This window comes from Bacteroides sp. AR20, from assembly GCF_964250605.1.
GTDB classification, from domain to species: domain Bacteria; phylum Bacteroidota; class Bacteroidia; order Bacteroidales; family Bacteroidaceae; genus Bacteroides; species Bacteroides uniformis.
On record NZ_CAXUGK010000039.1, the window covers coordinates 1 to 44,694 of the forward strand.

Consider the following 44,694-nt stretch of genomic DNA (forward strand, 5'->3'; position numbering starts at 1 on the left):
ATTAATTAACAAAACTCGGTTTAGGGCACTGAAAAGTGCCCTTTCGAAGGGGGATGCCCTAAATTGAGTGCTTACATTACATCGTAACTTTCTTGATTTGAAGGTTATTCTTTATGGGAGCGAGGCACGTGGTGATGTACGTTCGGATAGCGACATTGATTTGTTGTTATTAGTTGACATGGGGAAGGAATTTTGTTATGACTCCGGAACAGCATTTTGATATTACTTTTCTTTTGAGTTAATTTTTTCTATTTAATTTTCATGAAACTTTTATTTACAGGGGCCTCCGGGTTCTTGGGTAACAACGTGCATCCTCTTTTGGAAGCTATATATGAGGTTACTACTGTAGGTCTGTTGCCACAGGATGACTATACCGTGAACATGGCACAGGAGATACCGGAGCTGCGTGAACGGTATGATATCGTTCTTCATGCAGCTGGAAAAGCACATGTGACACCCAAGACGAAAGCAGAGAAACAAGCTTTTTTTGATGTAAATCTGCAAGGTACAAAGAATCTTTGTGCAGCATTGGAAAGAAGAGGGGTTCCCCGAGCTTTTATCTTTATTTCTACAGTAGCCGTATATGGTTGCGAGTATGGAGAAGAGATAACAGAAGAGTATCCTTTGGGTGGGAAAACTCCGTATGCCATGAGCAAACGTCTGGCCGAAGAGTTTTTGCATAAATGGTGCTACAAACACAACGTTATTTTGGGTATTATTCGTCCTTCCTTAATTGCTGGGTGTAATCCTCCGGGAAATTTAGGAGCGATGATTCAAGGCATACGCAATGGAAGATATTTAGGTATTGCCGGAAGTCGTGCGCGGAAGAGTGTGTTGATGGTACAGGATATAGCAAGTCTGGTTCCTTTGTTGGCAGAAAAAGGAGGTGTCTATAATGTATGTGATAGTTACCATCCTTCTTTCAGAGAGTTGGAAGCGGTTATTTGCAAACAGCTGAATAAAAAAATACCATTCTCAATACCTTATTGGGCAGCTAAATGTATGGCTTTGGTAGGAGATTGCTTAGGAAAGAAAGCGCCTATCAATTCTTTGAAACTGAAGAAAATCACAGAATCGCTTACTTTCAGTAACGAAAAGGCGATGCGTGAATTGGGATGGAAGCCGACCCGTGTATTGGAAAACTTCAAGATAGAATGAATGTATATTTAGATGTCATATTGATAGGGCTGGGTATTGTATCTTTGGGATTTACATGTATTTAGCTTTGGTTTTACTGGATAATCAAAAACGGATGATGTATTATTGGATGGTCTTGGTTCTGCTGTTTTTAGCAGAACTTTTTTATTTTAGAATAGCTGATAAGTGCAATATCATCGACAAGCCCAATGAGCGGAGTTCCCATACGAAAGTGACTTTACGCGGTGGTGGGATTATTTTCTATTTCGGGGCGTTTGCCTATTTCCTGACGAGTGGCTTTGAATATCCCTGGTTCCTGCTTGCCTTGACACTGGTGACGTTCATCAGCTTCGTGGACGATATAAAATCCACCGGACAGATGACAAGACTGTTTTTTCATTTCTCTGCTATGGCTATGATGTTTTATCAGTGGGGGCTGTTCTCCTTGTCCTGGTGGTGGATAGTCATAGCCTTGATAGTCTGTACGGGCATCATCAATGCCTACAATTTTATGGATGGGATTAATGGGATAACGGGAGGTTATTCTCTGGTTATTCTTGCTGCGTTGGCCTATATCAATAAGGAGGTGGTTACTTTTGTAGAAGCGGATTTCATCTATACCGTTATCTGTTCCGTTCTAGTCTTCTGCTTCTTCAATTTCCGCAAGCGTGCCAAATGCTTTGCCGGTGATGTGGGTTCGGTGAGCATTGCCTTCATCCTTCTTTTTTTGATAGGAAGACTTATCATTGGAACGGGTGATTTCAGCTGGATAGTTCTTTTGTCCGTTTATGGGGTAGACAGTGTATTGACTATCATTCACCGCCTGATGCTTCATGAGAATATCGGGCTACCGCATCGCAAGCATCTGTATCAGATTATGGCGAATGAGCTGAAGATTCCCCATATAATGGTTTCTTCTATTTACATGGCAGTGCAGGCAATCATCATCGTAGGATATATAATGTGTTTAGGTTACAGTTATTGGTATTTGGCAGGTATAATTCTTTTGCTTTGTTTTCTTTATATCTGTTTTATGAAGAAGTATTTCGGATTGCACCAGTCTACGTGAGTAATGCTGAAATGATGATTAGTAAAATAATGAAAGGCGATGGAGACTAAAATCTCCATCGCCTTTCGTCTTATTTTTGAAATATAAATCGTACCTTTGTCATACACCAATCAGGTTATAATAATAACATGGAACAGATACGTAAGCTGCCGATAGGCATACAGACTTTTGATAAACTACGTGAAGGCGGTTTTCTTTATGTAGATAAAACTGCTATGATTTATCAAATAGCATCTACTTCTACTCCTTATTTCCTAAGCCGTCCCCGTCGGTTTGGCAAGAGTCTGCTCATTTCCACTTTCGAAGCTTACTTTCAAGGACGCAAAGACTTGTTTCAGGGCTTGGCCATCGAACAGTTGGAAACGAAGTGGGAACAGTATCCTGTTCTACATCTTGACTTGAATGCCCGGAAATATGAAACTGCTGCTGACCTGACGGCTATGCTTAATCAATATCTGGAGAAATGGGAGCTGCTCTATGGTCAGGAGAAGGAAGACCGTAGTCCGGAGGAGCGTTTTGCTTACGTGATAGAGCGGGCATGCACGCTGACGGGAAAGCAGGTGGTTGTGCTGATTGATGAGTATGACAAGCCATTGCTTCAGGCGGTCTTGGACGAGAACTTGCTGGATGAGTATCGGAAAATATTGAAAGCGTTCTACGGTGTCTTGAAGAGCGCTGACCGTTATCTTCGTTTTGTTTTCCTGACCGGAGTGACCAAGTTTGCGCAAGTAAGTGTATTCAGTGACTTGAACCAGCTGAATGATATCAGCATGAAGTCTCCTTACGCTGCTTTGTGTGGTATTACCAAAGAGGAGTTGGTGAAAACCTTTCTGCCGGAACTTGAGAGACTGGCTAAACGAAGAGGGATATCTTTACAAGAAGTGATTGATTTGATGGAACGTCAATATGATGGTTATCATTTTCATCCGGAAGGTGTAGGAATGTTCAATCCGTTCAGTGTATTGAATGCTTTTGATGCAGAAGAGATGGGATATTATTGGTTTCAGACCGGCACACCTACTTACTTGGTTGACTTGCTGAAGCAGAGTGATTACGATATACGTCTATTGATAGATGGAGTGGAAGTGCTGGCTTCCGCTTTCTCTGAATATCGTGCGGAAACAAATAATCCTCTTCCGATGATTTATCAAAGTGGTTATTTGACCATAAAAGGGTATGATGATGATGTGAAGCTATACACTTTAGGCTTTCCAAATGATGAGGTTCGTTACGGCTTTCTGAATTTTCTGGTTCCTTTTTATACTAAAGTTACTGATGATGAGACTGGTTTCCACATCGCTAAATTCATGCGTGAATTGAAGAGTGGGGATGTGGAGGCGTTTATGGAGCGTCTTAAGATATTCTTCTCCGGTATTCCGTACGAGTTGAGTGATGATACGGAACGTCATTATCAGGTTATTTTTCATGTAGTGTTTACTTTGCTGGGACAGTTCATCCGGTCCGAGGTTCGCAGCAGCCGCGGCCGTGCGGACGCAGTAGTTCATACCCCTACCGCTATTTATGTTTTTGAGTTCAAACTGGACGGTACGGCCGACGCAGCTCTGAAGCAAATAGATGAGAAAGGTTATCTGATTCCTTATACCTTGGATGGCAGGAAATTAGTGAAAGTAGGTGTGAACTTCAGTAAAGAAACACGGAATATTGATGAATATATTGTCGTGGAGGAATAGGAACGAACAATCCTATATACGGAAAAGGCGATGGAGAATCAAATCTTCATCGCCTTTTCCATATTATAGTATTTCATTTTATTTCTTCATCCTCAGCACCCGTATTCCCGTCCACTTATTATTGTCTTTCAGCATTTGGGACAAGGGGACTTTGGAGACGACCACTTTCTTGTCGGTAGAGGAAGCGTGTACCAGCAGGAGTTTGCTATCCGCATAGAAAGCGATTCCCATGTGGGCTACGTCCAGCCCCGGAGTGTTGGTGGTGATGGCTATGATATCGCCGTCTTTAATCCACGGGAGACCATCGGCGGGAAGTTTGGCTTTGGGAAGATAGTGAATTTCCTTGCCGGACAAGGATTGTTCAATCTTCTTCATTTTGGCTATGTTCTCCGGAGAATTTGCCAGCTGCTTGTAGAGTTGGGGGTGGGAAGACATGTAGGAGATGGACAACCGTTCGGTGTCGGGACTCATGGCGCCCGTTACATCTTGAAGGAAGCCGTTGCGTACGCCATTGTTTATCCAGTCGGCAATATAATGCAGGCGGGAAGTGTACCCGTCGATTTTACCGTCACGGTAACGGATTTTTTGCAGGTTATCGGCGAAAGCGCTTTCCGAGATGTCTCCGTCGGCCAATTTGGGGGTGAGTGTCTCTGCCAGTACATATTCCACCAGCGTGGTACAGTCTACTTCATCGCAGTTGATGACGAGTTCTTCGGGACCATCAGCCTCCAGCGTATGGGCTACGTATGGCACATCCAGATACTTTATTCCATTGCTCAACATATCTTTCCCTCCCTGGGCAGAAACGGAAGTTACCATGGCTGCGGCGCAGAGGGCGCTGAACATAAATTTAGTCATTGTTTTCATTTTTCTTTCTTTTGATTATTATTGTTCTTGAACGTAAAAAGGATGCAGCAAATTTACTACATCCTTTTTATAAAAGCTTAATCCGGAGGGATTAAATTCAATATTGCCGGATTAAATATTTATAATCCTCCTTTTTATCGAACGGAACAAGGGAGAAACCGTATTCAATGGTGTTCTCTTTGCCCGGACGAATCAGATAGGGCTCATGGGCGGTTGCGCCCCAACTGTCGTCTCCACCGACACCCATCATGCGGTAATCAATGAACAAATCGACCATCTTTTCCGGCAGAGGGTCGGTGAGGTGGCGGTGATGGGTCTTTTCGGTACGCGGAGCGCCGTTGTCAATCGTATCGCCGCTGTCCATACTTTCCAGGGGATAGTTGGAGGCGTTCAGCTCAAAGGTGCGGTCGGCGATGAGCAGCAAACCACGTTGCGTCTTATCGGTAAGGGCGCACCAATAGATGTCCGTGCGATGGTTGTTCTCCTGTGGGCGGACATACGGCTCGTACATATCCTTGACCGGGATGGCGTACTCTCCGATGAACTGGGAGGTACGGCGGTCTCGGTAATTCTCTTTCGGACCGCGACCGTAGTAGGTCAAGTCTGTAAAGCTTTCCGGCAACTGCATCCGCAGGCCCACACGCGGTATCATCGGAGCTTGGTCTCCTTCGGCCACGAACCGGTTGTCTACCTTGATGACTCCGCTGGCATATATCTTATAGGTGATGTCCCAACGGGCATCTGTCTGTGGAAAACGGTAGGTCACCTTTATTGTCGTGGCATTGCTGCCCGGAGTCACTTGGAAACTTTCGGCTTTTGGTTCTTGATAGCTTGCCTCTTTCCAGGCTTTGAGGCGGACGGGGAGGTTGGCTCCATAATCATTGTCCGTCGGTGCACGCCAGAAGAATGGGCGGGGACCTTGACCGTTCAGTATGTACTCGTGCTTCTTGTATAAATAGGAGGTGAGCAGACCGCTTTGCTTGTCGAAGGTGGCTTTGAAGTCGGGACCGGAGAACGCCACCAAATTTCCCTCTTCCTTAGAAGTGGCGGGCTGCTGTGCCGTAGCCTCTTTCTTGTAGAAAGTATGGACGTAGGTCTGTTCGCGTGCGATGACCGTGCCGGCCGGGAGGAAAGGCTCTGCCGTCTTGATGGCTGCATAGAACTCGATACGCACATCTCCCGTTGTCTGTTTCTCTTTGGGTATGCCGTTCAGGAAGCCGGTGGTTACCGTCTTGCCCGGTGCGGCATGGATATTTTCAATCTTGCCACGGTAGACTTCCTTTCCGTGGTCGCGGATGATGTAGTAGAAGTCGTACTTGTCGAGATTGGTGAAGGAGAAATCATTGCGGATTTTCACGGTGGAAGTCTGCTTGTCGAAATCAAGGAACTTGATGTTCTGGTATACTTTTCCCATCTCTTCTGTCTGCGGCTTGACACTGCGGTCGGGGTATACCACGCCGTTGATGCAGAAATTGCCGTCGGAGGGCGTGCCGTTCTCGCCATAATCGCCGCCATAGGTCCAGTATTTACGGTCGTCGTCTGTCTTGGCGGCAAAGCCCTGGTCTACCCAGTCCCAGATACAGCCGCCCTGGAGGATAGGATATTTCTCGATGATGTCCCAGTAGTCCTGGAAGTTGCCGAGGCTGTTGCCCATGGCATGGGCATACTCGCAAAGAATGAGGGGACGCGTCATCTCCTTGTTCCGGGCATACTTTTCCAGATAGGAAGGGGAAGCGTACATCGGGCAGTAGATGTCCGTATTCCATTCCAACAGTGCGCGTTCATACTGGATGGGACGACTGTCGAGCGTCTTCAAGGTGTTGTAGGTAACGTAGAAATTCAATCCGTTTCCGGCTTCGTTGCCCAGCGACCAGATGATGACTGACGGATGGTTCTTGTCCCGTTCGTACATATTCATGGTACGGTCGAGGTGGGCATTCATGAAGAGCGGATTGTTTCCCAGCGTGCCGCCTACACGCAGGTCGTAACCCATGCCGTGGCTTTCTATATTGGCTTCGTCGATGACGTAGATACCATATTCGTCACAGAGTTCGTAGAAACGTTCCTGCTGGGGATAGTGACAGGTGCGGACGGTATTGACATTGTATCTCTTCCAAAGCTCGAAATCTTTCTTCATCAGTTCTTCGGAGACATAGTGACCGGTATTCTCGTTGTGTTCGTGATAGTTCACGCCTTTCACGAGGATAGGTTGTCCGTTTACCAACAGTTGCTTGTCCTTGATTTCCACTGTACGGAAACCTACTTTGCAGCTTGTCGCTTCAATCACATCTCCGTTCGGGCGCTTCAAGCTGACGACGAGGGTATAGAGGTTGGGCGTTTCGGCTGTCCATTGCAGGGGTTCCTGGATGGTCTTCTTGGTGAATTCCACTTCCGTTTGGTCACCGCTGACCTGAGTAGAGGACTGGGCTATCTGCTGGTCGTTCTTGTCCAGCAGGCGGTAACCAACGACAAATGGGGAATTTTGTCCGCTTTCATTGGTAAACTGCACCTTTACCTTGAGGATACCGTTCCGGTAGTTCTCATCCAAAGGAGACTCCACCTTGAAGTCCGTGAGATGGATTTGAGGCTGGGCATATAAGTAAATGTCCCGTTCGATACCACTGATGCGCCAGAAGTCCTGGCATTCCAGATAGTTGGCATCGGAAAAGCGGTGTATCTGAATGGCAATGACATTCTTCCCTTTCTTGGCAATGGCGCTGACGTTGAAACGCGCCGGAGTCTTTGCATCTTTACTCATGCCTACAAACTTGCCGTTGAGGTAGTAGAAGGCTGCCCCGCGTACGCCGTCGGCACTCAGGAAAATTTCCTTATCGTCCCAGTCTCCCGGAAGAGTGAACTCGCGGCGGTAGGTGCCGGTGGGATTCCATTCTTGGGGAACGTATGGAGGATTGGGCTTGTCCCAATAAGGAGGATAGCCCGAAGAACAGAATTCATAAGGCTGGTTCACATAGATGGGCGTACCGAATCCCTGCAACTCCCAGTTTCCGGGTACATTGATGTCCGGCCAGCGGCTGGCGTCCACACGGTCCATCATGAAGTCCGTGGGGCGGTCGGCGAAGGTTTCCACATAATGGAATTTCCATTTCCCGTTAAGGGACAAGCGGAATGTTCCGTTCTTGCGGTCATTGATGACGGCATCAGCCTCCGTGACGTAGGAGGTGAACGTGCTGCGGGCAGGCTCCCGGTTGATGCTTGTCAGCTTGGGGTTGGTAATCTCTTCGTAGCGATTGTTCTCCTGAGCAGTCAGGCCAAAGGGAAACGCTGCGAGGCAAGTGAGTAAAAAATACTTTTTATTCATAATTGCTTTTATTTCTTTGTGGTAGGTTCAGAGACCGGGAATACGAGCCCTTCACGCAACCACTTCTCCAGTTCTTCCGTCCATTGACGCTTGTAGGTGAAGTTGTCCCGGAATCCCCAGCCATGTCCGCCGGTGGGGTAGGCATGCAGGCTGGCAGGTACTTTATGGTCGCGCAGGGCAAGGAAGTAACCGATGCCGTTGATGGGCGGCACTGCGTCATCGTCCGAAGAAAGCATGATGAAAGCTTGCGGAGTGCGTGGGGACACTTGCCTTTCGAGGGAGTATTTTTGTTCCAGTTCCTGAGATGGATTTTCTCCGATAAGGTTCTTACGGGAACCTCCATGGGTAACGCCTTTCTGCATGGAAATCACCGGATAGAACAAGATCTGGAAGTCGGGACGGGTCTTGTCACTGCTGTATAGTGTGGCAAGCGAAGCTGCCAGATGGCCGCCGGCAGAAGCGCCCATGATGCCTACACGCTGAGGATTGACACCCCATTCGGCGGCATGTTCGCGTACCATGCGGATGGCTTGTTCGGCATCGGAAAGGGGCACTTCATGGTGCCCGTTGGGCATACGGTATTTCAGTACTGCATAGGTGATGCCTTGTGTGTTGAACCAGGGAGCCATGTCGTGTCCCTCGTGCTTCATGGCCAGCCCCCCGTAGCCGCCTCCCGGACACATGATGATGGCCATGCCGTTGGGGTGGGAGGCAGGGTACACCGTAAGGGTAGGGGTGGTGACATCGGACACCCATTCGTTGTTATGGTTCTGTCCGGAATTGGTCAGTTCGTTGTTATTGGGGGCACCGTTGGGCCATAGGGGCAGCTCAACGGGCTTTTGTGCAGATAACATGGTCGCTGCAAATAGAAAAGATAAAAGTAGAATCTTTTTCATGTTCTTGGTATTTAAAAGTTATTTGGTTTTCATGGAAGCTTTGATGAGGTAGAATATCAGAATGGCATAAGCACCCAGCGCCAGCACTTCGGACCAGGTGTTCTGCAACCATGCATCGTTTACGAGGTTGATTCCTCCGAAACGCATGGCAGCACTTGCCACGCCCATCAATGCACCGCCGGCAATGAAACCGGAGGCAAGCAGGGTACCTTTCTCCCCGCGTTCGGCATTGAGAGCGGCATCCTTGCTGCGGCTGGTCACGTACCAGTTGATGGCACCGCCCACTACCAACGGAACATTCAGTTCCAATGGGATGAACATACCCAATGCAAATGCCAGTGCGGGAATCTTGCAGAAATTGAGGATGACGGCCAGCACTGCACCGATACCGTAGAGCGGCCAGGGCGCACCCACACCGTTCATCAACGGTTCGATAACGGCCGCCATGGCATTGGCTTGCGGAGCGGCCAGCTGTCCGCTGGTGAAACCGTATGTCTTGTTTAGGATAATCATTACACCACCTACGGTAGCGGCAGAAACGATGGTTCCGAGGAACTTCCAGGTCTCCTGCTTGGCAGGCGTGCTACCCAGCCAGTAACCGATTTTCAAGTCTGTGATGAAGCCTCCCGCCATGGACAGTGCCGTACATACAACACCGCCCATCACCAGTGCCGCAACCATCCCTTCGGGACCTTTCAGCCCTACGGCTACCATGACTACGGATGCCAGGATTAATGTCATCAGCGTCATTCCGGATACGGGGTTTGTGCCCACAATCGCAATGGCATTGGCTGCCACGGTGGTGAACAGGAAAGCGATACCTGCAACAAGCAGGATAGCTACAATGGTATGTGTCAAGTTGCCCTGCATCACATCGAAGTAGAAGAAGAGAACAACCAGCAGCAGCGTGATGATGGAACCGATGGCGATAATCTTCATAGAGATGTCCCGCTGTGTGCGTTTCACACTGGCTTCCACGTTGGACTTACCTCCCATTTCCTTGGCAGCCAGTCCTACGGCACTCTTGATGATGCCCCAAGACTTGATAATGCCGATGATACCTGCCATGGCAATGCCACCGATACCGATGCTCTTGGCATAGTATTTGAAGATTTCTTCCGGAGCCATAGCGCCTATGGTTGCCGTGATTTCGGGGTTCCATTGGTTCAGTACGGAATCTCCCCAAATCATGGACATACCGGGGATGATAATCCACCATACGGCCAGTGAGCCGGCACAGATGATGGACGCGTATTTCAGTCCCACAATATAACCCAGACCGAGCACGGCAGCACCCGTATTAACCTTGAATACCAGCTTGGCTTTCTCGGCCAGCATTTCGCCGAAGCCGCATACGCGGGTAGTGAAATTCTCGTTCCACCAGCCGAAGGTTGCCACGATGAAGTCGTATAGACCTCCGATAATACCAGCCATGAGTAATGGTTTTGCCTGGCTGCCGCCCTTTTCACCGGAGACGAGCACTTGTGTGGTGGCTGTCGCCTCGGGGAAGGGATACTTGCCGTGCATGTCGCTCACGAAATATTTGCGGAAGGGGATAAGGAAGAGAATACCCAGCACACCTCCCAGCAGGGAACTGATAAAGACTTGTGCAAAGGTGACGGTGATTTCTTTCGGATAGGTCTCTTGGAGAATATAGAGTGCCGGAAGGGTGAAGATGGCACCTGCCACGATGACGCCCGAGCTGGCACCGATAGACTGGATAATGACGTTTTCGCCCAATGCGTTTTTGCGTTTGGCGGCACCCGATACGCCGACGGCAATGATGGCGATGGGGATGGCGGCTTCGAATACTTGTCCCACCTTCAGCCCCAGATAGGCGGCTGCGGCCGAAAAGAGGATGGCCATCAGAATACCCCATGTCACCGACCAGGCATTTACTTCTGAATACTTCTTATCCGGGCTCATCAGAGGGTTGTACACTTCTCCCGGTTTCAATTCACGGAACGCATTTTCCGGTAGTCCGGTAATAGGTTCTTCTTCTTGTTTCATAGGTTTTGTAGTTTTATGTTTTTCTTTAATAGACTTCAAAGAAAGTGCAAACCGAATGCTGGATAAAATGAGCAAGCTCATTATTATTCTGCTGAGGTGCAGCCTATCTTCGCATTTTAGGCAAAGAAAGCAAAAAAAAAGGAGATTTAAAAAAATCTCCTTAATTCTGTATGGTAAAATGCTTATTTGGCATCTTTAGCGGTCATGTCCCCTTCGATAAATAATCGCATGATTTCCGTTTTGGCATTGGTGCGCAGGGTAATGGATTTCTTGAAGTGTCCGGGGTATCTTCCGGTTCCATTATAAGTTACTTTCACTGTTCCAGTCTTTCCCGGTGCTATCGGTTCTTGTGAATATTCGGGAACGGTACATCCGCAGGAAGCTACAGCCTGATGGATGACAAGCGGAGCATCGCCTACGTTCGTAAACTTAAAGGTGTAGCTGACCACAGGACTGTTTTCGGAGAATGTGCCGAAGTTGTGGGTGGTCTGTTCGAATTTGATGTCTGCCTTTCCTTGTGCATAGGCATAACCGATGCTCATAACCAGCAGCATCATATAAAAAACGACTTTCTTCATGTTCTTATCTTTTTTATATTTCAACGGCGCAAAGGTAACCCATTTTCATTAAAATAATGCCTATGGCGTGCGAAATTGTATTAAATCGGGCTCAAAAGGTCTCTGTACGAATGATAAGCAGGGAAAAATAGGGGAAGCGGATGGTCGCTATCCGCTTGCTGTCATTGATATACTTCTCTTCCGGAGTGCCTACATTCTCAAAATAGTGATACCGGTATTCGGGATACAGGCGGATGCAGCGGTGAATCTCATCGGTGCATCTGGACAGCTTCATGATGACAACCGCACTGTTTTCGCTTGTCAGTTTCTCTATCTCTTCTGTCGTAGTAATGCCGGGTATCACCGTCAGCCGCTCTTCCTGGCTGGCCACATGGAGCCCGCCCAGTGCGCCGGCGGCAATGAAGGCGGGGATACCGGGGATGTGCTTCACGGGGATGCCGTCTGCCTGCAGTTTGTCATATACATAATGTATGGAAGAGTAGAATCCGGCATCTCCTTCGGCAACGATACAGACCTTCTTTCCTTGTTGCCGGAGGGTGGAGCTCTCCATATAGACCTCGTCGTAGGCGCTCAGGGCTTTTTCGCGCTGTTTGCTCATGGGGAGTGGAAAGCGGTGCACCGTGTTTTCCGGAATGTCGAGTTGCAATAGGATGTCGGCTGCGCGTGAAACTCTGTTTCCATCTTTGGCCAGTGTCTCGGGACAGAATATACAGTCGGCTGTCTGCAGGGCTTTCAAGCCTTTTACGGTAATCAGTTCCGGCTCGCCGGGACCGAGAGATACAAATATGACGGGGAACATTTGCATGAAGCATTAAAGGTTAAAAATTAAAGAACAGCAAAACGGCTACAAAAGTGGGGAAATAATCAGTAGCAAACAAGATATTCGCTATCTTTGTTATTTACTAAAACAATCTGTTTTTTATGGATTATCAACTGAACACCCGCTTGAATGGCAACATAGCCATGACTTCCAGCTACCATGAGCGTGCGTCGCTGCAACGTGACAAGACTCTGTATAAATTCATTTGGGTACAGAGCGGTACGCTGACTCTGGAAATAGACCATATCCCCATGCGCCTGGAAAAGGATGAAATCGTGACCTTGACCCCGTTGCATCACCTGGAGGTAAAAGAGGTGGACGGTGAATACCTGACGTTTGTATTCAACAGCAATTTTTATTGCATCTATGGACATGACAACGAGGTCTCTTGCAATGGATTCCTTTTTTATGGCTCTTCCAAGGTGATGAAACTGGCACTTTCTGCCGGGCAGTCTTCCAACCTGCATGACATAGTCCGCATTTTCCGGCAGGAATCGGTCATCCATGACAACCTGCAGGAGGAGATGCTGCGGATTGTCTTGAAACGTTTCATCATTACCTGCACACGCATTGCGCGCCAGCGTTTTGGGGTGGGGCAGGAGAAAGAAAAGACGTTTGACATCATCCGGCAGTATTACGTATTAGTGGACCGGCATTTCAAGGAGAAGAAGCAAGTGCAGGATTATGCCGATATTCTTTGCCGTTCTCCCAAGACACTTTCTAATCTGTTCTCGACCTGCGGGTTGCCTTCCCCTTTACGGGTGATTCATGACCGCATTGAGGCAGAAGCCATGAGATTGCTGCTGTATACCCACAAAAGCGCTAAGGAAATCAGCTCCATTCTGGGCTTCGAAGACTTGTCCGCGTTCAGCCGTTTTTTCAAGAAAATGACCGGCGAGAGTGTCTCGGACTACCGGAAAAGAGTGAAACGGGAAGAATTGCCAACTGTTGCGGAATAATTGCCATTTCGTACGTGGTGGAAAACAAGGAACTTTGCAAAAACAAAAATCAAGTCATATTACTGAAACCATTTAAAAAGTAGAACAAAGATGAAAACGAAATTGCAAAACTTGTTTATGGCTGCGTTGACGCTGGCCGCTTCCACTCAAAAGTTGGGTGTTAATTTGATTCGTGTAGCCATCCTGGTTATTTTCGTATGGATTGGTGGGTTGAAATTCTGGAATTATGAGGCTGAAGGGATTGTCCCTTTTGTGGCGAACAGCCCGTTCATGAGCTTCTTTTATACAAAGAGTGCCCCGGAGTACAAGGAGTATAAGCTGAAAGAGGGCGAGTTCAATGAGGCGAAACATCAGTGGCACGTGGAGAACAATACGTATGGTTTCTCCCACGGTCTGGGCATTCTGATTATGGCCATCGGCATCCTGACATTTCTGGGGATATTCTCTCCGAAAATCGGACTGGCGGGAGCTGCACTGGCCATTGTCATGACAATAGGTACCCTCTCTTTCCTGGTGACAACCCCTGAGGTGTGGGTGCCCGACTTGGGAAGCGAGGAGCACGGCTTTCCGTTGCTGACGGGGGCAGGGCGCTTGGTCATCAAGGATACGGCCATTCTTGCCGGTGCCATTGTCGTACTGTCTGACAGTGCAAAAAGAGTATTGAACCAATTAAGGAAATAGACGTATGAAACAGTATGATGCCATTATCATCGGATTCGGCAAAGGCGGAAAGACGCTGGCTGCCGAGTTGGCAAAACGGAAGCTGGACGTTGCCGTAGTGGAGCGTTCGGAAAAGATGTACGGAGGGACATGTATCAATATCGGTTGCATTCCCACAAAAACATTGGTGCATGCGGCAAAGCATGCGGACAAAGACGCTTCTTGGGAGGTCAAGAAGGCATACTATCGTCAGTCCATTGCAAGGAAGGAAGAGGTCGTCTCTTTCCTGCGTCAGAAGAATTATCACAATCTGGCCGACAATCCTCATATAACGGTCTATACGGGTATCGGCTCCTTTGCAGGTCCGGATGTGGTGGAAGTTGGGATGGTGGAAGGGACATTACAATTGCAAGCTCCCCGGATATTCATCAATACGGGTGCCGAAACCGTCATTCCACCGATAGAGGGGATACAAGGTAACCCACGGGTATATACCAGCACCTCCATTATGGAACTGACTGAGCTGCCGGCACAGCTCGTCATTGTAGGTGGGGGATACATCGGACTGGAATTTGCTTCCATGTATGCTTCGTTCGGTTCGCAAGTCACGGTGCTCGAGGGCTCTTCCGAACTGATATCCCGGGAGGACCGGGACATTGCGGACAGTGTCCGGGAGGTATTGGAACAGAAAGGAATCGTTTTCAGGCTGAATGCACGCGTGCAGTCCGTGAAAGACTCTGACGTCATTTACCGGGATGCGGTCACGGGAGAGGAACATCAGTTACACGCAGATGCCATCCTGCTGGCTACCGGCCGGCGTCCGAATACGGCTGGCTTGAATCTGGCGGCGGCAGGTGTAGAGGTGAATGAGCGCGGTGCCATTGTGGTGGACGACTATTTGCAGACTACCAACCCCAAGATACATGCTATCGGTGATGTAAAGGGCGGTTTGCAGTTTACCTACATTTCTTTGGATGATTACCGCATTCTGCGCGAAGACCTTTTCGGGGCGGGAGAACGCAAGGTGTCCGACCGTGACCCGGTGAGCTATTCGGTATTCATCGACCCGCCGCTTTCACGCATCGGGCTGAGCGAAGCGGAAGCACGCAAGAAGGGATTGAATATAAAGGTCAACAAGCTGCCGGTAGTCGCCATTCCGCGTGCCAGGACTTTGGGCGATACGAACGGACTCTTCAAGGTGGTGGTGGACGCCGATACGGACAAGATTTTGGGATGTACGCTGTTTGGCCCGGAATCGAGTGAGGTCATCAACCTGGTGGCAATGGCTATGAAGACCGGGCAGGAATATACCTTCCTCCGTGATTTTGTCTTTACACATCCCAGCATGAGTGAAGCACTGAATGACTTGATGGGCTTTTAAAGATTATTTAGGCACAATATCCGTCAATTTGCAGGAAGAGCATTTGCGTATCTCCCCAAAAATGACGAATATTGTGCCCGAATTCTATAAACCCCAATAGTCATGACCCGGATATCTGCCATAGGCATTGCACTGCTGTGCATTTTATGCGTAACCTCTTGCGGCTTAAAATCAAGACAGACTACTACCGAATCTTCTTCCGAAACGGGCTATTCTCCGGTTACGACAGACACGGCAGCTACCATTGTACCGTGCTATGCCAAAGGCTATACGGTGAAATATCTTCCGCACCATGTCCGTCTGGTGGATATACACGACCCTCAAAAAGAAAGCAGCAGCACTTTCCACTATGCGCTGGTACCGAAAGGCATAAAGCCTGTCGGCATACCGAGCGACTATACGGTGATTGAAACGCCGGTGGAGCACGTCATGTGTATGACATCCCTGCAACTTTCCAACTTCATCCGTCTGGATGCCTGCAATTATGTGGTGGGCATCACCAGTACGCGCCATCTCTTCAACAAGGAGATGAACGACCGTTTGAAGTCCGGCGAGACCGTGAAGATTGGTATCGAAGGGAACTTTGATAATGAATTGATAATGAGCATGAATCCGGATGTTATCTTTATCTCTCCTTTCAAGCGGGGTGGATATGATGCCATGCGGGAAATCGGTATTCCACTGGTTCCCCATTTGGGATATAAGGAGATGACCCCGTTGGGGCAGGCTGAATGGATAAAATTCATCGGCATGTTTATAGGCCAGGAAGTGGAGGCGAATGAAAAGTTTGCTGCGATAGAGAAGCGCTATAACGAATTGAAGGAGCTGGCTGCCAACGTGAAGAAGCGTCCGATGGTATTCAGCGGCGAGATACGGGGTGGCAACTGGTATGCAGTGGGAGGAAAGAGCTTTCTTGCCGAACTGTTCCGTGATGCCGGTGCGGATTATTTCTTGAAAGACGATCCCCGTTCGGGAGGTGTCACGCTGGATTTTGAAACCGTATATAGCCAGGCGGAGAGTGCCGACTATTGGCGCATTGTCAACAGCTATGACGGGACATTCACGTATGATGCCTTGAAGTCCCTCGACCCGCGTTATGCCGATTTCCGTGCGTTTCGTGAGAAGGGAGTGGTATACTGCAACATGCGTGAGAAACCCTTCTACGAAAGTATGCCCATGCAGCCCGAAATTGTATTGGAAGACTTGATACATGCTTTCCATCCCGATTTGTTGCCTGACTATAAACCGACTTACTACGAACTGCTGAAATGATAAAAAGACCCGTACTTCCGTTGATGTTGCTGACACTGGCATCTATCTTTCTTTTTTTCCTGCTGAACCTGCTTTTGGGGTCGGTTCACATTCCTCTGCGCTCCGTGTGGAACATATTGTGGGGAAATACGGATGAATCCGTTATTTGGCAGAATATTATCTGGAAGTCCCGCGTGCCCCAAGCGTTGACGGCATTGGTGGCGGGAGCAGGGCTGTCAGTCAGCGGTCTGCAGATGCAGACGGTGTTCCGCAATCCGCTGGCAGGGCCTTCGGTATTGGGCATCAGTTCAGGTGCCAGCCTGGGTGTGGCTTGTGTGGTATTGCTGTCCGGGGCGATGGGCGGTGTGGCATTGAGCCGTTTGGGGTATATGGGCGAGGTTGCCTTGTCGGTTGCCGCCATTATCGGTGCGCTGGCTGTGATGGCGCTCATTGTCTATGTCTCCCAGAAGGTGAAGGGCAACGTGACGCTGCTGATAATCGGTGTGATGATAGGCTATGTGGCAAGTGCCGTCATCGGCGTATTGAAATATTTCAGTGTGGAGGAAGATATACGTGCATATGTCATTTGGGGATTGGGTAGCTTTGCCCGTGTTTCGGGCGACCAGATGGTGCTGTTTGTCTGCATCATGGCTGTGCTGCTTCCGTTGTCCTTCCTGCTGATAAAGACGATGAATCTGTTGCTGCTGGGCGATGGCTATGCACGCAATCTGGGACTGAACATCAAGCGGGCACGCCTGCTGGTTATCTCATGCTCCGGTGTGCTGGTGGCTATTGTAACGGCCTATTGCGGTCCGATTATGTTTATCGGATTGGCGGTTCCCCATCTGTGCCGTGCCATCTTCCACTCTTCGGACCATCGGGTGTTGATGCCTGCCACATTGCTGGTAGGCGCTTCCCTGGCATTGGTCTGCAATCTGATAGCCCGTATGCCCGGCTTTGAGGGAGCTTTGCCGGTCAACTCGGTGACGGCACTGGTAGGTGCGCCGGTAGTGGCTTCTGTACTTTTTAGAAAACGGAAAGGAGAATTGAATGAATAAGGAAACCATACATATAGAGAATCTTTCCATCGGTTACCCCGGCAAGGGGGATGTGAAAGTGGTGGCAGACGGCATTTGCGCCGGAATCAACAGTGGTGAGCTGACTTGCTTGTTGGGAGCTAATGGAGTGGGGAAGTCCACGCTGCTTCGTACGTTGTCTGCCTTCCAGCCGAAACTTGGCGGAAACATATTTATTGAAGGAAAAGAGATTGGGAACTATACCGACAAGCAGCTTTCGCGCGTCATTAGTGTGGTGCTGACGGAGAAGTGCGATATACGCAATATGTCCGTCGTAGAACTGATAGGTCTGGGGCGTAGCCCCTACACCGGTTTCTGGGGAACTCTTTCGAAAGAGGACAAGACTGTGGTGGACAAATCCATCGCCCTGGTAGGCATTCCCCATCTGGCACACCGCATGGTGCATACGCTGAGTGACGGTGAACGGCAGAAGGTGATGATAGCCAAGGCGCTCGCCCAGGAAACTCCCGTCATCTATCTGGATGAACCGACAGCTTTCCTTGATTTTCCCAGTAAAGTAGAGATGATGCAACTGCTTCACCAGCTCAGCCGGCAAACGGACAAGACGATTTTCCTTTCTACTCACGACCTGGAACTGGCCCTGCAGATAGCGGACAAAATATGGCTGATGGACAAGGTGAACGGCGTAACTATCGGTACGCCCGAGGACCTTTCGTTGAACGGCAGCCTGAGCAACTTCTTTGCCCGTAAGGGTATTGCCTTTGATTTGGAAACGGGACTGTTCAGGGTAGCCAATGAATATACCTCCCAGATACGCTTGGCGGGCCACGGGCAGAAGTATGCCATGGTGCGCAAGGCACTCCAGAGAAACGGGATTCTGGCAAACCGGAATGTTGAATCGGAGATTTATATCGAAACCGGAGATTTGAAGGGAGACGGCAGCTTCGTATTCCATCGACCGGGCAAGGAGCCGGTAACAGTGTACTCCATTGAGAAATTGCTGCAAATAGTCTTGTCATTCCATTCCCTATGATGCACCATTCTGCAAAGGATAATTATGTCCACTTAACGACGACTCCGGTCCCCCGGCTGATTACGTCATTGGCTGTGCCGACCATCATCAGCATGCTGGTGACGTCCTTCTACAACATGGCAGATACCTATTTTGTGGGTAAAATAAATACCCAGTCTACGGCTGCCGTAGGTATCGTGTTTTCTGTGATGTCCATTATCCAGGCTGTGGGATTCTTCTTCGGTCATGGTTCGGGGAACTACATCTCCCGTAAGTTGGGGGCGCAGGAAACGGAGAGTGCCGAGAAGATGGCATCCACCGGCTTCTTTTTTGCCTTGTTTATCGGAGCGGCTCTGGCTGTGCTGGGATTGCTGTTCCTTACACCGCTTTCCCTTGCTTTGGGGTCGACGCCTACTATTCTTCCGTATACGGAGCGCTATTTGGGAATCATTCTGCTGGGTACTCCTTTTATGACCGCCTCATTGGTGCTGAATAACCAAATACGTTTTCAAGGTAATGCGGCGTATGCCATGGTGGGGATTGTGAGTGGGGCGGTCATCAACGTGGTGCTCGACCCTATCCTGATTTTTGTATGCGATATGGGCATATCCGGTGCCGCACTTGCCACAGTAGTCAGCCAGATATGTAGTTTCATCCTTTTGCTATATATGGGGCGCAGAGGAGGAAATATACGTATACGTTACAGAAACTTTACGCCTACACTGGCTTTCATCAAGGAAATTATTGGGGGTGGAACTCCGTCACTCACCCGGCAGGGACTGGCAAGCGTGGCAACCATTTTGCTGAACGTGGCGGCCGGTGCATATGGTGACGCAGCTATTGCAGGGATGTCCATTGTGACGCGTATCTCTATGTTTATCAATGCTTTCCTAATTGGTTTCGGGCAAGGCTTCCAACCGGTATGCGGATTCAATTATGGTGCCGGGCTGTATGCCAGAGTGCGCCAAGGATTCTGGTTCTGTGTGAAGGTAGGCTTTTTCTTTTTGCTGGTTTGTGCGGTGGCAGGTATGGGATATGCCGAGGAGATTGTCTCCATCTTCCGCAAGGGAGACCCTGCTGTTGTAGCTACCGGTGCGGCAGCATTGCGCTGGCAGTTCATCACCTATCCGTTGGGTGCATGGATTGTGGTCAGCAACATGATGCTGCAGACTATCCGCAAGCCCGTACGCGCTACGATACTTTCCTCTGCCCGTCAAGGGCTGTTCTTCATCCCCCTCATCTTCATTCTTCCTTATTTCTTAGGACTGAAAGGGGTGGAAATGTGCCAGGCGGCGTCGGACATGCTGACCTTCTTCCTCGCCATTCCATTGACCTGCGGGGTGCTGGCGGAGATGAAGAGGAAGGAGGCGGAACAACTGCAACAGCGGCAATCTTGAAGTTTCTGCGTCCCTATTCAATTTTCACGGGAGCTATCGGTTGCCGCTTCACTTTATCGAGGGGAGCTGCATGGTACTCGATGCGCCCGAAGTCTATCTGTCTCAAATCAATGCTTCTGATTGTACTGTTGTACATGGTGCGATAGTAGATGATACCGTTTGTCATATCTGTGGCCGATGTCCATTGGGTGGCACTTGGAATATTGGCAGGAACCTGGCCGAGGGGAAACTCGATGCCTACGGGTATATCAAAGTTATTCAGTATCTGAAAACATTGGAGAACGGTTTCCTGTGCGGTATTCTGTGGTGGTGTAGAAGTCTGGTAGAAAGCGGCACGGATAAAGCGGGAAGGGGGAGTCACATCTCCCGGAATTCCCAAAAAGCCGCTTCCCGAACCGAAAGGGGCTATAGTCACATTGCCCAGCGATTTGCTTTTGGCACTGCCCGGGTAGAGGTTCACATAATTGTTTAAGTTGGTCATCTGCCAGTCAAAGCCGGGGGAGTTTGTCAATACTCCCAGTTTGTTTTCATAGAAACGGGGCTGTCCGTCGATGAACTCCAATACCAGTTGGCGGCCGGTCTTGTCTGCAATCCGCCAATGTACGGTGGAGGTGCGTGGGTCAATGGCTATGACCGTCACATTTTCAATAGCCTCCTTTACCTCGTCCACAGTAGAAAAGCTTCCCAACAGCCATGATACCAATTGTAAATCGGCTATGCTCGACGCTTTTCGTGTGGGGTCGTACTCCTCATATTTGCCATATCCGGGAAAGTAGAACAGCCCGGCGGAGAGCCCGGCTTCATTCAGACCTTCGGCCACGAACTCCTTTTGCTCCACTGCCAGGCCTACGTAGCCATAGCGTGAGGTGAACTCCATGCCGGACAGACTGCCTCCGGGTGTCAGTGATTGTTGCGAATAACCGCGCGGTACGATGACGTACTGGCTGTTCAGCTCACTGCCTCCCCATTCGATGGTGCGAGCTACGACGTGCGCATTGTCTTTGGCCGTCAGGGTGATACCGGTACATGCCTCTGCTGTTTGAGGGGCGAAGGTGAGGGCTGTCATTGCTGCCAGCAGGATAGGAATTCTTTTTGCCATATTATTCAGTTTATATTGTTGAGTATCTGTTTGTATACTAAACAACTCTGTATGGCAAAATGTTCCCTTACCAGAACCGGTACCCCAGCGTAAAGAATGCGGCGAAGTTCTTGGGAAAATATCCTCCTTCTTCCGAATGACCTATCATCTGGTTTATCTGCTCATTGACTTTTACCAGTCCCACTTGTGTCTCTGCACCGATGATGAATCTTCTGTATTCAAAAGTAAGTCCCAGGGCAATACCTGCATCGAAACGGTTGTTACCCATTTTCCCGTCTACCATACTGCCGAAAGTGTCTATCTTGAACTGGTATCCTCCCTGCATACTGCTGCTGCTATAATCGTAGGTCTCGCCGGAGGTCTTGCCTGCCACGCCTATGGCCGCATAAGGGCCGACGCTCAGCGAGGCATGATAATCCCTGCCCAGATGGAGGCGGGCCGCTATCATGAGGGGGATTTGCAGATACAGTTCATGCATTTTGGCCTTGCCGATGTGGCTTATCTCGTCTTTACCGCCGATGGACACAAACTCCAATGCGGATTGCAGCACCCAGGTCTTGTTGAGGACATATTCTGTACCGACACCAGCTTTGTAAGCTATTTGGGTGTCACTACTGGAGTGTTTTCCATGAAAATGGGAGGTACCGATTCCTGCTTTTGCATGAAAGGACAGCGGGCTTTGTGCCAGACCGGTCAGTACGGTCATTGCCATACAGACGGTAATGATTATCTTCTTCTTCATGAGTAAATTTTTCCGTTTTCGGTTATGAGTAATATTGTTAGTTCGCCATTGGGCAGTAAGGGGGCACAGTGCCGGTGACAGAGCTCAATCAGTGCCTTGCCAAACTTTTCCAGCAGCTCTTCGGGAATGATGTCCCAGAGTTCGCGCGCCAGGTTCATCTGTCCGATGGCGGCAAGTGTTTCTTCGCTGCATCCCGTCTGGCGTGCCAGGTCTTGAATGAATTCCTTATTCATGGTCACTTTCTTGCTGTGGGTATCCAGATTGCCTTCGGCCAGTTTCACGGCCTTTCCCATCATCACGCCGAGGGTGACGTGCGGTACTTGCTCTTCGGCTGCTATTTTCAAGGTTTCGCCGATAAAGTTGCCGTAATGCACGAAAGCCTGGGGGGGGAGGTCGGGATAATACGCCTTGATGAAACGTTCGCTCTTTGCGCCGGAGCTGATGACGATACGAGGGTTCCGGGTTGCCTTTGCCACTTCCATGGACTTCCGGATGGAATTGATGAAGGCTTCCGAGGAGAATGGCTTCACGATGCCGGAGGTCCCGATAATGGAAATGCCTCCTTCGATACCGAGGCGGGGATTGAAGGTGCGTTTGGCTATTTCTTCTCCACCGGGGATGGAGATGGTAATGAGAATAGGATTGGGCTGTTTGGCAATATGGAGGCGTTCAAGCCATAGCTTGACGTTCTTCTTTATCATTTCGCGTGGGGTGTCGTTGATGGCAGAGCTACCGAGCTCAAGTCCCAGACCGGGCATGGTGACGACACCTACGCCTTCGCCGCCGCAGACGATGATGTTGTAGTCGTCCTGGGGAGTGTCTTCCGGCAGCGGGTCGTCTATGCGGAAAGGTATGGCTATATTGGCCACAACTTTCATTCCGTTGGTGATGTCCGGGTCGTCGCCGGCATCCTTGATGACGGTAGCGCTTGTCTCGAACATGCCGTCACCGTTTTCCAGAAGGTCGGAGTGGGGAATATGGTGCTGAGGCTCTACGGGAACCTGGATGGTTTCTCCGTTGGGAAGAACTACCGGAAATTCCGTAGGACGCTTTTTGAAGTAGATATTGAATACATCCCAGGTGGCGGCTACGGCGGCAGCGGCGGCACATGTTCCGGTGGTCAGTCCGCTGCGCAGGGGGAAGAAGTCGGGTAAATGTTTCTCGATTATGCGGCGCAGGCCATGCTCGCCGTTTACACAGATAAACTTGTCGGATGTCTTGGGGCGGCAGATGGCAAAGATGCGTATACCCAGTTGCCGGGCAGCTTCCACCTTTTCGCAGAATCCGCCCGATATCCCGCTTTCTTTGAGGAGGATGGCTTCGGGATGAAGCTGTTTCATCAGGACTTGCTCGTCTTCTCCGGGCGTGTAGTAGTAGAGGTTCTTCTCGGAGAAACCTTGTTCCCGGGCGAGCTTGCGCGAGCTGTCACGGTCGAGGATGCGGAAGTAACAGCAGGCATTCTGCCACAAAGGCTTCAGCTTACCTATGGTCTGTACGCCGGTCAGTGCAAGTAAGATGAAAATCTTTTCTTTCTGTATCTTCTCGATGGCATCGTCATAATCCCTGCACCAGGTGATGTGTTCTTCATCGCGTTTCGGGAAGATACGCTCGAAACGGATGACGGGGATATTCGATTCCACGGAGACTTGTTCCAGAGTCTCATGCAGCTGTGTGGCAAAGGGGTGCGCGGCGTCTATCAGCAGCTTTATGTGATGCTGTGCACAGAATGTTTCTATTTCTATTGCATCCATCGCGCCTTGCAGGCGGATGCCATTATGCAGAAGTACGTCCTGCTCATCCCCTTTGGTAGAATAGTAGAAAGTTTTTCCGGCTTCTTCAAGGGTTTGGATGGCTATGCGTCCTTCGGTGGTTCCGCCAAATATTAATATCATGTTTGAATGTTTATGGGTGATTAATCGTTGATTTATTTCCGGTACAGATGCTTGAACTCGTGTGCATAGAGCCGTGACAGACCTTCACGGTTGCCGATGGCTTCGCCTACGACAATCATGGTTGTCAAGGTGAGGTTATTTTCCTTCACTATTCTGGCAAGGTCTTTGAGTTCCCCCCTGAATATTTGTTCGTCTTTCCATGTCAAGTGGTAGCAGACAGCTACGGGGGTAGTTTCCGGATATTCCTGCAACAGTTCTTCCTGCACCTGCTTCGCAATGCTTGCACTGAGGAAGATGCACATGGTACTTTGTGAGCGTGCCATGAGATGTAGCTTTTCGCGTTCGGGCATGGGCGTACGTCCTTCGCCGCGTGTTAGGATGATGCTTTGCACTTTTTCCGGAATGGTGAACTGCGACTTCAAGGCAGCTGCTGCCGCCTGGAAGGAGGATATGCCGGGGGTGATGTGGTAGCTCATACCGTGCTGGTCAAAGTAGTTCATCTGTTCCTGAATGGCACCATAGATACATGGGTCACCCGTATGCAGGCGTACGATGAATTTTCCCTTGTCATAGAACTTCTTCATCACTTCAAATTGTTCCTCCAAATCCATGGAAGCGGAGCTGAGTACGGTAGCTCCGGCCTTGGCACAGAGAGTCAGCTCCCTGGGAACGAGACTGCCGGCATACAGAATGAGGTCGGCGCGTTCCAGCATTTGGCGTCCGCGTACGGAAACCAGGTCCGGGTCGCCCGGGCCGGCACCCACTATTTCGATGTGGCCCTGGCGCACAGTTCTTATGTCGAGGGCGGCGGCCACGGTATAGTTCTCTCCTTTCTTTTTGGGCACTAGCAGCCGGGAGTTGTTTGCACTCAGCAAGGCGGCGGCTTCGCTGACGCTGGGGGTGCCCATGTGCTTCATGACGGTTTTGCTGGGATGGGGCACCTCTATCTCTGCCAGTTCCTCGGCTGTATAGAAGTAGACTGGGAACTTCTTTTGGAGCGCTTTCACTACCGGTTCGTCACTTTTGGCTTTAATCGTGGAGATGGAGGCGATGCTTTGGGGCATGATGCCGTATTCCTTCAGCGTGTTCATAATCTCTTTCTCCACTTTCCGCACGGGACCTGCCAGCCGGGCAAGGCCGATGCCGAGGTGTACGACACAGGGCACGTAGCATATCATAGGCATTTCCGGGAAGTTGGGGACTTGGGGAGATACGCACAGAATCAGTTTGAAGCGTGAAGGTTTAATGTCCTGCACCCGGTAGAATACTTCTACATGAGGCGGCAGGTGCGCCTCCATCCAGTCCGTGCCTTCATTGCGCACCGTGAGCAGCAGGGCGGTGGGCTTGCCGGAAACGAAGAGGCTGATATGCTCGTTCATGCATACTCTTTTTTTCTCTTCGGGCGTCTTGGCAAGTTCTGCCAACAGGAGGGTGGAGGGCTCGGCGTTGATGACCGGAAACCACCCGAAACGTTGGGGCAGGGTATCGAGTCCCCATAGACCGGTGCAGTCGCTTTGCGTGGTGACTACCGGTTCGGCCCCGAGGATATTCGCTACCTGGTGGGTCAGTTCGTTGGCTCCTCCGATGTGTCCGGAAAGTACGGAGATGGCAAATTTACCGGTACTGTCCACGCAAACCACGGCAGGGTCGGTATATTTGTTCTTCACGCAAGGAGCGATGGTGCGGACACAGATTCCCATGGCGCCAATGAAGACAAAGGCATCATAGCGGTTGAAGTTTTCCGCTGTGAATTTGCCGGCGGATTCTATATGTGTGCATCCCTCTTCGTGCCTGAGGGTGAAGATTTCGGAGTCGGGAAGTTCGTTGAGCAGTGATTGGGCTATGCTCAAACCGGCTTCGGAGATTAGAATAATAGCTGTTTTCATAATGGGTATGTTTAAGAAAGCGTGGCTTTCATAATTTCAATGGGGTTATATTCGTTCAAGGCGATATGGGTGGAAGGGTGGAGCACCATTCCGTTCCGCTCGATTCCTCGGCAGAACGCCTCCTTGCTTTCTGCCGATACGGAGTTGAAGACGATGCAGCCTTCGGGGTGCAGCACTTGTTTCACTTTCTCTATCATTTCCTCCAGATGTCCGCCGTGTCCACCGATGAAGACGGCATCGGGGCGGGCAAAGGGAGTGAGGTCGGTGTGCAGGAAATCTCCGGTTACCGCCGTAATGCCCGGTGCGCCGAAGCGGCGGGAGTTGGTGTCCATCAGCTCTTTTCCTTCGGGGCGTATCTCGAAGGAGATGACGGCGAGATGAGGAAATTGCAGGCGGGCTTCGATGGAGACGGAACCGGTACAGAAACCGATGTCCCAGAAGACGCGGCGGCGGTTCAGTTTCAATGCCTGCAGGGTGAGCAGGCGGATGGGAGCCTTGGTTATCATGCGGGCGCGTCCGTCAAGATGTGCAAACTCTTCATCGGGGATGCCGAAGGGACGGACTGGAAAGTCTGGGGCTTCGCTACCGTGCAGGGAGTTTGTGCGGCATTGTCCGAGATGGCTGTCCAGCAGCAGGCAGTTGGGATGTTCGAAGTCACCGGAAACCGCTTCCTGGGGTGTCATCCGGCGTATGCGTTCCTTTTCGGGATTGCCGAGATGCTCGCCGATGTATAGTGTGTAGTGGGAGTACCCGTATTCCAGCATGCGGGCGGCAATGGTGGCCGGGGTATGTTCGCGGTCGGTGAGGATGCCTATTTTGGGGGCACGCTCTATGAGGGCACGGTCGAACTCCTGCCAGGGGCGTCCTGTCAGGGAGACGGTGCGCATGTCGTCATACGGCATGACGAGGCGGTGTGCCAATGTCTGCAAGGAATTGAAAGCGGGATAGAGCAGAATGTCTGCCCCGGGAAGCTTGCGCTTTATGGTATTGGCAAAACCGAAGAACAACGGGTCGCCGGAAGCGAATACAATGATGGAGTCGTCCGTCGCCGTCTCTTCGAAGCGGGCAAATATTTCTTCATAACGGGAAAAGACGCGGTCCAGCGGTACGGTGATGGAAATCCATTCGGCCCCGGCAGGCAGCAGAGGACCGACAATCTCCTTATGCCGTATGCCACCGGAGAAAACCTTCCCCTTCCGTATCTGCGCCAGTGCTTCCGGTGGAAAGAAGGGGGAACGGTTGTCATCCATTCCTATGATTATAAATCTGTGTTTCATTCAACGGGTAATCTTATGAAAATATCAAGTAATGTAAAGGGGCATAACAAGTAATGTTATCGGTCGTAACAAGTAATGTTATGGAATGTCTCTTTTCACTTACACATCCCTGCCCGGGCGCAACTGCTCCGCATCGTTGTAGCACAACACGGAGTTCACCAGCGTGGCAGCCAAGTTGCTGCCTCCCTTACGTCCTTCTACGATAATCTTGGGTATTTCCGTAAAGGGTTTCACCATGTGTTTGGACTCCTGCACATGCACAAAGCCTACCGGTGCGGCAACAATGCCCGCCGGATGTGCCTTGCCCTTACGTATCAGGTCGCAGAGTTCCATAAGTGCCGTAGGTGCATTGCCGAATACAAAGAAAGCATCGGGATGCTCCTCCACAGCCAGGCGGATGCCTGCCTGGGTACGGGTGAGGCCTTTCTCTGCAGCCATCGTCGCCGTGCGCGGGTCGCCGAGGTAACATTTCACCTCTATGCCCAGCCGCTGCAAAGCTCCTTTGCGGATACCGCTGGCTGCCATCGTGACGTCTGTGACAATCGTCTTGATTCCGCCTTTCTCGATGGCTTGATACAAGGAAGCCACGGCACCTTCGTCCGTATGCAGCAGATGCTCCATTTCAAAATCGGCGGTGGTATGTATGGCATGGAGTAAAGCCCATTTATGGTCGAGGGGAATATGCTTGTTCTTCAGTTCCTTTTCGATGGTACGGAAACTGCGAATCATGATGTCTTGCCCGATGCCCGTGGCTTCGGTATTCGTGTCCCGGTAATAGCCGCGCGGAGTGATGAAGGCTCCGTTCCATTCGTAGGACTGTGAGTTGCCTATCAATACGACTGTAAACATATCCACCTCTTCGGGATTGAAATCTCCCAGCGTGGTGATGTGTACCGCTTGTTCCGGGCGTCCTGCTTGGCGTACATATCCCACGGGTGTTTCCGGTGAGCGTCCTTCCTGCAGAAAGAGTTCTTTCAAGCGGTAAAGCTGCCAGTAGCGTCCTTCACTTTTGGGGTTGTAGACTGCCGTCACGAAGTCGGCGGCAGCGGCTGCGGTGATACGTCTTTCAATACGTTCCCAGGGAGTCATCAGGTCTGAAAGGGAGATGACGCAGAAGTCATGTCCCACGGGAGCTCCCAGCAGTGAGGCTGCCTTTTGGAAAGCGCTGATGCCCGGCAGCGAAACGATTTCCACGTTGCTGTTCCTTTCCCGCTTCATCTCGTAGACAAGCGGCGTCATACCATAGATGCCCGCATCCCCGGAACTGATGACGCAGACCGTCTTTCCCTGCTCTGCCAGCTCGAAAGCCTGCTCGGCACGGGCGCGCTCACGCTTCATGCCGGTATCTATGCATGTTGTTGAGGGGTGGAGATAAGGGATTACAAATTGGAAATAATACTTATATCCCACCACTACATCTGATTCTTGCAAAGCGGAAATTACGGCGGGAGTTATATCCGATTCATTGCCCGGTCCGATGCCGGCAACAATTATTTTGGGGTGTTTCATATCCATATGTTCTATTGGCATACAAAGATAGAACTTATATTTGATGAAACCGAAAAAACTCTGTGCTAATCCGCGTAATCTGTGGTGAAACTTTATTGTCTAAACCTGCAAGTGCCGGTATTCGCTCGGAGTATAGCCTACGTTCTTCTTGAACACGCGGTTGAAGTGCTGCGAATACTGGTATCCCAGTTCATAGGCAATCTGGCTGACCGTCTTCCCGCTTCCTATAATCATTTCTTTGGCCAGGTCGATGATTTTGTTCTGGATATATTCCTGCGCCGTCTTTCCGGTTTCCTTCTTCACCAAATCTCCGAAATAGTTGGAGGAGAGGAACACTTTGTCTGCGAAGTATTTCACGGAAGGCAGTCCTTCGGTCTGCGGTTTGTCGCTCTGGAAATAGTCGTCTATCAGTGCTTCGAATTTCATCAGGATATCTTTGTTGGCTGCCGAGCGGGTGATGAACTGGCGTTCGTAGAAACGCATGCAGTAGTCCAGCAGCAGTTCGATGTTGCGTGCAATCAGACCCTTGCTGTGCTTGTCGATGGGGCGTTGGATTTCCATCTTAATCTTCTTCAGACAGTCGAGGAAGATTTTTTTCTCGTCTTCGGACAAATGCAGTGCCTCGGTAGAGGAATAGGAAAAGAAGGAATACTGCTTTATTCCTTGTCCCAGCGAGGTGCCTTTTATCAGGTCGGGGTGGAACAGCAGGCCGGAGGCGCTGGGCTGCATACCTTCCGGCATGTTGACCTCAGTCACCTGGCCCGGGGCGAAGCTGGTTACCGTGCCTTCCTGGTAATCGTAAAACTGTTTTCCATAGCGTATATCTCCGCATTTGGTGTTTTTGAGGAAAAGGGCGTATACGCCATAGTTCAACGTGAAATGTCTGGGGTATCCGGTGGCTTCGGACAAGTCGACTACGCTGACCAGCGGGTGCAGGGTTTCGAGACCGAACATCTTGTTGTATTGGTCTACTGCATTGAGCTTGATTACTTCTTCCATAAACGTTCCTGTTAGTTTTGTACAAATGTAGAGAATAATCCGGAAAGTTCCATATCGCAGGAGGAGGAATCCGTAATATGGTTACAAATGTCCGTAATCTGTGTACATTGAAAAGAGTTACACCCTTTGTCCGAAATGGTGTAGCCATCCGGAGCAAAGGGTGTAGCCTTGGTATGTAAAAGGTGTAGCCCTTTTACGCTTGCTGGTTATCAATCTTTTAGCATAGCTTTGATGTGTTCCATATAGAGCTGGCGGATGGCTTTGTTTTCGCCCAGTCCCTGCATGCGTACATTCACTTGATAGCCTTGCTTTTCAAGTTCCGTCTTCCACACGCCGGCAATGTCTTCCTTGGTATGGTTGCCGCATACCAACAGCAACGGAACCAATGTCACGCTCTTGGGGCGTGTCTCTTTCAGTTGCAGCAGGGTTGCGTCCAGGGTAGGATATCCTTCAATGGTGCTGACGTGGAAGTTCTTCAGTCCATGGGCTTTCATCATGAAGTCGAGCATGGCGTAAGTAGTCGTGCTGGGTAGCTGGTTGCCGTGCCCCACATAGACAATGTCTTCTTTCTTTTCCGGCTGTTCGGCGGTCAGTATACCGATTACCTTCTCGCAGTCTTCGACGGAGTAGAGCAGGGGATTTCCCACTTTTATCTCCTTGAAGAAGGGACGGAGCTTGTCTGCATCCCTGCGGACGGAGGTCATCTCACTGCCTTCTATCAAGGTGGTGCTCTGGACGTAGATGGTCCGGTAGCCTTCGGCGCGAAGTTTCAGCAGTGCATCCGTAGGGCTGTCTTTGTACACACCCTCCTTGGCAAGTCTTTTTCGTACAATCGGCGAGATGTATGCTTCGCGCACTGTAAACTGCGGAAAGGCTTCTTGTGCCTCACGGGTCACGACGTCGAGCGTCAAGGCACGTGTCTGAGGGTCCGAACTGCCATAATGGGTGATGAGCAGAGCCGCCTTCTCCTCTTGTTGTGCGGAGGAGAAGAGGCTGATGCCGAGTAAATAGAGAGTGATGAAAAAATGTTTCATAATTGTTGTTGTTTCTAAATGCGTTATGGAGAGATTATTTTAGTCTGAGTGCCAGGCTGATTACTACCGAACGTCCCGGAGAATACAAGGCGAAGTTCTTGTTCAGCGGGCGGTTGTCCTTCTTGTTGAAGATATTGTCTATGCCGATGCCCGGTTCGATGACAAAGTTGCGGAAGCCGTCGAAGGTATGGCGGGTATTGAGGTTCCAGATGCCGTAGCCCGGAGCATTGCCGTCCGCGTCACCCGGATAATAGACTTTGCTTTGCAGACGACCGTTCAGGTTGAGGTTCAAGGTATAGTCGCTCCAGCTGTGTGTATAGTTTCCGGTGATGGTGGCTGTATGGCGTATGCTGCGTTCGATGTTTTGCCATTCGCCTCCTTCGTTCAGACCGCGTCCATAGGCGTAGGTATAGTTTCCGGCCAGGGTGAAGCCCGGGAACAGATTGCCGTTCAAGTTCACTTCAAAGCCTTTGACGGTAGCTTTCTCGAAATTGAAGTAGTTCTTGACACTTAGGTTTTTCGTAGATGAAAGGTCACCGATTTCGGGGAACTCTTCACGCAACTGGTTCTGCTCTGCTTCCGGTAGGTCATCGAATTTAGTGGATTTGGAAGTTACCATGTTCTTTACATAGTTCAGATAGCCGGTGACGGAAGCACTGAAACGGTTGGTGCGGTATTCCATGTTGATGGAGTAATAGTTGCTGCGTTCGGGGTCGAGGTTCTCGTCACCCAATGAGATGGTGGCTCGTGTACCCATTGTCTTCTTGAACATGTGGTAGTAGAGCTCGTCAATTCCCGGAGCGCGGAATCCGGCAGCATAGGTGGCACGTACATTGAAGTTGCCTATGTTGTACATGGCTGCCACTTTGGGGGTGAAGCGTCCGCCCGTCTGTTCGTGATGGTCGTAGCGTACACCCACAACACCGGTCAGATGGTTCCATAGCTTCACTTCATGCTGGCCGTAGGCTGATGTCGTATAGACACTTTTGTCCAAATCGGAGTCGGGACGGCGGAGTACTTCACGGCGATAGTCTACACCGAACACCGTAGTGCTGTTGGTTGTAAAACCGAAGATACCTTTCAACTCGGCATCATGGAATTTCTGAAGCTTGGTAAGCGCATACTGTCCGGGCAGGTATCCGCTGTTTTCTATCAGGTATTTGTAGCGTGATGCGTAATTGTTTCCTGAATAGTCGAACTGGATAACGTTGCGTTTACTCAGTTTGTATTTGGCGCCTGCCCCCCAGTTGTAACCTTCGTAGGCAGTGTTGTACTTGCTTCCGCCGGTGATGTCTTCGCGTTCTACCGGACGTTCGAGTCCGCGGTTGTAGTATCCGCCGTTGGCATAGAAGGAAAGCCGGTCCGTAGCATCATAGGTAAACTTCTGCGAAAAGTTATTCGAGCTGTAGCCCAGGGAGAGCGGGGCAATCGTTTCGATGATGTCTTCTCCGTCTTCTGTCAGACGGCTGTTTTGCCAACCGTCGGAGTGGTCGTATTTATAGGAAGTATAGGACCCTATTTTTCCTTGGGCGATGTCCAGATTCAAGCCTTGGGAGAATTGATTCTTTCTCGTATAGCTGCTATTGCTGCTGAAGGCTACCACATCTTTAGGCTCGTTGGTAATGATATTGATTACACCGCCGATGGCATCCGAACCATAAAGGGAAGAAGCTGCTCCGTTCAGCACCTCGATGCGCTTGACGCGGGTCATGTCTATTTGGTTGAGGTCGATGTTACCGGTGATGTCTCCCGTGACCTTGCGTCCGTTTACCAATATCAGCACGTGCTTGTTGGAGAGTCCGTTCATCATCAGATAGGACCCCATCGCGTTCGGACGGAAGGAGAGCGAGGGTACCATCATGGTCAAGGCCTGCTGGAAGTCGGTGATACCGGCACGCTTTATCTCGTTGGCAGTGATAACCGATACCGGAGACGGAGTGTTCTTCAGTCGCTGATGTGTACCCGTACCCGTTACTACGACCGGGTTCAACTCGTGAGTTTTCTTGGTCATATCGTCGCTGTCACCTTTTTCTGCTTGTGCATAGGCACCGGTGGCGATGATTCCTCCCATAAGGAGAACTGTGAGAAGTCTTTTCTTTATCATATATTGTTTTATTTTATATAACGCTGCAAATGTACATACCATTATCGGAGGGTGAAATACTTAATAGTTGTTATACTGCGATGGCCAAATAGCTATTAATAGGTACTGTATTCCCTTATTCCGGCACATAGATAATCTCTCCATTTTCAAGCTGATAGGCAACTCCCACTTTCTTTCCTCTTTTACCGGAGGTCTTTGGGTCTTCGCTGGGAGTGTATTTCTTGATTTCCTGCCCTTCTTTGGTAATGATTTCCATATTTTCCTTTCCGGGATTCTTCACCATGGTGAAGTCTTCTTTAGAAAACATCTCCGTCATATTGAAGCGGGAGACGAGAGCCACCATCAAGGCTACGGCAAAGACCATTGCTACGTCAAAAAGATTGGCTACCGTACCCATGGGGTCGGAGTCCGAATCGCTGTGCAGTAATCTGTTTCTCTTACTCTTCATAGTTTTCGTATCGTTAGTCCGTTATTCCTTTTCGGCCGTTTGGCGGCTTATCACTTTGTACAGATATTCCAAGTCGTTCATTTCGCGGGCATACCAGCGTTGTTTCACTTGCAGGGTAATGATGCCGACAGCAGCAATGACCAGCCCTACCACTGTAGTGGCAAAAGCCACCTGCATATTGTAGGCCATGGAGGAGATGTCTCCTTGTGCCAGCCCCACCAGTGCGGGACCCATCGGGATGAGGGTACCCATCAGTCCCAACATGGGACCCAGTTTGATGAATGTACGCGAACGTTCCAACTCCTTCTCGGCTTCCACTTCATAGTTGGCAAGCAGGTGTTCGCAGTAGGCAGCGTCGTCCCGGTGTGCGGACAATTTGGACAAGCTGCGGAGGAGAGGGGAGTTGCCTGCCGATGGGAGTTGCTGCAGCAGTCCGTCTATATTCTCTGGGATGATGTTCTCCAGTGTTTCAGTGAATTGCTTCTGTAATTTCATCCGCTGGTAGAACTCGCCGAAGAAACCTCCCGCAAGGATAATGGCACGTAGAAAGAATAGCAGCAGCAGGACTACGACGGGAACCAGCAGCCCGTTTGAAATCCAGAACAGTGTGTTTGAGATTGTTTCCATATATCTTTTTAGTTTTTAATTCTTTAATTTATTTCAATAGCCCGTAGCAATGATGCTCAATATAACAATGAAAATATTAACAATGAACAGTACTTCCAAGCGCAGTGGTTTATCACCGATAGCATGCCGCAGCAGAAGGCTCCCAGCACAAACTGCAAAGAAAGTAACACCGGCTGCTATCCATGAGAGACTGCCGAAATCTATTCCGGGAAAAGTGAAAAGCAGCAGTGCCAGGACATAGCATATTACTCCGCCTATCAGTATGCCGGGGTATAACTTCAGGAAGAGGGTGACCGCTTGTTTGAAGGCCGTGTTGCGGGTACGCATTTCTGCGAAACAGTCGAAACAGAAAGTTATCATTACGGCGGCTTCCAGAGTGACACATACCGACAAGTTCAACATCTGCGGGCGGGAGGCAAAGAAAGCTGCCACCACGGTCTTGGACTGTTCCGTCATCCATGGAGTCACCAGCCACGCAAAAAAGGCATAGCCTGCGGCAACCGTCCACATTCCCCAGCGTGGATAGAACCCCACCTTTAATAGAAAATTGAGGGCGATGAATAGGGCTAACAGATGAATGGCGTATTCCATAATACTCTGTTTCTATTTATTCTTTTTTTCTTTTCTTCAACAGTACGACCAGTCCGATGAAGGTGATGACGACAAGACTGCCTGCAATCACTCCGTTCACCCTGTTCTTACGTACCGTTTGTTCGGAAGTCAGTTTGTGTTCTTTCAGTACGACATCCTTGCCATCGGTTGCGGATGCTTCGTGTACCTCCTTCATGTTCTGGGTATAGGTCTGCTTCTCGCTATTATCCAACTGGTCGGCAACGAACGACTGTAGCTTGTCATTGTCGCAAACGAATTCGGTACAAGCGGCACCTTTTTCGCGTGTGATTTGTGCATGCAGGGAAGCAGTGGTTTTCAGTTGCTCATCAGATGCTTTCCAGTAACCTTTGCGGGCGCTTTCCAGCATGACGGCTGTCATAGCCTGGAATGCGGCGGGATTGACGCGGAGGAAGTACTCGTGAATGCCCAGCTTATTCTCATCCTTTATATACATTCTATACAAGTCATTGAACAGTTCTTTGTCCATGGCCGACGGACGCATGACGTGCCAGCCGAAGATGTTGCGGAAGATTTCGCCGAACATCTGCGCCGAACCTTCCCCGCCTTTCATCCGCTCTTGTATAAAGGTAGGGTTCAAGATGGTGGAACGTGTCTCTACGGCAATGGCCTCTTTGGCATCCTGCATGCGGCGGTTGGTCCGGTTGCGGTAGTCTGCCATATAGGCATCCGGTTCCTTGCCGGTCACGGTTTTGACGGTGAGCGAGAGTCCACCCGTAAATTCGTATACATGATCCAGGGAGATGGGGCCCCATGTGTTACTTTGACGGGGCTGGATGACAACATCCGTTTCGGACAGTGCCGAGGCAAACAAACCTTCCTGGACGTCTCCCCAATTTCCGTCGTCCCCATAAGAGGCACCCATATTGTTGAGGTATCCTTCGGCTATCTCCTTTTCGCTTTCCCACGAGCCGCTGTGCTCGGTATAGGCCATCATACCGGTACTGTATCCGCTGTTGATCGGTCCGAATACACGCATCACAGACATTTCACGGGCACGTTTGGGGGAAGTTCCCTTTTCCACCAGTAATTTTTCCTGCAACAGTGTACCCGATGCCACATAGTTGGGATAGGTCTCATCTCCGGCTTCCGATGCCAGACGTATAGCATCGGTCAGTAACTTCAAGCGGGAACCGGCTATGTCGCGTAGCTGTCCGGACACTTGTACCAGCACATTGATGCGCGGACGCCCCAGTTCTTCACTGGGCACCAGTTTCAGGTCAACCACTCTGCCTTGGGCGTCGCGTACGGGTTCTACTCCCAGCATCCAGAATACCTGGGCCAGCGTAGCTCCTTCCGTATTGATGAATTCGCCTGCCCAGAAGGTATAGCTTACTTTCCGGGGATATTCGCCGTGCTTGCTGATGTACTGTTTTAAAGTCGCTTCTGCCAATCGCTTTCCATCTTCCCAAGCCCTTGGGTTGGGAGTATTCTCGGCGTTGATGCTGTACATGTTGCGTCCGGTGGGCAGAACGTTCGGGTTCAGTACGGGGTCACCTCCCGGCGCAGGGAATACGGTTCCTCCGCTGAGTGCACGCACCATGGCATTCTGTTCGTTGACGGAGGAGGCAAGCAACTGTTCGCGATAGAGTAGGGCGGGGCGAAGCTCCGGTGCTACAGATGCAGTATCCTTGGGTGGATTCTGGAGTAAGGCGGTCAGTCTTTTCCTGGCGGCAGGCAAGTAGTGGTGGGCTATATAGGTGAAGTCTTGCAACTGCTCTGTGGTGATTTTGCCTTTATCGCGGTCCTTGCGGGCCGTTTCGTATGCCAGCGGGTCGGCAGCGACGGCGAGAGTGGTGGTCAGCAGGTCGCGGTCAGAATAAGGCTCGTTCATGGTGTAGTACGCACCCAGTATCTTTTCGTTGGCTATCTCTTCGGTGAAGGCATCCAGACGTTCCAACTCCTCGGCTGTATAGGGTTCGCCGGATATGGAATCCAGATTGAGGTCGCGGTGCAGCCCCAGGCGCATGGCCTCTTTTTTGATGTTCATTCCCAGAGCCCGGTGTTTGGCAGTCCCTTCGTCCAGCACTTTGTGAATATCTTCCAGCAAGGCCGAATAGCGTTGGCGCATACCGCTCTCCACGTAGGGCGGAGTGAGATGGGTGACCAGTACGGCATGTGTTCGGCGTTTGGCAATGATACCCTCGCCTACGTTTCCGGTGGTATAGAAATAGAAGTGGGGGAGGTTACCAATCAGTACATCCGACCAGTCGGCCTGCGACTGTGCCACATTCTTTCCGGGCGTGTATTCCAAGTTGCCGTGGGTGCCGAAGTGAATCACTGCATCTGCCTTGAATCCTTTTTGCATATACAGATAAGGAGCCAGGTAGCTGTGGGGCGGCGCTACCGGCATTCCATGCACCAGTTTGAACTCATCATCTCCCAATGCCGGGCGGGGCTGGGGGAAGAGTAGGATATTGCCGAATTGCAGGCAGGTAATGGCAATACTGTCCTCTGTTACCAGCAGATTGCCGGGCGCATCTCCATATCTGTCTGTCACTTCCTGATATTTCTCGGGAAGGAGTACTTCGTGTGCCCATTGTTCGTATTGCTCGGTAGAAAGCCATATCGGGTGTGCCGTTTTCAAAAACTGTTCTTGTGCTCCTTTGGCATACGAACCCATGACGGCACCGTCACGATGTATCCGCTTGCCGAACTCCTCTACAGTAGCAGGCAGTCCACTGACGTCGTACCCTTCCGAACGCAGGCGTTTCAAGAAGTTATAGAGTGAAGGAATCACTTCCATACCGCTTGCCAGCAGGGCGTCTTTTCCCGGAGTCTTGAAGTAACAGATAGCAACGCGCTTTTCTTTGTTGGACATGTCTCTCAAGGACATGTACTTGGTAATATGGTCCACTACGGCATCTATCCGTTCATTTTCAGCGGTGTACAGATAGTATCCTTGTTTGTTTTCGTTTTGGGTAGCGATGCAGAGGGGTAGCATGCCTCCATCTATCTCAGGCACCACTACACGGGCGGTCAGTGTGCCACCGCTGACGGGGGTATCCGGGTCCAGCCATTCCTCGTGGGGCTGAATCAGCGGGAAGGGCATGAATAAAGGAATGTTTTCCTGGTGCAGCCAGTTGATGAGTGAGTCATTGCCCAGCCGTCCCATAGGCAGGTAGACTACTGCATCGGGATGGAGGGTACGTATCATATCGGCACGCGGTTGACCTCCGGCTGTGAAAGGATAGACATTGAAGCCTGCTTGTGTCAAGCACGTGATGAGGGAATCTACGTGGGCACGGTTTCCTTCCATCGGAAAGTTGAGTCCGGAAATCAGGGCAAGGTTGCGTCCGTCCTCATGGTAGAGATTTTTTTCTTTCAGATAGGCGGTCACCTCTTGCGGAGTACTGAAGTAGCGGCCGTATTCGCGGTGGTAGAACATGTTCTCCAGCAATGGGATGGGAGGCTCGTAATCCTGGTGTCCCCACCGGTGGGGAGTGGCGATGTGGCGCAGGTAGAGTAAGGCATTCCGGTAGTTGTGCTTGTTGCCGTTCTTGAGATACTCCCGTAGCGTATGCTGTTGTTCATTGGTAACATTGTGATTGAGGGAGAGGGTGAAATTTCGTAACGTATTCGTAAAGACTGGTACTCCGCTGGCACCCACCCGTTCCACTTCGGCAATCTGGCCGTCGTCAAGGTATAGCCCTCTGCTGTACATCACGATGGCATCATAGCCGGAAAGGTCCTTTACCTCTTCTTTTTTTATGCAGGTGACTTCTATCCGGGCGCAGTCATTGTTCAGGGCAATGTCGGCAGCTTGTGCCAGGGTTGCGTTGATAATAAGTATATGTGTAGGAGCAAGCCAGTACTGATAGGCCGCAAAGCTGCAGACAATCAATAGGGCTATGCTGCCGAGGAATATTCCAAGTCTTTTCTTATTCATACAAGTTTATTCTCGTTAATAGCGTTTTTGTCTTTTACAACATTTTCTTCTTATATAATTCACACTTAACGCCACACCCGTGATGCAAACGGCTGTACCTCCAAGCAGCAATACCCAAAGCACAGTCTTGCGCAGGGTGGCATTGGAGTTCAGACCGGGCAGACGCATGCGGTGCAGGGCTGTATAGCTCCAGTATTTCCAGCGGGAGGAGGTGTCTACATGGCGGATGATTCCCGTTTCCGGGTGAATGTAATAGACGCTCCGGTCCGGGTCGTCCACCGTTATCTTCCAGACGGGAAGCTGGGGTCGTCCGCGATACATATTGCTCATGTCGCGATAGTAGGTCTCGAAATGTTCGAGCCGGGAGATACGTATGCCGGGGATATGTTGTGAAGAATCACGCTGGGAGGTATAAATGCTTTCCACGCCTTTCAGGATTTCTTCTTCGGAGAGTTGTAACGGACGCGGCAGGCTGTCGGCGGCATCGATGTAATACTCGTTTTTTCTATCTTTTACGATGTAGTAGGGATGTTCGCGGAAGTTGCGCCACTCTATCTGCAAAGCTTGGGGATAGGCAGCTATGACACGGCGGTAGTCCAAGGGGTAATCCTCCGGTTGTGGGGCACGGGCATGGAGCGTGCGTGTGGCGCTGCCTTTCTTCAGTGCCGGTTTATGAATCCATTCGGGAATGTCTGCCAGAGACATCATGCCGCTGAAGGTGAAGGTCAGTACGAAGATGCCGAAAAAGATTCCGCTGACGTAGTGCCAGTGATACCATCTTTTTCGGTAGGGGGAGAACTTGGGATGGCGGCTTCGGTGCGTCTTACGCCATACATCCACAGTTACCCAAATGCCGGCAATGACCATGAGACAACCCAGAGCTGTGAGCCAGATGACGGTCTTAGTCCAAAGGACGGTGTCCTGCCGCAGCCAGGTGAAGTATACCCAGTGGGGAATGGCACCCAGCCATGCCCAGAAGCGTTCGCTTCTGTTGGAGAACTGCAAGGCCTCACCGTTTTGTGAACTCAGATAGAGCTGTGTCCCGGCATCGTCGGCAAAGTATATTTTATAAATGGGCATTTCCTTTTTCAGTTCAGCGAAGGGAATCCATTGGTCCAGAGAGTGGAGGGTGTCGATACGGGTAATGGGAGAAGAACACCACAAAGCTGCTGTCCGGTGCAGGTGTTCACTGTCCAGAGAGGGTCGTGAGATGGTGGAATCGGCAAGGAAATGAAGCGTGCCTTTTGTGGTACTAAAGCTGAACTCGGGGTGTCCGGCATTGAGGTTCAGTATCGTAGACCTGACCTTTACGCCACGGGGCAGGCGGGCTGTGACGGAGGAGATGTCCGGAAGTGAGTCTCCGGTTTGGGAGAGCATATCCAGCTTTTGCATTTTCTCTTTGGCGCTGACACGGGGAAAGCGGTGGTACATCATCACGAAGGCGGAGAGGAACCACATGAGAAATAGGATACAGAGCAAAGTGCCCAGTATCCTATGAATAGAGTACATCAGTTTGGTGATAACATTCATTGTCGTTCGCGTTTTTCCTGCAAAAGTACAAGATGATTCAAGAACACTAAATACCCACTAATGGGTATATTATTCTGTGTCTTTTCCGGCAGCATAGGCCGCCTTCTTCGTCATGATGTCCAGCATGCGGTGCTTCAGTCCGAAACGGATATGGTCAATGAATATTTCTTGAATTTCCGGAATTTGTCCCAGTCCTTCCAGTTGTGCACTGACGGTGAAGCCTTCTTTCTCGAGCATCTCCTTCCACTCTCCGGCAATGTCGTTTTTGGCATGGTCTCCGGCAACAAACATGAAGGGTATGAGGGTCACACGTTTGGCTTTCCCGGCTTTCAGTTGTGCCAGCATGGTGTCAAAGGTTGGATAACCTTCGATGGTGCCCACATGGAAATTGGTCAGTCCGCCTGCTTTCAGCATATAGTCCATCTGACTGTAGATGGCGGTACTGGGGGTATAGGTGCCGTGGCCCACAAGGACGAAGTGTTCTTTGGTAGCTTTCTTGCTTTGTGCCGGGGCGTTGTAGCGGTTCCCCAGAATACTTGCCACTTTCTCTGCATCTTCGATAGAGTAGAGCAGGGGAGTACCTACACGTATTTCCTTGAAGAAGGGTAGTGCGCTTTCCACATCCCGGCGGAGGGATTCCATTTCTACTCCGTCAATGATGTTGGTACTCTGTACGATGAGGTGTGTGTAACCTTCGCTGCGCAGTTTCAGCATGGCATCCAGTGGAGTCAGCTTCGTGATGCCGCGCTCTTTCAAGCGGCGGATGATGATGCGCGACGTATAGGCTTCTTGGAACTTCAACTCCGGGAAGGCGGCTTGTGCCTTGGCGTTGATGGCATCAATGGTGAGGGCGCGGGTATCGTCGTGCGTAGTGCCGAAGTGCACCATGAGCAGGGCGGCTTTGTCGCCGGGTTTCATACTTGCAAGCATATCGCTGTGCTCGTAGTTGCCTCCCCCGTGCGCATGGCAGAGGAGGAGGAAATTACAAAGGAATAAAAAGACAAACAAATTCTTCATAAATACTGATGCTTGTTTTAATCGTTCTCTATGACACGTATCATATCGAAGTAGAAGCGTCCGTCCACTTCGGCTCCTTTCTCTACATTACCGGTCTTGATGTCATAGATGTAGATAACGGCGTTGGCATCTTCTTCAGTGTTTACACCAATGTATGCTTTGTTGTTGAAGATGACAGAACGCTGTGAGAAGCGACCGCCGCTGTAACCGATTTCCTTGCCATCATAGCTTAAGCGTGTCTTGGTTCCGGTGGTAAGATCGAGGATGGCGTAGTAGTGAGAGTAAGCGTCGATGCCGGGTTGCTTATCTGCAGCGGGTCTATCGGCATTGTCATTACGTGCATACACTAAGGCTTTGTTCCCTTCCAGATATTGAATGGTCAGCAATTTGCCGTCGGCATTGGGATAGCCGTTGTAGGAAGCGTCGAATTCTGTTTCGCCTTTGTTGATACGTAGCAGGATGCCTTTGAAAAAAGCGTTATCTTCTTCGTGGAAACAAGCTAGGTAGAGATTGTCTGCTTCGTCGTACATTACGCAGTTTTGCATCAGTTCTCCGTAAGCGCTTCCTGCCATTTCGCATTCGATGGGAGAGAGTACATCTTTTTCTACTTCCATGGTAGAGGGGTTGATAATGGCTGTATGGAAGTTAGGCTCTTGCTGGTCTATATTCGTCAAACCGTCTGTCTCTTTCCAATAGTAGAAGTAGTACAATCTGTTGTCTGATTTGCGGTAGGTGAGGATACCGGAGCTTGTCAGTTTGAGCCAGTTGGTGGGGGCTGGTATGTTGAGTTCACCTTCAGCAAGGATAGTCAAGTCCTCTGCGTTCAGTTTCGTATAAAGAATCTTGTCCTTCTTACCATTGGTAGACATGATGACGAGTGTGTTGTCATCAATCCAGGCATGTGTGTAGGAACGTACCTTATAGCTGTTGGCCTTGAAAGGACGTTCTGCAATAACCTGAACTGCATTGTTCTTGATTTGATATTTTACGAAACGGTCGTTGGTTGCGGGTATTTGGTAGTAATATTTTCCTTTTGAGATAGTCTCCATGGAATAATCTCCCAGTTCCGAACCTTCTCTTTTCACAGTGATGACACCCTGCTCTGTGGCCAATGAGTTGACGCTATGGACAATAGTGGTATTCTTGCTACTCATCCCACCGTGTTTGTCTACGGTGACAAATAGGTCGAAGTGATAGTTATCCTCATTGACTTCCGGGTCGGGATTAGGATTAGGTTCCGGGTCATCATCGGAACACGCTGTGAATGACAGTGCCATCATGGCAGCCATAAAGGCAATCAGTGTAAATTTGAATTTTCTCATTTTGAATGAATTATTAAATGATTAGTTAATGAATAGTCTGAATTTAGCAAAAAAAGCACGTCCGGGCTTCTGCAGCTTGTAGTTGTCATAGGCTGTCTTGTCGAGGAAGTTGGTACACTCCAAAGCCAGATTATAGCGTCCGCGTCTCCATGAGTAAGTGATGTCGGCATTACAGATGTGCTGGGCGGGAATGCGTGCCTTGTTATCATATGCGCCGTAAGCTTCCCAGGTCAGGAAGTACCAGTGTACCCATTGATAGGTACAACCCAGGCGCAATCTGCTTTCGGGCAGGGCAATGTTGCGGAAGGTATAATAAGCCTCTACGCTACCGAATAGCCACGGGCGGTTGGGCACACGGTTGTTATAGGTGGCAGAGGGCTTTCCGTCACCCTTGTACTTCTGCTGGTCGCGAGTGTCCTGGTAGCTGACGTTTGTGGCGAGTTGCAGTCTGCCTTGCCAGTCGTAGCGCATTTCCCCTTCCGCACCTTTTACATGGACAGCCGGGACGTTGGTATATTGCATTGTACCCTCTTTCTCGGCAATGCTGGTCTGAATGTAGTTGTCTACCTTACGGAAAAATCCGCTCATCTCATAATAGAATGTATGTCCATTGCCCGGGTGCCATGTGCCGAACAGAGAGGCATTGAAGTTGTTGCTGTTTTCCGGTTTCAGTGCCACGTTGGCATAGATGGTGGTACCGTTTCCCAACAGCTCGCGGGCGATGGGCAGTCTTACGCTATGCTCGTAGGATACTTTGATGGATAAAGGTTCCACGATGATATACCGGAGTCCGGCACCGTAACCCAGGTAGTTCTTGGTGGTGGAGCCTTGCACATCCTTCGAGCCGGTCACGCTGGATTGGTCGGTCTGCCGGATATTGGGATGGTTGATGTAGTCTTTTATGAAGAATACGTTTTCCATCTTGCCATCCAACAGAGACTGGTTGTAGGAGAGTCCCAGGATATGTTTGGTAACCACATCTTTTGACGGCTCGAAGCTGGTATCAAGGTCATCGAAGCGGTCGTTTCCGGTACGGCTCAAATGGTAGTTCAGATTAAAGCTGTGATGGGTATTCAGCTGATAGTCCAGGTTGGTGCGCATGATGGTGAGCGGACGCTTGTAGTGGCGCATGGATGGTTCTTTGCCCATAATCTCGTTGCGCTGGCTCACGATGTATCCTCCGTCCCAATAGTACTTCCGATAGGCAGTGTCCACGGTCAAGGAATGGTCCCAGGTGTGGGAGAGGGAGGCATTCAGTTGCATGTTCTTCAGGATGAAGTTGTACTTCTGATAGCGGGCAGAGATGTTCCAGGAATCGGAATTCCTTTCTGCCATTCCGTATACTTTGTTTTGAACAGACCCCGTCTGCAGTTCCTTGTCTGTTTTTGAATAGGAGGCGGAAACAAAGAAAGCATCAGCCCAGGATTTGTTGACAAATCCGGCTTCCACCTGTGCCAGTAGAGAGAAGTAGCCGTCATGAAAACGCTTGGGATTGCCATATATGAAGTTGTCCCCGCTTTCGTCGCGCATCTGTACATTCTTCATTCTATAATCGTTTTTGGAGTAGTTGATGCCAACGGTGGGCCAGACTATTAGTCCGGTTTTCTTTTCTACGAACTGTGCATTCAAGTCTGCCTTGTGGGTATGGAAGGAGCCGATGCCGTAAGATACATCCAGATAATCCTTTTTTTCCTGCTTTGTAATGATATTGATGGTGCCGCCCAGTGCATCTGTTCCCAAGCTGGCAGGGACTACTCCTTTGTATATCTCAATCCGGTCTATGATGTTAATGGGTAAGTTGGCGAGGGAAACACCGCTTCCTTTGGTGTCCAGTGGCATTCCGTCCAGAAAGTAGCGGATTGAATTTCCGGACAAGCCGTTGATGGAGAGGTCGAAGTCCGAGCCAACCCCGCCTTCCTCTCTCACCTTGATGCCCGTTGTACGGTTCACCAGGTCGTTGAGGTTATTCAGTGAGTTTACTATCGGCTTGATGTCGAGTGCATTGACGGCAAAGGCTCCTTCCTTCACTTTCTGCGTTTGGGTCTTTCCGTAAACCTCGACAGAGCTCAGCGTTACGGCACTTTCCTGCAATGTAAAGTTCTGTTTTTTATCCTGCCGGATGTCGAGGGATTGTTTCACGGTTTGGTAGCCCAGAAAGGAGACAACGAAGGTATGTTTGCCCGGAGTGACTTGCAGTGAATATTTCCCCTGGTCGTCCGTATAGGTGCCGGAGGTGGTGTTTTCCACAGCAATGGTGGCTTGGGCAACCGGTGTTCCGTGTTGGTCGGTGATTTTTCCGGATAAGGTGACCTTATTCTGTGCCATACTACCTGCAGGCAGCAGGCAGATAAATGTAAATAGCAGCCATGTGATTATTTTCATCTCTATTCCTTAATAATCGATTCTTGTATTTCTCTTTTATTACTATCTAATAATTTTATGCAATAATTTATATAATTGGAATACATTGAAGGTAAAGGCCCATTTCCTATCTTACTTAAAGTATTTTGTTTTGCTTCATCCATTAATTTGCTGAATTCAACTTGCAAATGCAACAGAATTCTGATTAATAATTTGTTTAAATTTTTCGTTTGGCGTGAGGTAT

Annotated in this window: 34 protein-coding genes and 1 pseudogene; 11 read left to right on the forward strand and 24 right to left on the reverse strand. The window is 50.0% G+C overall.

Going from position 1 to position 44,694, the window contains the following annotated elements; all coding sequences use genetic code 11:
- Window positions 1–67: 67 nt before the first annotated feature.
- The 4 genes and pseudogenes from ACESTD_RS16500 to ACESTD_RS16515 all read left to right on the forward strand — a co-directional run.
- Window positions 68–178 (forward strand): annotated as a pseudogene (locus ACESTD_RS16500) (nucleotidyltransferase domain-containing protein); the annotation flags it as partial.
- Between the two features lie 83 nt (window positions 179–261).
- Window positions 262–1,158 (forward strand): NAD(P)-dependent oxidoreductase, encoded by an 897-nt coding sequence (locus tag ACESTD_RS16505; RefSeq protein ID WP_008663388.1) that lies wholly within the window; start codon window positions 262–264, stop codon window positions 1,156–1,158.
- A gap of 97 nt (window positions 1,159–1,255) precedes the next feature.
- On the forward strand, window positions 1,256–2,206 hold the full coding sequence (locus ACESTD_RS16510) for a glycosyltransferase family 4 protein (protein ID WP_117887255.1): 951 nt from the start codon (window positions 1,256–1,258) through the stop codon (window positions 2,204–2,206).
- Window positions 2,207–2,334: 128 nt separating this feature from the next.
- The gene (locus ACESTD_RS16515; protein ID WP_347075193.1) at window positions 2,335–3,897 is read left to right on the forward strand and encodes an ATP-binding protein; all 1,563 of its coding nucleotides are present in this window, start codon (window positions 2,335–2,337) and stop codon (window positions 3,895–3,897) included.
- A gap of 78 nt (window positions 3,898–3,975) precedes the next feature.
- Here ACESTD_RS16515 and ACESTD_RS16520 read toward each other — a convergent pair whose 3' ends face one another.
- The 6 genes from ACESTD_RS16520 to ACESTD_RS16545 form a co-directional block, all read right to left on the reverse strand.
- Window positions 3,976–4,764 carry an N-acetylmuramoyl-L-alanine amidase-like domain-containing protein gene (locus tag ACESTD_RS16520; protein ID WP_035457982.1) on the reverse strand — a complete coding sequence of 263 codons (789 nt, stop codon included), beginning with the start codon at window positions 4,762–4,764 and terminating at the stop codon, window positions 3,976–3,978.
- Between the two features lie 97 nt (window positions 4,765–4,861).
- Complete coding sequence (locus ACESTD_RS16525; RefSeq protein WP_373158886.1) at window positions 4,862–8,083, reverse strand: glycoside hydrolase family 2 TIM barrel-domain containing protein; 3,222 nt, start codon at window positions 8,081–8,083, stop codon at window positions 4,862–4,864.
- Between the two features lie 8 nt (window positions 8,084–8,091).
- Window positions 8,092–8,979, reverse strand: a complete 888-nt coding sequence (locus ACESTD_RS16530; RefSeq protein WP_005836645.1) for an alpha/beta hydrolase — start codon at window positions 8,977–8,979, stop codon at window positions 8,092–8,094.
- An 18-nt stretch (window positions 8,980–8,997) separates the two neighbouring features.
- The gene (locus tag ACESTD_RS16535; protein ID WP_087332506.1) at window positions 8,998–10,989 is read right to left on the reverse strand and encodes an OPT family oligopeptide transporter; all 1,992 of its coding nucleotides are present in this window, start codon (window positions 10,987–10,989) and stop codon (window positions 8,998–9,000) included.
- Between the two features lie 182 nt (window positions 10,990–11,171).
- Window positions 11,172–11,567: a DUF1573 domain-containing protein gene (locus ACESTD_RS16540; RefSeq protein ID WP_005836647.1), complete on the reverse strand. Its 396-nt coding sequence runs from the start codon at window positions 11,565–11,567 to the stop codon at window positions 11,172–11,174.
- A gap of 91 nt (window positions 11,568–11,658) precedes the next feature.
- Window positions 11,659–12,366 carry a precorrin-2 C(20)-methyltransferase gene (locus ACESTD_RS16545; protein ID WP_005836650.1) on the reverse strand — a complete coding sequence of 236 codons (708 nt, stop codon included), beginning with the start codon at window positions 12,364–12,366 and terminating at the stop codon, window positions 11,659–11,661.
- Between the two features lie 122 nt (window positions 12,367–12,488).
- Between ACESTD_RS16545 and ACESTD_RS16550 the strand changes: the two genes are divergently transcribed.
- The 7 genes from ACESTD_RS16550 to ACESTD_RS16580 all read left to right on the forward strand — a co-directional run bounded on the left by ACESTD_RS16550 (window position 12,489) and on the right by ACESTD_RS16580 (window position 20,084).
- Entirely contained in the window at window positions 12,489–13,346 is an 858-nt protein-coding gene (locus tag ACESTD_RS16550) for a helix-turn-helix domain-containing protein (RefSeq protein WP_005836651.1), read from the forward strand.
- A 90-nt stretch (window positions 13,347–13,436) separates the two neighbouring features.
- Window positions 13,437–14,027, forward strand: coding sequence for a DUF417 family protein (locus ACESTD_RS16555; RefSeq protein ID WP_005836652.1), 591 nt, complete (start codon window positions 13,437–13,439; stop codon window positions 14,025–14,027).
- Window positions 14,028–14,031: 4 nt separating this feature from the next.
- Window positions 14,032–15,387: an FAD-dependent oxidoreductase gene (locus ACESTD_RS16560; protein ID WP_098032406.1), complete on the forward strand. Its 1,356-nt coding sequence runs from the start codon at window positions 14,032–14,034 to the stop codon at window positions 15,385–15,387.
- 102 nt (window positions 15,388–15,489) lie between these two features.
- Complete coding sequence (locus ACESTD_RS16565; protein WP_098032407.1) at window positions 15,490–16,659, forward strand: ABC transporter substrate-binding protein; 1,170 nt, start codon at window positions 15,490–15,492, stop codon at window positions 16,657–16,659.
- Window positions 16,659–17,696, forward strand: a complete 1,038-nt coding sequence (locus ACESTD_RS16570) for an iron ABC transporter permease (RefSeq protein WP_034529853.1) — start codon at window positions 16,659–16,661, stop codon at window positions 17,694–17,696. The genes ACESTD_RS16565 and ACESTD_RS16570 overlap by 1 nt, the downstream gene beginning before the upstream one ends.
- Complete coding sequence (locus ACESTD_RS16575; RefSeq protein ID WP_098032408.1) at window positions 17,689–18,708, forward strand: ABC transporter ATP-binding protein; 1,020 nt, start codon at window positions 17,689–17,691, stop codon at window positions 18,706–18,708. Before ACESTD_RS16570 ends, ACESTD_RS16575 begins: the two co-directional genes overlap by 8 nt.
- Complete coding sequence (locus tag ACESTD_RS16580) at window positions 18,705–20,084, forward strand: MATE family efflux transporter (protein ID WP_005829402.1); 1,380 nt, start codon at window positions 18,705–18,707, stop codon at window positions 20,082–20,084. Before ACESTD_RS16575 ends, ACESTD_RS16580 begins: the two co-directional genes overlap by 4 nt.
- A 13-nt stretch (window positions 20,085–20,097) precedes the next feature.
- Here the strand turns inward: ACESTD_RS16580 and ACESTD_RS16585 are convergent, their stop codons facing one another.
- From ACESTD_RS16585 to ACESTD_RS16670, 18 genes are all read right to left on the reverse strand, one after another.
- Complete coding sequence (locus tag ACESTD_RS16585) at window positions 20,098–21,183, reverse strand: linear amide C-N hydrolase (protein WP_195325946.1); 1,086 nt, start codon at window positions 21,181–21,183, stop codon at window positions 20,098–20,100.
- 67 nt (window positions 21,184–21,250) lie between these two features.
- On the reverse strand, window positions 21,251–21,925 hold the full coding sequence (locus ACESTD_RS16590) for an outer membrane beta-barrel protein (RefSeq protein WP_005836660.1): 675 nt from the start codon (window positions 21,923–21,925) through the stop codon (window positions 21,251–21,253).
- Window positions 21,922–23,817, reverse strand: coding sequence for a cobalt-precorrin-5B (C(1))-methyltransferase CbiD (gene cbiD, locus ACESTD_RS16595; protein ID WP_098032409.1), 1,896 nt, complete (start codon window positions 23,815–23,817; stop codon window positions 21,922–21,924). Before cbiD ends, ACESTD_RS16590 begins: the two co-directional genes overlap by 4 nt.
- 32 nt (window positions 23,818–23,849) lie before the next feature.
- Window positions 23,850–25,703 carry a precorrin-4 C(11)-methyltransferase gene (gene cobM, locus ACESTD_RS16600; protein WP_009038551.1) on the reverse strand — a complete coding sequence of 618 codons (1,854 nt, stop codon included), beginning with the start codon at window positions 25,701–25,703 and terminating at the stop codon, window positions 23,850–23,852.
- Window positions 25,704–25,714: 11 nt separating this feature from the next.
- Window positions 25,715–26,980, reverse strand: coding sequence for a precorrin-6y C5,15-methyltransferase (decarboxylating) subunit CbiE (cbiE, locus tag ACESTD_RS16605; RefSeq protein WP_098032410.1), 1,266 nt, complete (start codon window positions 26,978–26,980; stop codon window positions 25,715–25,717).
- 99 nt (window positions 26,981–27,079) lie between these two features.
- Window positions 27,080–28,489 carry a precorrin-3B C(17)-methyltransferase gene (gene cobJ / locus ACESTD_RS16610; RefSeq protein WP_117599730.1) on the reverse strand — a complete coding sequence of 470 codons (1,410 nt, stop codon included), beginning with the start codon at window positions 28,487–28,489 and terminating at the stop codon, window positions 27,080–27,082.
- Window positions 28,490–28,588: 99 nt separating this feature from the next.
- On the reverse strand, window positions 28,589–29,488 hold the full coding sequence (locus ACESTD_RS16615) for a helix-turn-helix domain-containing protein (protein ID WP_373158887.1): 900 nt from the start codon (window positions 29,486–29,488) through the stop codon (window positions 28,589–28,591).
- A 209-nt stretch (window positions 29,489–29,697) separates the two neighbouring features.
- Window positions 29,698–30,522 carry a sirohydrochlorin cobaltochelatase gene (locus ACESTD_RS16620; protein ID WP_117599532.1) on the reverse strand — a complete coding sequence of 275 codons (825 nt, stop codon included), beginning with the start codon at window positions 30,520–30,522 and terminating at the stop codon, window positions 29,698–29,700.
- Window positions 30,523–30,556: 34 nt separating this feature from the next.
- Window positions 30,557–32,626, reverse strand: a complete 2,070-nt coding sequence (locus ACESTD_RS16625) for a TonB-dependent receptor plug domain-containing protein (RefSeq protein ID WP_373158888.1) — start codon at window positions 32,624–32,626, stop codon at window positions 30,557–30,559.
- 115 nt (window positions 32,627–32,741) lie between these two features.
- On the reverse strand, window positions 32,742–33,074 hold the full coding sequence (locus tag ACESTD_RS16630) for a DUF2149 domain-containing protein (RefSeq protein WP_005836672.1): 333 nt from the start codon (window positions 33,072–33,074) through the stop codon (window positions 32,742–32,744).
- Between the two features lie 21 nt (window positions 33,075–33,095).
- The gene (locus ACESTD_RS16635) at window positions 33,096–33,701 is read right to left on the reverse strand and encodes a MotA/TolQ/ExbB proton channel family protein (protein WP_005836673.1); all 606 of its coding nucleotides are present in this window, start codon (window positions 33,699–33,701) and stop codon (window positions 33,096–33,098) included.
- Between the two features lie 33 nt (window positions 33,702–33,734).
- Window positions 33,735–34,292 (reverse strand): hypothetical protein, encoded by a 558-nt coding sequence (locus ACESTD_RS16640; RefSeq protein ID WP_005836674.1) that lies wholly within the window; start codon window positions 34,290–34,292, stop codon window positions 33,735–33,737.
- 16 nt (window positions 34,293–34,308) lie between these two features.
- Complete coding sequence (locus tag ACESTD_RS16645; protein ID WP_373158889.1) at window positions 34,309–38,220, reverse strand: cobaltochelatase subunit CobN; 3,912 nt, start codon at window positions 38,218–38,220, stop codon at window positions 34,309–34,311.
- Window positions 38,221–38,235: 15 nt separating this feature from the next.
- Window positions 38,236–39,750, reverse strand: coding sequence for a PepSY domain-containing protein (locus ACESTD_RS16650; protein ID WP_005836677.1), 1,515 nt, complete (start codon window positions 39,748–39,750; stop codon window positions 38,236–38,238).
- Window positions 39,751–39,819: 69 nt separating this feature from the next.
- Window positions 39,820–40,767, reverse strand: coding sequence for a sirohydrochlorin cobaltochelatase (locus ACESTD_RS16655; protein ID WP_117681281.1), 948 nt, complete (start codon window positions 40,765–40,767; stop codon window positions 39,820–39,822).
- A gap of 17 nt (window positions 40,768–40,784) precedes the next feature.
- Window positions 40,785–42,089: a hypothetical protein gene (locus ACESTD_RS16660; RefSeq protein WP_005829365.1), complete on the reverse strand. Its 1,305-nt coding sequence runs from the start codon at window positions 42,087–42,089 to the stop codon at window positions 40,785–40,787.
- Between the two features lie 21 nt (window positions 42,090–42,110).
- Complete coding sequence (locus ACESTD_RS16665) at window positions 42,111–44,471, reverse strand: TonB-dependent receptor domain-containing protein (RefSeq protein WP_373158890.1); 2,361 nt, start codon at window positions 44,469–44,471, stop codon at window positions 42,111–42,113.
- A gap of 2 nt (window positions 44,472–44,473) precedes the next feature.
- Window positions 44,474–44,694, reverse strand: a 221-nt coding sequence (locus tag ACESTD_RS16670; RefSeq protein ID WP_373170141.1) for a hypothetical protein, incomplete at its 5' end; no start/stop codon positions are given.

What these genes read in the sequence shown, in the direction of transcription:
- ACESTD_RS16505 (WP_008663388.1), top strand. Translation starts at nt 262, where the DNA reads ATGAAACTTTTATTTACAGGGGCCTCCGGGTTCTTGGGTAACAACGTG.
- ACESTD_RS16510 (WP_117887255.1), top strand. Translation starts at nt 1,256, where the DNA reads ATGTATTATTGGATGGTCTTGGTTCTGCTGTTTTTAGCAGAACTTTTT.
- ACESTD_RS16515 (WP_347075193.1), top strand. Translation starts at nt 2,335, where the DNA reads ATGGAACAGATACGTAAGCTGCCGATAGGCATACAGACTTTTGATAAA.
- ACESTD_RS16520 (WP_035457982.1), bottom strand. Translation starts at nt 4,764, where the DNA reads ATGAAAACAATGACTAAATTTATGTTCAGCGCCCTCTGCGCCGCAGCC.
- ACESTD_RS16525 (WP_373158886.1), bottom strand. Translation starts at nt 8,083, where the DNA reads ATGAATAAAAAGTATTTTTTACTCACTTGCCTCGCAGCGTTTCCCTTT.
- ACESTD_RS16530 (WP_005836645.1), bottom strand. Translation starts at nt 8,979, where the DNA reads ATGAAAAAGATTCTACTTTTATCTTTTCTATTTGCAGCGACCATGTTA.
- ACESTD_RS16535 (WP_087332506.1), bottom strand. Translation starts at nt 10,989, where the DNA reads ATGAAACAAGAAGAAGAACCTATTACCGGACTACCGGAAAATGCGTTC.
- ACESTD_RS16540 (WP_005836647.1), bottom strand. Translation starts at nt 11,567, where the DNA reads ATGAAGAAAGTCGTTTTTTATATGATGCTGCTGGTTATGAGCATCGGT.
- ACESTD_RS16545 (WP_005836650.1), bottom strand. Translation starts at nt 12,366, where the DNA reads ATGTTCCCCGTCATATTTGTATCTCTCGGTCCCGGCGAGCCGGAACTG.
- ACESTD_RS16550 (WP_005836651.1), top strand. Translation starts at nt 12,489, where the DNA reads ATGGATTATCAACTGAACACCCGCTTGAATGGCAACATAGCCATGACT.
- ACESTD_RS16555 (WP_005836652.1), top strand. Translation starts at nt 13,437, where the DNA reads ATGAAAACGAAATTGCAAAACTTGTTTATGGCTGCGTTGACGCTGGCC.
- ACESTD_RS16560 (WP_098032406.1), top strand. Translation starts at nt 14,032, where the DNA reads ATGAAACAGTATGATGCCATTATCATCGGATTCGGCAAAGGCGGAAAG.
- ACESTD_RS16565 (WP_098032407.1), top strand. Translation starts at nt 15,490, where the DNA reads ATGACCCGGATATCTGCCATAGGCATTGCACTGCTGTGCATTTTATGC.
- ACESTD_RS16575 (WP_098032408.1), top strand. Translation starts at nt 17,689, where the DNA reads ATGAATAAGGAAACCATACATATAGAGAATCTTTCCATCGGTTACCCC.
- ACESTD_RS16580 (WP_005829402.1), top strand. Translation starts at nt 18,705, where the DNA reads ATGATGCACCATTCTGCAAAGGATAATTATGTCCACTTAACGACGACT.
- ACESTD_RS16585 (WP_195325946.1), bottom strand. Translation starts at nt 21,183, where the DNA reads ATGGCAAAAAGAATTCCTATCCTGCTGGCAGCAATGACAGCCCTCACC.
- ACESTD_RS16590 (WP_005836660.1), bottom strand. Translation starts at nt 21,925, where the DNA reads ATGAAGAAGAAGATAATCATTACCGTCTGTATGGCAATGACCGTACTG.
- cbiD (WP_098032409.1), bottom strand. Translation starts at nt 23,817, where the DNA reads ATGATATTAATATTTGGCGGAACCACCGAAGGACGCATAGCCATCCAA.
- cobM (WP_009038551.1), bottom strand. Translation starts at nt 25,703, where the DNA reads ATGAAAACAGCTATTATTCTAATCTCCGAAGCCGGTTTGAGCATAGCC.
- cbiE (WP_098032410.1), bottom strand. Translation starts at nt 26,980, where the DNA reads ATGAAACACAGATTTATAATCATAGGAATGGATGACAACCGTTCCCCC.
- cobJ (WP_117599730.1), bottom strand. Translation starts at nt 28,489, where the DNA reads ATGAAACACCCCAAAATAATTGTTGCCGGCATCGGACCGGGCAATGAA.
- ACESTD_RS16615 (WP_373158887.1), bottom strand. Translation starts at nt 29,488, where the DNA reads ATGGAAGAAGTAATCAAGCTCAATGCAGTAGACCAATACAACAAGATG.
- ACESTD_RS16620 (WP_117599532.1), bottom strand. Translation starts at nt 30,522, where the DNA reads ATGAAACATTTTTTCATCACTCTCTATTTACTCGGCATCAGCCTCTTC.
- ACESTD_RS16625 (WP_373158888.1), bottom strand. Translation starts at nt 32,626, where the DNA reads ATGATAAAGAAAAGACTTCTCACAGTTCTCCTTATGGGAGGAATCATC.
- ACESTD_RS16630 (WP_005836672.1), bottom strand. Translation starts at nt 33,074, where the DNA reads ATGAAGAGTAAGAGAAACAGATTACTGCACAGCGATTCGGACTCCGAC.
- ACESTD_RS16635 (WP_005836673.1), bottom strand. Translation starts at nt 33,701, where the DNA reads ATGGAAACAATCTCAAACACACTGTTCTGGATTTCAAACGGGCTGCTG.
- ACESTD_RS16640 (WP_005836674.1), bottom strand. Translation starts at nt 34,292, where the DNA reads ATGGAATACGCCATTCATCTGTTAGCCCTATTCATCGCCCTCAATTTT.
- ACESTD_RS16645 (WP_373158889.1), bottom strand. Translation starts at nt 38,220, where the DNA reads ATGAATAAGAAAAGACTTGGAATATTCCTCGGCAGCATAGCCCTATTG.
- ACESTD_RS16650 (WP_005836677.1), bottom strand. Translation starts at nt 39,750, where the DNA reads ATGAATGTTATCACCAAACTGATGTACTCTATTCATAGGATACTGGGC.
- ACESTD_RS16655 (WP_117681281.1), bottom strand. Translation starts at nt 40,767, where the DNA reads ATGAAGAATTTGTTTGTCTTTTTATTCCTTTGTAATTTCCTCCTCCTC.
- ACESTD_RS16660 (WP_005829365.1), bottom strand. Translation starts at nt 42,089, where the DNA reads ATGAGAAAATTCAAATTTACACTGATTGCCTTTATGGCTGCCATGATG.
- ACESTD_RS16665 (WP_373158890.1), bottom strand. Translation starts at nt 44,471, where the DNA reads ATGAAAATAATCACATGGCTGCTATTTACATTTATCTGCCTGCTGCCT.